Origin of the sequence: Streptomyces sp. NPDC091292 (genome assembly GCF_044757265.1) — a bacterium.
GTDB lineage: Bacteria > Actinomycetota > Actinomycetes > Streptomycetales > Streptomycetaceae > Streptomyces.
Map to the genome: position 1 here is coordinate 359,519 of NZ_JBIVUQ010000003.1, position 55,900 is coordinate 415,418.

A 55,900-nucleotide genomic window follows, 5' to 3' on the forward strand; every position below is an offset into this window, starting at 1 on the left:
GTCGGGCCGCTCACTGCGCGCGGCCTCGGCGAACTGTTCCCTCACTTGGGCTCCCGATAGTGGTGATACGCGTGATGCACCCCGAACCCCATCCCGTCGTACAAGGCGATCGCGCCCGCGTTACGGGCCTCGACCTGGAGCCACGCGGCGGAGGCCCCTTCCGCCAGCGCCCGCCGCGCAAGCGCCGCCATGACCGCCGTCGCCAGCCCCCGCCGCCGCACCGTCTCGTCCACCTCGACCGCCATGAACCCGGCCCACCGCCCGTCCACGACACACCGCCCGATCGCCGCACACGGCCCGCCTGCCTCCCCCGGCACAGAGGCGAACCAGACCGAGGGCCCGGCCCCGAGCACCTTCAGGACATGCGGCCCCGGCACCTGGAACCGCTGATACCGGCGTAGCCACGCGTCGTCCACGGAGCGCGAAAGCCGCACCTGGTCCACGTACACGTCCAGATCCCCCACCGGCGCGAGCGGAGCGATCCGCTGCTCGGCCGACACCTCCCGCACCCACCCCCGCGCCGCCAGCTCCGCGCACAGCGCCTCCTGCGTCCCCTCGGCCCCGGTGGAGGCCCCGGTGGCCGTCTGGACGTACGCGGGCAGCCCCCGGCGCCCGTACCACTCCCGTACCGCCGTCAGGGCCGCGTCCAGCGGGCGCCCCGGATCGCCCAGCGGCAGCACCGAGTTGGCGCGCCGCGTGAAGCCGGCGGCGGCCCGCAGCTCCCAGTCGCCGAGCCGTTCGCTCTCCACCGGCTGCCAGGCCCGCGCCGCGACCCGCGCCAGCTCCCCGTACGACGCCGCAGGCCCCCGGCGACGCGCCGGAGCGGCCGGTACGACCTTGCCCGCGACGAGCGCGGACTCCTCGATCCGCACCGCCTCGCCGGTACGCCGGGTGATCATCAGCACACCGTTGTCCCAGGATGTGAGAACCCCGACCGTGTCGCTGAACTTCAGGGGATCTCCCGGTTCCTGGACCACCCGGCGTACAGATACACGTTTGCCCACGTCAGCAGCGGTGATCCGGACCTCAAGTCGGCCTCCCGCGGCGAAATCCACAGCTGTGCCCACCCCTCCTGTTCGGTTCAAGCCCAGGAACGGAGATACTAGGTGCGGGCATCGACGAGCCGCGCTCCCGCGCGCCAGGCGGCGGAGCCTGTGGAGGCCCGCCGGCGCCCTATCGAGGAGGAACGACAGCGTGACCTACGTCATCGCGCAGCCTTGTGTCGACGTCAAGGACAAGGCGTGCATCGAGGAGTGCCCGGTCGACTGCATCTACGAGGGCTCCCGGTCCTTGTACATCCACCCGGACGAATGCGTCGACTGTGGTGCCTGTGAGCCGGTCTGCCCGGTCGAGGCGATCTTCTACGAGGACGACACCCCGGAGGAGTGGAAGGACTACTACAAGGCGAACGTCGAGTACTTCGACGAGCTGGGTTCGCCGGGCGGGGCCAGCAAGCTCGGCCTGATCGAGCGCGACCACCCCTTCATCGCCGCGCTGCCGCCGCAGAACCAGTAGAAGCGGCCCGCCCCGCTTCACCCGGTCCCGTACGGCCCAGCCGCTGTACGGGACCGAGGCGTTTGCCCGTACGGCCGTAGTGAGTACGAGAGAGTGAGTTCCGTGTCCGCAGTCGAAGCACCCGTCGACCGTCTTCCCGCCTTCCCCTGGGACAAGCTGGAGCCGTACAAGGCGACGGCGGCGGCCCACCCCGGCGGCATCGTCGACCTGTCCGTCGGCACCCCGGTGGACTCCGTCCCCGAGCTGATCCAGAAGGCCCTGGTGGCGGCGGCCGACTCGCCCGGCTACCCCACGGTCTGGGGGACCCCGGAGCTGCGCGACGCGATCACGGGCTGGTGCGAGCGGCGCCTCGGCGCACGGGACTTCACCCATCGCAACGTGCTGCCGGTCGTCGGCTCCAAGGAGTTCGTCGCCTGGCTGCCGACCCAACTGGGCCTCGGCCCCGGCGACAAGGTCGCCTACCCGCGTCTGGCCTACCCGACGTACGAGGTGGGCGCCCGCCTCGCCCGCGCCGAGCCCGTCGCGTACGACGACCCGACGGACCTCGACCCCGCAGGGCTGAAGCTCCTGTGGCTCAACTCGCCGTCGAACCCGACCGGCCGGGTGCTGTCCAAGGACGAGCTGGCGCGGATCGTGGCGTGGGCGCGCGAGCACGGCGTGCTGGTCTTCTCGGACGAGTGCTACATCGAGCTGGGCTGGGAGGCGGACCCGGTCTCCGTACTCCACCCGGACGTGTGCGGGGGCTCGTACGAGGGAATCGTCGCCGTCCACTCCCTGTCGAAGCGGTCGAATCTGGCGGGCTACCGCGCCGCGTTCGCCGCGGGCGACCCGGCGGTGCTCGGCCCGCTCCTCCAGCTCCGCAAGCACGGTGGGATGATGACGTCGGCGCCGACCCAGGCGGCCGTGGTCGCGGCGCTCGGCGACGAGCAGCACGTGCACGAGCAGCGCGCCCGGTACCTGGCCCGCCGCACCGCCCTCCGCGCGGCCCTGGAGAACCACGGCTTCCGCATCGAACACAGCGAGGCCAGCCTCTACCTCTGGGCCACCCGAGACGAACCCTGCTGGACCACGGTCGCCCACCTGGCAACCCTGGGCATCCTGGTGGCCCCGGGCGACTTCTACGGAGCAGCGGGAGCGAACTTCGTCAGGGTGGCCCTGACGGCAACAGACGAACGAGTAGCAGCGGCGGCATCCCGCCTCTAGCCCCACCCACCCGGTCCCGTTCTGGAGACCACCGTCCCGTTGTGGAGACCGCCGGTCCCGTTGTGGGCAGGCGTTCCGCACGGCGGTGCCCACCCTCGACCCGGGCCCGGTCCTGTTGTGGGCAGGCGTTCCGCACGGCGGAACGGGTGGGCACAACCCCATCCGACGGCCACCCGCCAAGTGCCCCCGGCAAACAAAAGAGGGGGCCGGGGGGCGACAGCCCCCCGACCCCCAGCAACCGGCAACGTCAGCCGAGCGGCAACCCATTCACGGGCAACTGCCCCGCACCGGGCGCCGCGGCCCCGGTCACCCCACCGAGCACCTCACCGGCACTACCACCGACGTCCCCGGCAGCCTTCTGAGCAGCAGGCGCAGCCGTCTTCGCCCCCTTGCCCACGGTCTTACCGGCCGCCGGAACGGCCTTCTTCACGGTCGTGCCACCGGTCTCCCCGGCGGTCTTGGTGACTTTCTGGGCCGCACCGTCGACGTTGTTGCCGACGCTGGCGCCGTCGAGGGCGGTGAGCCCACCCAGGGGGGCACTGGTGGGAAGATCAACGGCGCTCGCGGAGCCGGCCGCACCGACCACGGGTGCCGCTCCCGCCGCGACGAGCAGCGCGACACGGGCGATCCGACGGGTCAGGGGGAGGGACATGGTGCTCCTTAAGACGGAAGAGACGCTGGAGTGTCCGGGCCGTTCCGATGGCCGCTGTTCGGCCCACCGGCTTGATCGTTCCCGGCCCCTAGGACGCCCTGACTACCGCTCGAAGCCGCCGAAGGTTGCGGTGCCCCAACGTAAAGAGTTGGCAATGCATCGCATAATCTGCTGCGGATAAAAACGGGCAAACACCACTCGTACCTAATGCCTGCTGAATCCTTACGGCCCTGTGGTGGCAAGGGATTCACGAAGCCCGCCGTACGCCCGGGGTACCGGTCCCGGAAGCCTTGCCGCGACCGGACCGCGCTCCACCGAACGGGTGAGGAGCCGAACTACTGCCCGGTGACGATACGGACGTCTTCGCCGTCGCCGACAGCCTTGTGCCACCTCGTGGGCGAGGCGCCCGCCGTCCACTCCATGCCCGCGAACGTCACCCGTTCGATGTGCAGCGCCGAGGAGTTGGCGACCGCCCAGTGCGCCACCTCCCAGCCGCGCTGCCGGGCCGCGTCACCGGACGTGTCGCCGGACGACGCGGCGGTCGGGGCCACCGGCACGGTCACGGTCCGCGCCGCCGATCCGGAGGTCGCCGCGCTCACCTGGAGGACGTCCCGCCCGAAGTCCCGGACGAGCGCGGCCCGCACCCGCGAGGGCGAACCCGCGCGCGGGCCCGGCCGGTCCCGGCAGGTCAGCGTGGCCGGGGCGCGGCCGGTCAGCGAGGCGGACAGCAGGGTCGCGTCCGGCTCGTGCTTCGCGTACGCCCGCGGGAAGGCGCTGTGCTGCACGCGCTGCGCGGCGTCCGTCAGCGGCAGCCGCGCATAGCCCGGGACCTCGGCCAGATGCTGGTAGAAACGGGCCGACGCGTACGCCGGGTCCCGGATCTCCTTAGCCGTGCCCCAGCCCTGCGAAGGTCGCTGCTGGAACAGGCCGAGCGAGTCCCGGTCGCCGTGGCCGAGATTGCGCAGCCCCGACTCCTGGAGCGCCGTCGCCAGCGCGATCGTCACCGCCCGCTCCGGCATCCCGCGCGTGAGGCCGACGGCGGCGATCGTCGCGGCGTTGACGGCCTGCTCCGACGAGATGTCGTACGACGAGCCGTCGCCCCTGGCCGAGACGACCTCGCAGCCCGGCGCGGGGCGTCCGCCGGTCACGTACTGCGCGATCACATAGCCCGCGACCGCGAGCAGCACCGCGCCGGCCGCCCCGATGCGCAGGAGGCGACCGCGCCGTACGGGGACAGGGGGCTCAGGCACGGTTTCCAAGGTAGTGGCTGCCACTGACAACGCCGGTCAGGCGGCAGCGTGCGGGTCGGGCGGGGAGCGTCCGGGTTCAGGGCGGCGAGGGTTAGGGTCGGCGGCATGGATCGCACACCCCTCGACCTCACGCAGGACGCCGCACTCCTCACCGCGCAGCTCGTCGACTTCCCGTCCGAGAGCGGCGCCGAGACAGCGCTGGCCGACGCGATCGAGGCCGCCCTGCGCACGCTGCCGCACCTCACGGTCGACCGGTACGGCAACAACGTCGTCGCGCGGACGCACCTGGGCCGCGCCGAGCGGGTGATCCTCGCCGGGCACATCGACACCGTCCCGATCGCCGACAACGTGCCCTCGCGCCTCGACGCCGAGGGTGTCCTGTGGGGCTGCGGCACCTGCGACATGAAGTCGGGCGTGGCCGTGCAGCTGCGCCTCGCGCAGAGCGTGCCCGAGCCGAACCGCGACCTGACGTTCGTCTTCTACGACAACGAAGAGGTCGCCGCCCACCTCAACGGCCTGGGGCATGTCGCCGATGCCCACCCCGACTGGCTCCAGGGCGACTTCGCGGTCCTCCTGGAACCCTCCGACCAGCAGGTCGAGGGCGGCTGCCAGGGCACCCTGCGGGTCCTCCTGCGCACCAAGGGCGAACGGGCGCACTCCGCGCGCGCGTGGATGGGCTCCAACGCCATCCACGCCGCGTCACCGATCCTCGCGCGCCTGGCCGCGTACGAGCCGCGCTACCCGAAGATCGACGGCCTGGAGTACCGCGAGGGCCTCAACGCGGTCCGCGTCGAGGGCGGGGTCGCCGGGAACGTGATCCCCGACGTGTGCACGGTCACCGTCAACTTCCGGTACGCCCCCGACCGCACCGCCGACGACGCCCTCGCGCACGTGCGTGAGGTGTTCGCGGACTGCGGTGTCGAGGAGTTCGTCGTCGACGACCACAGCGGCGCGGCCATGCCCGGACTCTCGCACCCCGCCGCCGTCGACTTCATCAAGGCCGTCGGCGGCACCCCGCAGCCGAAGTACGGCTGGACCGACGTGTCCCGTTTCAGCGCGCTCGGCGTGCCCGCCGTGAACTACGGTCCGGGCAATCCGCATTTGGCGCACAAGCGCGACGAGCGGGTCGAGACGGCGAAGATCTGGGCCTGCGAGGAGCGGCTGCGGTCCTGGCTGACCGCCTGAACCGCCCATAACCCCCATAACCCGCTGCTGACATCCCGAATTACGGCGTTCGTCATCCCCGTAGACCTACGCTGAAGTGGCAAGACCGTCAGCGGAAGGGGATGTTCATGGGCAGTCCGGAAACGCAGGGGCCACCGGAGGAGCAGCACATCGGACCGGTGTTGCGGCGCCGCGATCAGATCCAGCCCGGCACCACCGACCAGCGTCTCCTCGACACCGAGGGCGACTCGGAGTGGGTGCACACCGATCCGTGGCGGGTGATGCGCATCCAGTCGGAGTTCGTGGAAGGGTTCGGCGCGCTCGCCGAACTCCCGAGCGCGATCAGTGTCTTCGGATCGGCCCGCACGCGCGCGGGGACCCCCGAGTACGAGGCCGGTGTCGCCATCGGCAGGGCGCTGGTCGACGCGGGCTTCGCGGTGATCACGGGCGGTGGACCGGGGGCCATGGAGGCCGCCAACAAAGGCGCGCGCGAGGCCAAGGGCATCTCCGTCGGGCTCGGCATCGAACTGCCCTTCGAGCAGGGGCTCAACCAGCACGTCGACATCGGTGTGAACTTCCGTTACTTCTTTGTCCGGAAGACGATGTTTGTGAAGTATGCGCAGGGGTTCGTGGTGCTGCCCGGCGGCCTTGGGACACTCGATGAACTGTTCGAGGCGCTGACGCTGGTGCAGACCCGCAAGGTGACCCGGTTCCCGATCGTCCTCTTCGGCTCCGCCTACTGGGGCGGCCTGGTCGACTGGCTGCGCGGCACCGTCGTGGCGCAGGGCAAGGCGTCCGACAAGGACCTGCTGCTGTTCCACGTCACGGACGACGTGGACGAGGCGGTCACCCTGGTCACCAAGGAAGTCGGCCGGTAGCCGCTACGCCCGTTGCCCCGGGGCCCGACGGTCCCGCCCGTCGGTCCGGTCACGCCAGACCGCGACGGGCGACCGCCGGGGGCCGGTGGCCCGCGATCGAGGCGACCATGTCGAGTACCTGACGGGTCTCCGCCACCTCGTGCACCCGGTAGACCTGGGCGCCCAGCCACGCCGACACGGCCGTCGTCGCGAGCGTCCCGATGATCCGCTCCTTGACCGGCTTGTCGAGGGTCTCCCCGACGAAGTCCTTGTTGGACAGCGACACGAGGACCGGCCAGCCCGTCGCGACCATCTCACCGAGCCGGCGCGTCGCCTCCAGGCTGTGCCGCGTGTTCTTGCCGAAGTCGTGCCCCGGGTCGATCAGCACCGACTCGCGCGGCACACCCAGCTCCACGGCCCGCTCCGCGAGCCCGACGGTCACCGCCAGGATGTCCGCCATCACATCGTCGTACGCGACCCTGTGCGGCCTGGTACGGGGCTCGGCGCCGCCCGCGTGGGTGCAGACCAGGCCCACGCCGTACCGGGCGGCGACCTCGGCGAGCTTCGGGTCCACGCCGCCCCAGGCGTCGTTCAGGAGATCGGCGCCCGCCTCGCACACGGCCTCGCCGACCTCGTGCCGCCAGGTGTCGACACTGATGACCACATCGGGGAACCGCGCGCGGACCTCCGCCACGAAGCCGACCGTGCGGCGGGCCTCCTCGTCGGCGGTGACCTCCTCGCCGGGGCCCGCCTTCACACCGCCGATGTCGATGATCGCCGCGCCCTCGGCCACCGCCTGCTCCACGCGCGCGAGGGCGGGCTCGTCGCGGAACGTCGCCCCCTGGTCGTAGAAGGAGTCCGGGGTCCGGTTCACGATCGCCATGATCACCGGTTCGTGCGCGTCGAACACGCGCCTGCCCAGCCTGAGCATCCCCTGAGTCCCTCCGGTGTACGGCCCGTCGATGGGTCGCCTGCGACCTTAACTGTCACAGGCGCATGGCACGATCGGACCCAGACAGTTTTCCTGCCGGCCGCACCCTGGCCGGCAGCCGAGCGTGGGGACCGCAGAGATGGTCATGTTCATGTTCCTGGTGGTCGCGCTCGTCGTGGTGGTCGCCGCGGTGACGCTCGCCGTGGTGGGCGGCGGCGAGAGCGGCGCCCTGCCCGAGGCCGCGCCCGAACGCTTCGCGGACCCACTGCCGCCCGACCGCCCGGTCGACCGCACCGACGTCGAGGCGCTCCGCTTCCCGGTCACCGTCCGCGGCTACCGCATGGCGGAGGTCGACGACGCGCTGGGGCGGCTCGGCGCCGAACTGGCCGAGCGGGACGCCCGTATCGGCGAGCTGGAGTCGGCACTCGCGGGCGCGCGTGCGCACGCGGGACCGCCCGTCGGCCTGGTCAAGCACACCGTCGAGGACGCCGCCCCGCGCGAGGACCGACCGTGACCGCCGGCGGGGTCGTGGCCGGACCCGACGGCAAGCCGCGCTGCCCCTGGGGGCTGTCGACCGACGACTACGTCGCGTACCACGACGAGGAGTGGGGCCGCCCGGTCCACGGCGACGACGCGCTGTACGAGCGGCTGTGCCTGGAGGCCTTCCAGTCCGGCCTCTCCTGGATCACCATCCTGCGCCGCCGCGAGGGCTTCCGCGCCGCCTTCGCCGACTTCAAGATCGCGTCGGTGGCCGCCTTCACGGACCGGGACGCCGAGCGGCTCCTCGCCGACCCGGGCATCATCCGCAACCGCGCCAAGATCGAGGCGACCCTCGGCAACGCGCGCGTACTGGCCGACTGGCCCGAGGGCGAACTGGACACCCTGATCTGGTCCCACGCCCCCGACCCGGCGACCCGCCCGGTCCCGCGCACGATCACGGACGTCCCCGCCGTCACGGACGAATCGACAGCCCTGTCGAAGACCCTCAAGAAACGCGGCCTGCGTTTCATCGGCCCCACCACGGCCTACGCCCTGATGCAGGCCTGCGGTTTGGTGAACGACCACCTGAAGGACTGCGTGGCGCGGGACACCGCGTAGGAAGCGAGTAGGCACCGAGGACCCCGCGCCGACAGGTCCTCAGTGGCCGACGTACTTGGGCTGCTCCTTGGCCAGGAAGGCCTCCACCGCGATGACGTGGTCGTCCGACGCACCGGCGCGGGTCTGGAGTTCGTCCTCCTTCTCCAGGGTCTCGGCAAGCGAGTGCGACAGCCCGTAGGCGAGGGACGCCTTGAGGGACGCGTAGGCCACCGTCGGGCCGGACGCCAGGGCGCGGGCCACCTTCAGCGCCTCGCCGGCGAGTTCCGCCGAGGGGACGACCCGGTTCGCGATCCCCAGCTCGTACGCCTCCTGCGCCTTGATGCCCCGCGGGAAGAGCAGCAGGTCGGCGGCGCGCCCCGGACCCACGAGGCGCGGCAGGGTCCACGACATCCCGGAGTCCGCGGTCAGCGCGACACCGGCGAACGACGTGTTGAAGGAGGCCGTGTCCGCGACGACCCGGTAGTCGGCCGCCAGCACGAAACCGAACCCCGCACCGGCCGCGACCCCGTTCACCCCGGCCACCACCGGCTTCGCCATGCCCGTCAGCGCCCGCACCACGGGGTTGTAGTGCTCGCGCACCGTGCTCATCGTCTGCGACGAGCCCGCATCCCGGTCCTCCGCCAGCAGCGCGACATGCTCCTTGAGGTCCTGCCCCACACAGAAGGCCCGGTCCCCGGCGGCCGTCAGCAGAACGGCCCGTACCGCACCGTCGGCCGCCGCCGCTTCCACCGCCTCGCGCAGGGCGACCTTGGCCTCGGTGTTCATCGCGTTCATCGCCTCGGGGCGGTTCAGCGTGATCGTCGCGAGTCCGTCGCTCACTTCGTAGAGCACGGTGTCGGCCATGGGGAATCCTCTCCGGCGGGGCTGCTCGGTCGTCGTCCGAGCCCAGCATGGCGGAGATCACCGGGCCCGTGCATGTGACCTGCATCAAAGAATTCCGGGCACGGAAACCTGAAACGGGCGCGGAGTATCGCAGCCACATCGCCGAATTGAGTGGTTTTGCGGGAGCGCGTTGCGCATCCGATGCCGACTGATGTTGGTCATCGGGTCCCGCGATGCGGGATAATGGCTGGGAAGCAATGTGTTCGATGCCGGACGCGTGCCCTGGACTGGGCGGGGCTGTCGGCTGTGGTGAGCTGGTTTCAGGAAGGGGAACGAGCATGGCGGCCATGAAGCCGCGGACGGGTGACGGCCCGCTCGAGGTGACCAAGGAGGGGCGGGGCATCGTCATGCGGGTTCCGCTCGAAGGCGGCGGTCGGCTCGTCGTAGAGCTGACCCCGGACGAGGCCGACGCCCTCGGCGACGCCCTCAAGAAGGTCGTCGGCTGACGCGGAAGCGCGACTATACCTTTCAGTAACACCCTTCAGTAACACCTGTCAGGCCCCGGCATCGTGCGCGCTGCCGGGGCTCTGCCGTGTCTCTGCCGTGTTTAGGGGGCTCCGCCCGGCACACGACACGCAGCACACGACACGCAGGAACCCGCGGCGAATCGGCGGGGGTGTGGCCGATCGGTGAAGCACGGGTCAGCGCTTGACCGCGCAGAGCAACCCGTCACCCACCGGCAGCAGCGACGGCAGCAGCTCCGCGTTCTCCCGCACCGCCCGCACCAGCTCCCTCAGCCGCAGGACCTCCATGGGCTGCGGCCCGGCGTCCACCGTGCGACCGTCCGCGAAGACGCCCTCGAAGCACACCAGGCCCCCCGGACGCAGTAGGCGCAACGATTCAGCTAGGTAGTCGAGGCACTCCATACGGTCCCCGTCACAGAAGACGAGGTCGTACCCGCTGTCCGCGAGACGCGGCAGTACGTCCAGCGCCCGGCCCGGAATGAAACGTGCCCGATTGCTCGCGAACCCCGCCGTACGGAACGCCTGCCGCGCGAACTGCTGCCGCTCCGGCTCGGGATCCACGGTCGTGAGCACCCCGTCCGCCCGCATTCCCTGGAGCAGATGCATTCCGGACACCCCGGTCCCCGTGCCGATCTCGGCGACGGCCTTGGCGCCCGCGGTGGCGGCGAGCATCCGCAGCGTGGCGCCCGTGCTGGGCGACACCGGGCGAACCCCTGCTTCCCGGGCCCGGTCACGGGCCCAGCGCAGCGCCTCGTCCTCGGCGACAAAGGCGTCGGCGAACGCCCAGCTCGTCTGCCGGTTGCCGGTGATGACCGTCTCCTGTCCCCGTAGATGCCTGGCCGTGACTGTATCCGTTGGGCCCGGGAACCTGCTGATGGGACCGGGCGTTTAGAGGGGTGGGGAACAGAGCGGGGGGACGAAATGGATCAGGACGGCGAGCAAGTCGAGACGCATGACCCGAAGCACGTACCAATTTCACGTAAAAACGCTTATCCGGAGCTAACGGGCGAGGTGGCTATGGTAGGGGCTCCACTGGACACCACCAGAGCCGACAGGGGAGGTGCGGCTGCGCCTGGGGAAAGGAGGGGAGTGTTTCGACGCCTTCTCCGTACACCGGGTGAGCCGAAATCCGTGACCGACACAGCTGACCGTTTCCACGCTGCCGACTCCGCACAGACCGCGACCTTCGCCGCCGACGCGGACGCGCAGTCGTGGACTCCGCCCACCTGGGAGGAGATCGTCAGCACACACAGCGGACGGGTCTATCGACTGGCCTACCGTCTGACGGGCAACCAGCACGATGCCGAGGACCTTACCCAAGAAGTCTTCGTCCGTGTGTTCCGTTCGCTGTCCACCTACACTCCCGGCACGTTCGAGGGCTGGCTGCACCGGATCACCACGAATCTCTTCCTGGACATGGTGCGCCGGAAGCAGCGCATCCGCTTCGACTCCCTCGGGGACGACGCCGCCGAGCGGCTCCCGAGCCGTGACCCGTCGCCGCAGCAGGTCTTCAACGACACCCACTTCGACGCCGATGTCCAGCAGGCCCTCGACACCCTGGCGCCCGAGTTCCGCGCCGCCGTCGTCCTGTGCGACATCGAGGGGCTTTCCTACGAGGAGATCGCGGCGACCCTGGGCGTCAAGCTCGGCACGGTCCGCAGCCGGATCCATCGTGGCCGCTCACAGCTCCGCAAGGCCCTTCAGCACCGGTCCCCCGAGGCCCGTGCCGAGCGGCGTGCGCTGGCGGTGACCGGAGCCCCCGCGCTGGGAGGAGGGGGCGCGACCGCGTGAGTGGAACACGTCCGACACCTGTCGAGCAGCATCTGGGAGACCGGCTGGCCGCCCTGGTCGACGGCGAGCTGGGCCATGACTCGCGTGAGCGGGTCCTCGCCCACCTCGCCACCTGCGCCAAGTGCAAGGCCGAGGCCGACGCACAGCGGCGCCTCAAGAACGTGTTCGCGGAGGCGGCGCCCCCGCCTCCTTCGGCGAGCTTCCTGGCCAGACTCCAGGGGCTGCCCGGGGGAGGTGACAGCGGGGAGGACGGCGGTTTGCCGTCGGCCGGGGGAATGTTCGGCCGGGGGATCTTCGGCGTGACCTCTGACCCCTTCACTTATGCCCCGGCCGGGCCGCACGCCGCTGTCCTGCCGACGGCCGAGCGAGGGTTCCGTATCCACCCCGTGGGGAGATCCGACGCCGAGCGGTCCGCCGCGCGGGGCCGCCGGCGCTTCGCGTTCGCCGCGGCGGGGGCGGTCTCCCTGGCCGCCATCGCGCTCGGTGGGGTCTCCACCAGCTTCCCCGCCGACACCAGTGGCGACGCCCGGGGTACGGGAAGTAACAACGTCACACCGATGCGCAGCCAGGGCGCGGGCGCCGTCCCGTCCTCCGACTCCTCCCGGCGGCGGACGACCTCACCCATGCTCGGACAGCGTTCCGGCGGCGCCCTGGCCGCGCCCGTCGCCCCCACATCGGTCACCGCGCCACTGCTGCCCGGTGCGCCGACCCCGAGCGGTGAGATCGCGGACGCCGTCCGCGCTCTCGCGGCGCCCATGCTCGCGGGTGCCGCCGCGACATCCCCGCTCATACGCGCGCTGCCCCCCGCCGCATCGGCGACCTTCTCGTCGGCCCCGTCGGGGCTCACGGCACAGGGCGAGCCACTGCCGGGACTGCTCGGCGCACCCGTCACCGGCGCCACACCGTCGCCCGGCGGAGCTGCCACCACGCCGGTCCGCTGACACGGCACCCTCCGCCGAGCGGCCCGAACCTGGTTGAATTCCCGGAAGGGACACGGCTCCGGGGCAACCGGGGCCGGTGATCCCACCAGACGAGGTGCGGTGACCGCCGTGCGACCGCCCCAGGGCGGGACCGCCGGCCAGGTGCGGGGAGATCATGGACGACGGCAGGTCCAACGGCGAGGGTGCGACGTTTGACGGGCAGCGCGGAGGCCGGTCCGGCATGGAGTGGTCCGGTGCCGACGCGTCTGTGGGCGGTGGGGCGGGGGCTGGTTCCGGTGCCGGTTCCGGTGTCGGTGCCGGAGGTTCCGTTTCTGGCGGTTCCGGTCCGGGCGAAGGCGAGCGGGTGCGGCCCCTGCACGACCCGGATCCCTACAGCACCCCGCCCTACGGGGGCCCGGGGCCGTGGGCGCCCGCGCCGCCCGTGCAGCATCCGGGGACGACGCCTCCGCACGGGGTGAGCATGGCGGAGGCTCCCGCCGGCGGTCCGGCGCCCGGCACTCCGGCGGGAGGCGCTCCGTTGCCGCCCCAGATGCCGTCCCACCCGACGCCTCCGCCGTACCAAGGGCACCAGGGAAGTCACGGGCCTCAGGGGCACCAGAGCCATCAGGAACAGCAGCCCCAGGGCTCCCAGCCCTACGCCTCCCAGCCCTACGGTGTGCCGGTCCAGGATGCCGGTGGTGGATCCGCCGCCGATCCCTGGCAGCGGTACGACCCCTGGAGCGCGCCGCTCCAGCAGAACGGTGCCGTGCCTGACGGTGGGGCGCGCCCTCCGCGCCGGGGGCGGCTGCTCGTCGCCGGGTTGGCGCTCGCGCTGGTCGCCGGTGGCATCGGCGGTGCCGTCGGCTCGTATCTGGAGCAGAACGGCGGGACCCGGGTCGAGCTGCCGCAGGCCGGGGTCGAGTCCAAGGACCGTGCCCCGGACAGCGTCGCCGGGATCGCCGCCAGCACACTGCCCGGCGTGGTGACCCTGCATGTGCGGGGCGGTTCCGAGCAGGGCACCGGCACCGGGTTCGTCCTCGACGGCCGGGGCCACATCCTCACCAACAACCACGTCGTCGAGCCCGCCGGTACGGGCGGCGAGATAAGGGTTACCTTCAGCAGCGGTGAGACGGCCAAGGCGGAGGTCGTCGGACGCGACTCCGGCTACGACCTGGCCGTGGTCAAGGTGTCCGGGGTCTCCGGGCTCAAGCCGCTGCCGCTCGGCAACTCCGAGAACGTCCGGGTCGGTGACCCCGTCGTCGCCATCGGCGCCCCCTTCGACCTGGCCAACACCGTCACCTCCGGCATCATCAGCGCCAAGGAGCGGCCCATCACGGCGGGCGGCGAGAAGGGCGACGGCAGCGACATCTCGTACGTGGACGCGCTCCAGACGGACGCCCCCATCAACCCGGGCAACTCGGGCGGGCCGCTGGTCGACGCGAAGGCCCGGGTCATCGGCATCAACAGCGCCATCCGGTCCGCGGACAGCGGCTCGGACCTGGGCGGTGGGCAGGCCGGTTCCATCGGGCTCGGGTTCGCCATCCCCATCAACCAGGGCAAGCGGGTCGCCGAGGAGCTGATCAACACCGGCAAGGCCACCCACCCGGTGATCGGCGTCACCCTCGACATGGACTACACGGGCGACGGCGCCAGGGTCGGCGCCCGGGGCAATGACGGCGGCCCGTCCGTGAGCCAGGGGGGACCCGGCGACAAGGCCGGGATCCGCGCCGGTGACGTGATCACCGAGGTCGACGGACAGCGCGTGCACTCCGGCGAGGAACTGATCGTCAAAATTCGCGCCCATCGCCCCGGTGACCGGCTCGAACTCACCGTGGAGCGCGACGGCCAGGAGAGGCAGGTCGCCCTGGTCCTGGGCTCGGCGGGAGGGAACTGACAGCGGTCGTCCAGGAAAACCTGCCGTGTACAAGAGGTCGGAGGGTACGGGACAGTTCCGGACGCAGCGGGTCGCCGGGTACCGTGGGTCCGGTCCGGGACCATGGACGACCTGCTGCGGACCGAGGACATCGCAAGGAGTTCTAGGTGTTCAATGACATAGGCCCACTGGAACTGGTGGCGCTCGTCGTCCTCGCCGTGCTCGTCTTCGGCCCGGACAAGCTGCCCAAGATGATCCAGGACGTCACGCGCACCATTCGCAAGGTCCGCGAGTTCTCGGAGAGCGCGAAGCAGGACATCCGCGAGGAGTTGGGCCCCGAGTTCAAGGATTTCGAATTCGAGGACCTCAACCCCAAGACGTTCATCCGCAAGCACCTGGACAACGATGAACTGGGGCTCAAGGAGATCCGGAACGGCTTCGACCTGAAGAAGGAAATGGCCGAGCTGACGGATGCCGTGCACGGCCGTGAGAGTGACACCGCCGACGGCGACTCGGCCGCCTCCTCTTCGTCATCCGCAGGCGCAGGCGCAGGCGCAGGGTCGGGTTCCGGATCGGGTTCCGGATCAGGTTCCGGTTCCGGTGGCCGTATCGACATGACCAAGAAGCGGCAGGAACTCGACCCGGGCGAGCGTCCCCCGTTCGACGCCGACGCGACCTGAGGCGACGCCTCCCGCGACCGCTTCCGTCCCCTCCGCGACCCCCGGCGACCCCTCGCGCCCCCTGTGCCTCCATGTGACGCATATCGCTGTCCCCGCGCCCATACCACTCCGGTCAACCGGGCGACACCGGGACGTACTCCGCATGTCGTTGGCGCGTAGTGGTCGGTTTGCGCTCCACGCCATCGATGGTTTCGTAAGGGGTGGGGGAGAGGTGGCTATTCTGCCTAGTTGTTGTGCGGACTGTCAGGAGGTCGCCCGAGGGGGGCGGGCCAATCCGGTCCGACTGGAGCGAGGAGGCGTCCGGGTAATGGAGACGACAAGTCGGGTGCGCACGATCGACGACTACTTGGTGGCGCCGTTCCCCTGGTACGGACTCGACGAGGCGTTCACCGGGCGGCGCTGGCTGATGCACGTCGGCATGTCCGCCGAAGGCGCCGTGGAACACGGTTCGGTCGGGCACGGTGACGAGCCGTCGGTGCGGACGGCGGCCGACGGGCGCGACGAGGACAGACAGCGCTTCGCGGTCGTCGTGACCGTCGCGGCGAACCCGGTCCGGCGGACTCCGGACGGTACGGGAGTGCTGGAGGCGACCTCGGTCTCCTCGGCCGCCTGGCTGGCCGGTTCGGGCCTCCTCGCGGTGACCTGGCCGGCCCAGATGGACCACACCCTCCGGGACGACTGGCTGGAGCAGCAGACCGAGACCGCGTTCGTCCTCGCGGACGATCTGGCGGGCACCGACTGGTCGTCGCTGTCGCTGCCGGTCGACGGGGTGCCGACGCCGTTCCACTACCGCGAGTCCGAGTTCGGCTGGGTCCTCGCCGGGTCCACCCAGGAGGGCGTCCACCTGGGTGCGTACGGACGGGGGATGAGCGCGTACGGGCTCGGCTTCTCCGTGGTCAAGGACCTCACGGCGTACGCGTAGCCGACACGGCCGGTCACCAGGACGGCCGATCGCCACGAAGGAAGCACGGCCGGTCGCCGTGCGGGAAGCGGAGGGGGCACCCGGCCCGTCACGGCGCCCCCTCGGACGCGGAACACGCCCGTCCGGCTGACCACCGCGTAAGGCGCCCCTGGGCCCCCTCACGGCTCCCTCATGGCCCCCTCAGAACTTGTTGCGCGGCGTGATCCCCAGCGACATCCCCGACAGCCCCCGCTGCCGCCCGCCCAGCTTCCCGGCGATCGCCCGCAGCGCGGTCCCCGCGGCGGAGTCCGGGTCGGACAGGACCACCGGCTTGCCCTCGTCGCCGCCCTCGCGCAGCCGTACGTCGATCGGGATGGAACCCAGCACCGGGACCGTGGCGCCCGTCGTTCGCGTGAGCCCGTCGGCGACGCTCTGGCCGCCCCCCGTACCGAACACGTCGACCATCTCGCCGCAGTGCGGACACGGCAGACCCGCCATGTTCTCGACCACGCCCACGATCTTCTGGTGGGTCTGGACCGCGATGGAACCCGCCCGCTCGGCGACCTCGGCGGCGGCCTGCTGAGGCGTGGTCACCACCAGGATCTCGGCGTTCGGCACGAGCTGCGCGACCGAGATCGCGATGTCACCGGTGCCCGGCGGCAGGTCCAGGAGCAGCACGTCCAGATCGCCCCAGTAGACGTCCGCGAGGAACTGCTGGAGGGCGCGGTGCAGCATCGGGCCGCGCCACACCACCGGTGCGTTGCCGGGCGTGAACATGCCGATGGAGATGACCTTCACGCCGTGCGCGGACGGCGGCATGATCATGTTCTCGACCTGGGTCGGCCGCCCGTCGGCGCCAAGCATGCGCGGCACCGAGTGGCCGTAGATGTCGGCGTCCACGACGCCCACCTTCAGGCCGTCCGCCGCCATCGCCGCCGCCAGATTGACCGTCACGGACGACTTGCCGACGCCGCCCTTGCCGGACGCCACCGCGTACACCCGCGTCAGCGAGCCCGGCTTCGCGAAGGGGACCTCGCGCTCGGCCTGGCCGCCGCGCAGCGAGGACGCCAGCTCGCGCCGCTGCTCGTCGCTCATCACGTCGAGCGTCACCTCGACCCGCGTGACACCCTCCACGCCCGAGACGGCCTCGGTCACGCTGTTGGTGATGGTCTCGCGCATCGGGCAGCCGGACACCGTCAGGTAGACGGTCACCGCTACGGCGCCGTCCGCGCCGATCTCCACCGATTTGACCATCCCCAGGTCGGTGATGGGCCGGTTGATCTCGGGGTCGTTCACCGTCGCCAGCGCTTCACGCACCGCGTCTTCCGTAGCCATACGGACGATGGTACGGCGCCTGCCTGGGGGGCCGGACAGCCCCTCAGTGGTCTTCTGTGTCACTTCCGGGCGGCTCGGCGGACCTTTCGGCGGACCTCTCGACGGAACTGCGGGCGGACGGCTCGATGGGCAGGGGTGGGCGCCGCTCGTCCAGCACCCGCAGCAGGTCCTCCAGCTCGGAGCGGATCCAGTCGCGGGTGGCGACCTCACCGAGGCCGATACGGAGGGCGGCGACCTCGCGGCTGAGGTACTCCGTGTCGGCGATCGAGCGCTCGTTCTGCTTGCGGTCCTGTTCGAGATTGACGCGGTCCCGGTCGTCCTGCCGGTTCTGGGCGAGCAGGATCAGCGGGGCCGCATACGACGCCTGGAGGGAGAGGACCAGTGTCAGAAAGATGAACGGATAAGGGTCGAAGCGGAGTTCCCGCGGAGCCCAGACATTCCACACGACCCAGATGATGATCGTGACCGTCATCCAGACCAGGAAGCGCCCGGTGCCCAGGAACCGGGCGATCCGCTCCGACATCCGGCCGAAGGCGTCCGGGTCGTACTCCGGAAGGAGCCTGCGGCGGCGGCCGAGCGGCAGGTCGAGCCGGGGCAGGGCGGGCCGCGCCGGTTCGGCACGGACGGCGGGCTCACGCTCAGGGCTCGGGCTCACCGTTCACCTCCCCGGGCAGATGGAACTCGGTCTCCCGCCAGTCGTCGGGCAGCAGATGGTCGAGCACGTCGTCCACGGTGACCGCGCCGAGCAGGGACCCGCTGTCGTCGACCACGGGCGCGGCGACCATGTCGTACGTGGCGAAGAAACCGGCCACCGCGGGCAGCGAGTCCCTGGGCCTGAGCGGCTGCAGATCGGTGTCGAGAACCGCGCTGACCAGCGTGTACGGAGGATCGCGGAGCAGCCGCTGGAAGTGCACGGTGCCGAGGTACTTGCCGGTGGGCGTCTCGTCCGGCGGCCGGCACACGTACACCTGGGCGGCGAGTGCGGGCGACAGATCGGAGTTGCGTACGCGCGCGAGGGCGTCGGCCACCGTCGCGTCCGGCCGCAGCACGATCGGCTCGGTGGTCATCAGACCGCCCGCCGTGTGCTCCTCGTAAGCCATCAGCCGGCGCATCTCCGCCGCGTCGTCCGGCTGCATCAGGCCGAGCAGCCGCTCCTGGTCGTCCTCGGGCAGCTCCGAAAGGAGGTCGGCCGCGTCGTCCGGGTCCATCGCCTCCAGGACGTCCGCCGCGCGCTCCTCCTTGAGCTTGCCGAGGATCTCGATCTGGTCGTCCTCGGGCAGCTCTTCGAGCACGTCGGCGAGCCGGTCGTCGTCCAGGGCGGCGGCGACCTCCGCGCGGCGCTTGGCGGAGAGATGGTGCAGGACGTTCGCCAGGTCGGCGGCGCGCAGCTGCTCGAAGGTGGCGAGCAGGGTCTCCGCGCCTTGGCCCTGCTCGTCCAGCGAGAAGCCGGTGACGGCCGACCATTCAACGGTCAGCGTCTCGCCCCGGTTCCTGCGGAACGCGCCGCCCTTGCCCTTACGTACGAACAGGCGGTCGATCTCCCATTCGCGGCGCGACGAGATCTGCCGTACCGACAGATCGAGGACCGTCACCTCCTCGGCCGTCTCGACGAGGATCACCCGCCGGTCGAGCATCTCGCCGAACACCAGCCGCTCGGTGGGGCGCTGCTCGAAGCGGCGCACGTTCAGGACGCCGGTGGTGAGGACCTGGCCGGCCTGGATACCGGTCACCCGGGTGATCGGCAGGAAGACACGGCGGCGCCCGGACAGCTCCACGACGAGGCCGAGCAGCCGGGGCGGGCGGCGGTCCATGCGCAACTGGGCGACGAGGTCGCGGACCCGGCCGACCTGGTCGCCGTTCGGGTCGAAGACGGCGATGTCGGCGAGGTGCGACACGAACACTCTGGGGGCGCCGGCCGCCATGACGCGCCTCCCTCTGTCGCGGTGCGCGGGAGCGGGCGCGGCGACGATCGCGCCGCCCGTCCACGCTTGTCCGTCAATTCACATAACTCCGGGTAATTCGGGCTTCAGGCTAGCCCGTCCCGGTCGGTGCCGCCTTGGCTGACGGTCCGGAAGGACTGGGTCCGACGGGCCTGGGAGACACCGGTACGCTGCCGTACGCCGCTGCCGCAGTGGCACCACCCCCGCATGAAAGGCAGCCCCCCTGTGTCTGCATTTCCCCTGGGCCGCACCCGCAGAGTGGCGATGGCGAGCGTGGTGTGCGCGGGGGTGATCGCGGCGGGCGCCGGGCTCACGGGGTGCTCGTCCGATGACCCCGACGCGGGCACCAACGGGGTCGGCAAACTGCCCGCCGACAAGATCCAGGGCCAGTCGCGTACGGCGGCCGAGTCGGCCACCTCCGTCCGGCTGTCCGGCAGTGTCGTCAGCAAGGGCCTCACGTACAAGCTCGACATGCGGCTGAAGGGGAACGGCGGCACCGGGTCCGTGACCTCCAAGAAGGGCACCTTCCGGTTGCTGCGCGTAGGCGAGCATCTGTTCCTGAAGGCGGATTCCGGTTTCTGGAGCCATGAGGACGATTCCAAGGGCGGCTCCAAGAGCGATTCCTCGGCGACCGACAAGGCCGTCGCGAACAAGCTCGACGGGAAGTACGTGAAAGTGCCTCAGGGCGACCCCGCGTATCAGCAGCTCAGTGGCTTCACCGACATGAAGCTGCTGCTCGAAGGGCTCCTCACCCTCCACGGCAACCTCGACAAGGGGGACCGGGGGAGCGCGGAGGGCGTCCGGACCGTGCAGATCACCGGTGACAAGGGGGCCGGCGGGACGCTCGACGTGTCCCTGGAGGGCAGCCCGTTCCCGCTGCGTCTGGTGCGCGCCGGGGACGCCGGCACGCTCAGCATGACGGACTGGAACAAGGACTTCGACCTGAAGGAACCGGACAAGACGGAGACGGTGGACTACGGGAAGCAGCTTCCGACGTCTTGAGGCCGGGTGCCTTGAGGCGGGTGCCTTGAGACCGGGCGCCTTGAGGGTTCCGGTTTTCTCTCAGGCGCGGCGGCGCTTGCGCAGCAGGCGGGGGAGGGCCGCCGGGATCGGGTGGCGCGTGGTGGCCGGTGTGGGAAGCGGCGGGGCCGCATCCGATCCGGGCGCGGGGTCCACGAGCGCGCCCTCGGGCTCCAGGCGCAGGACGCGGCACTCCCGGGCCCATCGCGCCGGCATCTCCTCGCCGTCCGGGGCGTTCAGCCGCTTGCCCTTCAGCTCGGCCACGGCCGCCTCCCAGGCCTCCGTACCGGGAGCCAGCTCCACGACTCGCGCGGTCCACCCCACGAGCCGCCCGCCCTTGTCCTTGCTGCGCACGGTGACGGTGGCCGTCGCCCCGTCGGCAAGGCCCGGCAGCGGCTGCTCGCCGGGCCCGTCGCCGACGAGGTGCGCGGCGCCGTCGTGCCACACGTGCCACAGGGCGCGCGCCGCCCCGGCACCCCGTACCCAGATGAGCCCGGACTTCTTCGTGGCCTCCTCGACGAGGGCCTGGTCGAGCAGCGAATCCGTCATGGGCCCAGCGTAGCCAGGCTCAGAGCCAGCCGTTGCGCTTGAGGGTGCGGTGGATCGTGAAGCAGATCCCCACCGTGATCCCGAGCACCATCGGGTACCCGTACGTCCACCGCAGCTCGGGCATGTGGTCGAAGTTCATGCCGTACACGCCACAGACCATCGTCGGTACGGCGATGATGGCCGCCCAGGACGTGATCTTGCGCATGTCCTCGTTCTGTGCGACGGACGCCTGCGCGAGGTTGGCCTGGAGGATCGAGTTCAGCAGCTCGTCGAAGCCGACGACATGTTCCTGCACGCGCGCGAGGTGGTCGGCGACATCGCGGAAGTACTTCTGGATGTCGGGGTCGACCAGCCGCATCGGCCGCTCGCTGAGGAGCTGCATCGGCCGCGCGAGCGGCGCCACGGCCCGCTTGAACTCCAGGACCTCCCGCTTGAGCTGGTAGATCCGCCCGGCGTCCACACCGCGCGAACCGCCTTTGCGACCCGGCGAGAACACCTCGGTCTCGACCTCGTCGATGTCGTCCTGCATGGCGTCGGCGACCGCGAGATAGCCGTCCACGACATGGTCGGCGATGCCGTGCAGTACCGCCGAAGGCCCTTTGGCGAGGAGTTCCGGCTCGTCCTGGAGCCGGTGCCGCAGCCCCCGCAGCGACCCCTGTCCGCCGTGCCGCACGGTGATGAAGAAGTCCCGCCCGGTGAAGCACATCACCTCGCCGGTCTCCACGACCTCGCTGGTCGCGGTGAGTTCGGCGTGCTCGACGTAGTGGATGGTCTTGAACACCGTGAACAACGTGTCGTCGTAGCGCTCCAGCTTGGGCCGCTGATGGGCGTGCACGGCGTCCTCGACGGCCAGCGGGTGCAGCCCGAACTCGGCCGCGATCACGGCGAATTCGGCCTCCGTGGGCTCGTGCAGCCCGATCCACGCGAAGCCGCCGTCGCGCCGTACCTGGAGCATCGCGCCGTGCGGCGTCAGGCACTCGGCGGACTCGACGCGGCGCCCGTCGCGGTAGACGGCGCAGTCGACGACGGCGGACGGCGTCGCGGGGTCACGGGTCGTGTCGTAGGGGCTGTCGTCCTTGCGCGGCGCGGGCCGGACGGCGGCGCGCAGGTCACGGATCATCGACATGGGCAGGCTCCTTCGCTACGGGGCCGCCGGGCGAGGGCTGGAACTACCCGGAATGAGGACGTCCGGCTACGGATGTCGGCGACGTCGACGGTGACGTCCACAAAGCGGGGAGCACCGCGCCTTCGCGGTGGCGGCTTCGCTGCTGATACGGATCAGACGTGTTCAGACGCGATCAGACGTGATCAGACAGATGGGGCGGGAACCACGGGCTCTTCCGTCATGCGCCAGGGTGAGGAAAGGCGATCAGGCTGACCTGGACGCGAGGCGCGGACGCCGGGGAGCAGTTGCCGGAGCTACTGCGGACTCAGCGGTCGGAAGAGCGGGTGGTACTGCCCGGGTGACTTCGATCCATTGCAGCCCCACCTCCTCCGGCCGGTCCCCCGTGGGGGAGGTCCATGACGTCGGGGCGTGAGGGTGACGTGCCAGTGACACGTCGGTGTGCTACCCCGACCAGCGGCCAAGACTATCAGCCGACTGAAGTGTCAACCCCCGCCTTTACCCTTTGGATACGCGTTCCATGCATGGAGACCGCTCGGAAAATGTGGGGGGTGGATGGAGGGGGGAGCGGGGGGAGTGGGCGCGGGTGTTGCCGGGCGAGCGGGGGACGATGCGGGTGACGTGGGCGTTCTATGCTCGCCGCATGGCTGATGTTCTGGCGCTGGTCGAGGCCCGGCTGCGGATGACCCTGGGCGAACCGGACGCGCGCGCGGCGGTCACGTTCCTCGGCACGGACCGTATCGAGGTGCTCCGCTTCACCGGCGACGGCCTGGTGCGTTACGCGACGCTGGGCATGTCCGCCCGTCCGATGACGGACCCGACGGCGGTCGTCGCGGATCCGGAGCGGGGCCCGCGCGCGGAACTCGTCCTCTCGGTACGGTCCGGGCTCGCCGACACCGACAAGGCGCTGCGACCCCTCGCCGTGCTGGCGGCCTCGCCCCAGGTCGAGGGTCTGGTGGTCACGCCCGGCGCCTCACTCGACGTCGGTGAACCCCTGTGGCCCGGCGCGCCGTTCACCTCGGTCCTGGTCGCCGAGCCCGGCGGTCTGGTCGGGGACCTGGAACTGGACGCTCCGCTGGACCCCGTACGGTTTCTGCCGCTGTTGCCGATGACGGCGAACGAGGCGGCGTGGAAGCGGGTGCGGGGCGCCGACGCGCTCCAGGAGCGGTGGCTCGCCGCCGGCACGGATCTGCGGGATCCGCTGCGGTCGGGGGTGGGGCTGGACTGAGCGGTGGGGGTTGCCGGTGCGGCGGGGGCGGGGGCGGCTTTTGCCGGGTACGGCCATCGCCCCGTACGGCTGGTTCAGTTCGCGAAGGCCGAGACGCCGTCCTCCGTCGCGTGGCGCGGTTCGAGTTCCTCCGCCTCGTGCGTGAGGGACGTCCTGCGCACCCACACGACCACCGCGCCGGCGACTGCCGTGACCGCCGCGACCACGAACGGGATGTGGATGTCGCTCCACTCCTCGATCTTCGGCGCGAAGTACGGGGCCGCCGCGGCGGCGAACCAGCGGACGAAGTTGTATCCGGCGCTGGCGACCGGGCGGGGTGCGTCCGAGACTCCGAGGGCCAGCTCGGTGTAGACGGTGTTGTTCACGCCGATCAGCGCGCCCGACAGGATCGTGCAGACCACGGCCGTGGTGTGGCTGCCGTAGCCGAGGACCAGGACGTCCGCCGCGAGCAGGACGAGGGAGCCGCCGAGCACCTTGAGCGAGCCGTGGCGCCGCTGGAGCCGGGGCGCGACCAGCACCGAGAACACCGCGAGCAGCACACCCCAGGCGAAGAACACGGCGCCGGACTTGTACGGGGTCATGTTCAGCACGAACGGTGTGAAGGCCAGGACCGTGAAGAACGTGTAGTTGTAGAAGAACGCCGAGACCGCGGCCGAGGCCAGTCCGCCGTGGCCGAGCGCCTTGAGCGGATCGAGGAGCGAGGTCTTGCGCGCCGGCTTCGGCTGCTCCTTCAGGAACACCGTGATGCACAGGAAGCCGATCGCCATCAGCGCGGCGGTGCCGAAGAACGGGTAGCGCCAGTTGGCGTCGCCGAGGAGCGCGCCGACGAGCGGGCCGCACGCCATGCCGAGGCCGAGCGCCGATTCGTACAGCAGGATCGCCGCCGCGCTGCCGCCCGCCGCGGCGCCGACGATGACGGCGAGGGCCGTCGAGACGAACAGGGCGTTGCCCAGGCCCCAGCCCGCGCGGAATCCGACGAGTTCGCCGACCGAACCGGAGGTTCCGGACAGGGTCGCGAAGACGACGACCAGGGCGAGGCCGAGGAGCAGGGTCTTGCGTCCGCCGATCCGACTGGAGACGAAGCCGGTCACCAGCATGGCCACGGCGGTGATCAGGAAGTACGAGGTGAAGAGCAGCGAGACCTGGCTCGGCGTCGCCTCCAGGCCCTTGGCTATCGACGGCAGGATCGGGTCGACGAGGCCGATGCCCATGAAGGCGACGACGGATGCCCCGGCGGTGGCCCAGACGGCTTTCGGCTGACGCAGGAGGCTGGTCGCCCCCACATCGAAGGGGTCGCCGGGGGTGCCGGGCCCGCCGGGGGTGCCGGGGGTGCCGGAATCGCTCGCGGCTGTGCTGCTCAGCATGCCCACTCCTTCGCTCTCCTTGCTGGAGGTCGGCGTCGGCGTCGGGGTCACAGGGGGCCGGCGTCGGAGATCGTTGGTCTATGCACACAATAAGTTAGGATGGCTAATTAGTGCAAGATACATCCAGTTACTCCTGGTGGCGGGCGTTCCGGACGGGTGATCGTCCTTGACGCGAGGACGGCCGGGGAGGACCGTTGGCACCTATGAGGGGCGAACCCAGTTGCCCGAAGTGTGGTGGCCGGGTCAGGGCTCCCGGACTTTTCGCCGATGCCTGGCAGTGCGATGTCCATGGGCCGGTGCAGCCGTTGCAGCCCGTGATCCCGCCCAGCGTCGAGGCCCTCAGCGTGGTGGTCCACCGCGCCCGGGTACCTGTCTGGATGCCGTGGCCCCTTCCCGTCGGCTGGCTCTTCACGGGGGTGGCGTACGCGGGTGACGACCGCAGCGGCGGGCGCGCGACAGCGGTGGCCTGCTCGGGGCCGGGGCCGCTGGGCGGGATAGGGGAGCTGGTGCTGGTCGCCGAGGAGTTGGGCGTCGGGCTCGGCGCGCGGTACGCCGGCATCGACGGACCCGACCCCGGACCCTTCATCAGCGTCGAGAAACCCCCGCAGGCCAAGGTCCTGGCGGCCGGCCGCCCCACACCGCTGTGGCATGTATCGCGCACGCCCGACGACCGCGCGGTCTTCGCCGGCGAGGCGCTCGGCCTCTGGCTGTGGGCCGTGGTCTGGCCCGAACAGTCGGGCCTTCTGATGTACGACGAACTGGTCCTCACGGATCTGCGCGACGCGGGCGCGGAAGTGGACCTGCTTCCTTGCGGGGCCCTGACCCCGCGGATTCTCTCTCCCTGACGGCTGACGGCTGACGGCTGACGGCTGACGGCTGACGGCTGACGGCGGTGGTTGGTGGCTGGTTGGGGACCTACCAGCTTCCCGGGGCGGGGGAGCTTCCAGGAGGACAAGCCGTCACCCAGGGGACAAAGGGCACGCCGATCGCCCGTTATCCTTAGGCGTCCCCGCCCCCGTCCGATCTGGAGTAAGTCGTGCGTATCGATCTGCACACCCACTCCACCGCATCCGACGGCACGGACACCCCGGCCCAGCTGATCCGCCGGGCGGCCGTCGAAGGTCTGGACGTCGTAGCGCTCACCGACCACGACACCACCCGCGGCCACGCGGAAGCCATCGCCGCCCTCCCCTCCCTCGACCGGGACCTCACCCTCGTCACCGGTGCCGAACTCTCCTGCCGCCTCGACGGCATCAGCATGCACATGCTCGCGTACCTCTTCGACGCCGACGAGCCGGAACTCCTCCGCCAGCGCGAACTCGTCCGCGACGACCGCGTCCCCCGCGCCCAGGGCATGGTCCGCAAACTCCAGGAGCTGGGGGCCCCGGTGACCTGGGAGCAGGTCGCACGGATCGCCGGTGACGGTTCCGTCGGCCGCCCCCACATCGCCGAGGCCCTGGTCGAACTCGGCCTGGTCTCCTCCGTCTCGGACGCCTTCACGCCCGAGTGGCTGGGCGACGGCGGCCGGGCGTACGTCGCCAAGCACGAACTCGACCCCTTCGAGGCGATCCGTCTGGTCAAGGCGGCAGGCGGCGTCACCGTCTTCGCGCACCCGGCAGCCGCCAAACGGGGCCGTATCGTCCCCGAGTCCGCCATCGCCGCCCTCGCGTCCGCCGGACTCGACGGCATCGAGGTCGACCACATGGACCACGAACCGGCCACCCGCGCGCGGCTGCGCGGACTCGCCGGCGAGCTGGGGCTCCTCGCCACCGGATCCAGCGACTACCACGGGCTCCGCAAGACCTGCGTACTCGGCGAGTTCACCACCGACCCCGAGGTCTACGGCGAGATCACTCGGCGCGCCACGGGAGCGTTCCCCGTGCCGGGCGCCGGGGGCCCGGCCCGTACCGCCTGAGCCGATGCGCTGATCCCGATCCGGGGCCGCTCATCGGCGCCCCGTCCCCCCGCCCCGACCCGGTCCACCGGCACGTCCCGCCCTGACGGGCCTTGCCCCGGATCGCGTTCCCGTGCCGCGACCTGTCCCGACAGGATCCCGATACGTCCCCGGCAGGGTCCCGATACGCCCCCTAAGGGGTCCCGAATCGTCACGGGCCGACTGGGCCGTCCGGGCCGTCCGGGCCGTGCCTCCAGGCGCGGCCCACCCCCTCTCCGTTCACACACTCTCGCAAGGCTTCCCGTGTTCGACCTCGCCGTCTTCGGCTCCCTCTTCCTGACCCTCTTCGTCATCATGGATCCCCCGGGGATCACTCCGATCTTCCTCGCGCTCACCGCCGGGCGCCCCGGCAAGGTCCAGAAGCGGATGGCGTTCCAGGCCGTCTGCGTGGCCTTCGGAGTGATCGCCCTCTTCGGTCTGGTGGGGCAGCAGATCCTCGACTACCTGCATGTCTCCGTGCCCGCCCTGATGATCGCGGGCGGTCTGCTGCTCCTGCTGATCGCGCTCGACCTGCTCACCGGCAAGACCGACGAACCCCAGCAGACCAAGGACGTCAACGTCGCCCTCGTACCGCTCGGCATGCCGCTGCTCGCCGGGCCCGGCGCGATCGTGTCGGTGATCCTCGCCGTGCAGAAGGCCGACAGCGTCGGCACCCAGGTCTCCGTCTGGGCCGCGATCCTCGCGATCCACGCCGTGCTCTGGGTCGTCATGCGGTACTCGCTGCTGATCATTCGCGTGATCAAGGACGGCGGGGTCGTCCTGGTGACCCGGCTCGCGGGCATGATGCTCTCCGCCATCGCCGTACAGCAGATCATCAACGGCGTGACGCAGGTGATCAAGGGGGCGTGAACCCTTCAGCACGTAAGCGCAGGGCCCCCGCGTGCGTGGTCTGTTCGACCGCGTCGCGCGGGGGCCCTGAAGAGTGTCGTCAGTGCTCGCGTCCTACGAGGCCGGGGATTCCGCCGGCCGTATGTAGAGCCGCTGGCCGGTGGCCGCGGCTTGCTGCACGATCTGATTGACGGAGGCGGCGTCCACGACGGTGCTGTCGACGGCGGTGCCGTCCACGTCGTCCAAACGCATGATCTCGAAGCGCATCACGCTTCTCCCTTCGTCGGTGGTCATCCTCCTGAAGGAGAACTACTGGTTACGGGACATGGACAGAAGTCTTGCCCCCCTGCTGAGCGAGGCCGTTGCCTGCCCGTTAAGAGTGGATTGCGTAGCTACCTTGCCTCGCCTCCACACAGTCTTCAACGGGTTGCCCACAGCAAACATTCCCTACGCTAAGGAAATTTTTCGCCTGCCTAATTACCGACGGGTAACCCGGGCGCTCCGGCCGGTTGTGCGCGCTGCGCGACAGCCCGGACAATGGGCCCCATATGAACGACGAACTCCCGGGACCCGAGCCCGCCGGACCCGACGACAGCCCGACGACGCCCGCGCTGATGGCCCGCCTGGACCGCACCAACGAGCTGCTTCAGCGCATGCTGGCCGAGGTCGCGAAGACCCCGTCGACCCACGCGATCTTCGTGGACGCCGGGTATCTGTACGCCGCCGCCGGCCGGCTCGTCGCGGGCACCGAGGACCGGCGCGCCTTCGATCTCGACGCCCAGGGGCTGATCGACGCGCTGATCGACCGGGCCCGCATGATCTTCGCGGACAGCCGGCTCCTGCGCGTCTACTGGTACGACGGGGCAAGGCGCCGCATCCACACCGCCGAGCAGCAGACCATCGCGGAGTTGCCCGATGTGAAGGTCCGCCTCGGCAACCTCAACGCCAACAACCAGCAGAAGGGCGTCGACTCCCTCATCCGCACCGACCTGGAGTCACTGGCCCGGCACCGCGCGATCAGCGACGCCGCTCTCGTCGGCGGTGACGAGGACCTGGTCTCGGCGGTCGAGGCCGCACAGGGGTACGGCGCGCGCGTGCACCTGTGGGGCGTCGAAGGGCCCGAGGGCCGCAACCAGGCGGAACCGCTGCTCTGGGAGGTCGACAGCCAGCGGACCTTCGACCTCGACTTCTTCAAGCCGTACGTGTCCCGGCGCACCACCGCCGGCTACGAGATGACGGGAACCCCGCGCCCCGCGCGCGAGGACGTGCGTTTCGTGGGCGCGCAGATCGCCGCGAAGTGGCTCGGCGCCCGTGGCCGCGAGGCCCTGGGCGACCTGCTGCCCGGCCACCCCTACCTCCCCGGCTCCGTCGACCAGGACCTCCTGGTGGAGGCCGAGGGGCTGATCCAGTACTCCCTGCGCGGCCAGTCCGACCTGCGCCGCGCCCTGCGGGACGGCTTCTGGGAGCACTTGCGTACGCAGTACTGAGGCCGCCCGGTGTCGAGGGCCGCCCGGTGTCGAGGGTGGCTCAGTCGACGGGTGGCTCAGTTGAGGGGCGGCTCATTCGACGGCGTCCCAGAAGGCCGCCACTGCCGCCGCCGTCTCCTGCGGACGGTCCGTGTTCGGCGAGTGCTCGGCCCCGCGTACGACGGTACGGCGCGCCCCCAGGCGTCCGGCCATGTCGTCCAGGAGCGGGAGCGGCCAGGTGTCGTCCCGTTCGCCGGAGATCACGTGCTTGGGGAGTGGCAGCGCGGCGAGTTCGCCGACCCGGTCCGGCTCCACGCACAACTGGCGCCCGGTGGCGATGAGTTGGGCCGGGCTCGTGCGGAGCCAGCGCCTGCGCAGGTCGTCGGCGTCGTCCAGGCCCTCGTCAAGCCCCTGTGTGGCGGCGCCGCTGGAGGTGTCCTCCGGGGGAGGCGGCTCCATGGACTGGATCGCGGCCCACACCTGGTCCATGTCCATCACCGCGAGCGCGTCCCGCAGCAGCTTCACGCGCTCCTGCTGGGACGGGGAGATCTGCGCGGGCCCGGAGGCCATCAGGGTGAGCGAACGGAAGGGTGAGGCGTCGAGCAGCACAGCAGCGCGCGCGATGAGGCCGCCCAGCGAATGCCCGAGGAGGTGGACGGGACCGCCCGCGAAGGCGTTGCCCGTGCCGTGCGGGTCGCCGTCGAGGACACGCACCGCCGCGGCCTGGGCGAGCACATCGCGCGCCAACTGCTCCTGCGTGTAGGGCGCCTCGTCGTCGCGGGGACCGTCGGACTCGTACTGCCCGCGACCGTCCACGGCGACCGTGCGGTACCCGGCGGCGGCCAGCGGCGCGTGCAGGGCGATGAAGTCCTCCTTGCTGCCGGTGAACCCCGGCAGCAGCAGGGCGGTGCCTTTGGTGTGTCCGGTGGCGGCGGGCGACTCGATGGCGGCGAAGTCCCCGCGCGCGGTGCTGAGCCGGAGCGCGCGGGTGCCGGGCGGGGGTACGAAGGAGGGCGGCCTGCTCATGGGACGAGGCTAGTGTCCCGGCCCCGTGTAGGCGCCCCCGCCCTGGAACAGGCGTATCCGCCCCAGGGGCCCGCATCGCGCGCAGGGGGCGCGATTGGCGAGCGGTACGCGGATGGCCCGGCCCCCCCGCGCGGGGGGACCGGGCCATCACGGTGTACGTCAGCCCTCGGGGGCCTCGGCGACCTTGCGGGTACGGCGGCGCCGGGGCTTGGCCTCGGCCGGCTCCTCGTCCGCCGCGGCCACCTGCGCCGCGACGGTCTCCGCCGCGGCGGCGGTCGTGGTGGCTGCCGCCGTCTTGCGCGTCCGGCGCCGGGGCTTGGTCTCGACGGCCGTGGTGGCCGCCTCGGCGCCCGTTTCGACCGCATCGGCCGCATCGGCCGCGTCGCCCGGCTGGGCCGGGATCTCGGCCGTGACGACCGCCTGGGCGGCCTTGCGGGTGCGGCGGCGGGGCTTGGCGGGCGCCTCTTCGGTCGCCTGGGCCGCGATCTCGGGCACGGCGGTCTCGACGGCCGTGGCGGTCTCGTCCGCCTCGGCCACGACCACCGGCTCGGCGGCCTTCCGGGTCCGGCGGCGCCGCTTGGGCTCCTCCGCCACCGGCTCGGCCGCTTCCACGGTGTCGACGGCGGCCTCGGCCGCCTCCGGTGCAGGCGTCACGGCGTCCGTGGCCCCGGACCGCGTCCGGCGCCTGCGACGCGGCGCACGCGCCTCGCTGTCGGCCCCGGCATCGGCGGCGGGCGCGCTGGCGGCCACGGCGGCCTCCGTCGCGTCACCGGACTTCTGTCCCGGAACCTGGGCGGCCCCGGCCGACGGCGCGCTGTCCACCGTGGTGGGCTCGGCGGCGTTCACACCCTCAAGGGGTGCCCCCGCGCGCGTACGACGCCGACGACGGGGTGTACGTGCCGGGCGCTCGCGGTCGGCTTCCCGCTCGCGGTCCCGGCCGTTGTCCCGGTCCCGGTCCGGCGCGGCGACCCGGCCGCCGCGTCCGCGCTGTCCGCGGCCACCGGTCTCGCCGAGGTCCTCGACCTCTTCGGCCGCGAGCCCCGCGCGCGTGCGCTCGGCCCGGGGCAGGATGCCCTTCGTGCCCTCGGGGATCTTCAAGTCCTCGAAGAAGTGCGGCGACGTGGAGTACGTCTCGGGCGGGTCGGGGAACTTCAGGTCGAGCGCCTTGTTGATGAGCTGCCAGCGCGGGATGTCGTCCCAGTCGACCAGCGTGACCGCCGTACCGGACGCGCCCGCACGGCCCGTACGGCCGATGCGGTGGAGGTATGTCTTCTCGTCCTCCGGCGACTGGTAGTTGATGACGTGCGTGACGCCCTCGACGTCGATTCCGCGCGCGGCGACGTCGGTGCAGACGAGGACGTCCACCTTGCCGTTGCGGAACGCGCGCAGGGCCTGCTCGCGGGCGCCCTGGCCCAGGTCGCCGTGGACCGCGCCGGAGGCGAAGCCGCGGCGCTGGAGCTGCTCGGCGATGTCTGCCGCCGTCCGCTTGGTGCGGCAGAAGACCATGGCGAGGCCTCGGCCGTCGGCCTGGAGGATGCGCGAGACCATCTCCGGCTTGTCCATGGAGTGCGCGCGGTATACGTGCTGCGTGGTGTTCGCCACGGTCGCGCCCTCGTCGTCCGGCGCGGTGGCGCGGATGTGCGTGGGCTGCGACATGTAGCGGCGGGCCAGGCCGATCACGGCGCCCGGCATGGTCGCCGAGAACAGCATCGTCTGGCGCTTCGGCGGCAGCATGTTGATGATCTTCTCGACGTCGGGCAGGAAGCCCAGGTCGAGCATTTCGTCGGCCTCGTCCAGGACGAGGCAGCGCACGTGCTTGAGGTTGAGTTTCTTCTGGCCCGCGAGGTCCAGGAGGCGGCCAGGGGTGCCGACGACGACGTCGACGCCCTTGCGCAACGCCTCGACCTGCGGTTCGTAGGCTCGGCCGCCGTAGATCGCGAGGACGCGTACGTTGCGGACCTTGCCGGCCGTCAGGAGGTCGTTGGTGACCTGGGTGCACAGCTCGCGCGTGGGGACGACGACGAGGGCCTGCGGGGCCTCGGTGAGCTGCTCGGGGCGAGCGCGGCCCGCCTCGACGTCGGCGGGGACGGTGACCCGCTCCAGGAGGGGCAGTCCGAAGCCGAGCGTCTTGCCGGTGCCGGTCTTGGCCTGGCCGATGACGTCGGTCCCGGAGAGCGCTACGGGGAGCGTCATCTCCTGGATGGGGAACGGATTGGTGATGCCGACGGCTTCAAGGGCCTCGGCTGTCTCGGAAAGGATTCCGAGATCTCGGAAAGTCGTAGCCTGCGTAGTCAGGGTGTTGCCTCTTCTGTGAGACGCGGCGTGAGGCGAGCGCTGGGGGTCGTGACCGTGCTGTGTACCGCCGGCCGCCTGGGGGGCGGACCGCGTCGCATGGGACCACTGCCGACGCTCGGAGCTGTCGTGCCGCTGAGGGCCCCTCCGGATGCCGTACGCACAGTGCCGTACCGCGTGGGAGGGCTGTCGGGTCGGAGCCGATCGGGCCACCGACCGGGCATCCTCATTCATGTGCCCGCCGAGTCGTCGAGGTACGGTCATGCACTCGATTCCGTGCACTCATGTACGGGGGCGTACTCAGCGGACGCATTACCACCATACCCCGGAATCGCGCACATGCGTTGGCCGAATTCGTCACGTAGTGGTCGTCACAGTGATTGACCAGGGACTTCCGGGTTGCCGTGAGCGGGCTATTGTGCGCTTCATGACGACGCCTGACCACGCTCCCGACGCACCCGCACCCACCGGAGTCGCCGCCCAGGACTGGGCGCGGGCCTCCGCAGAGCCGCAGTACCGTGCCGCGGTCGTCGACCTGCTCGGCGCGCTGGCGTACGGGGAGCTGGCCGCGTTCGAGCGGCTCGCCGAGGACGCGAAGCTGGCGCCCACGCTCGCCGACAAGGCGGAGCTGGCGAAGATGGCGTCGGCGGAGTTCCACCACTTCGAGCAGTTGCGGGACCGGCTCTCGGCGGTCGGCGCGGAGCCCACGGAGGCCATGGAGCCGTTCGTCGCGGCCCTCGACGGCTTCCACCGGCAGACGGCGCCGTCGGATTGGCTGGAAGGGCTCGTCAAGGCGTACGTCGGCGACTCGATCGCCAGTGACTTCTACCGTGAGGTCGCGGCCCGGCTGGACTCCGACACCCGCGGTCTGGTGCTCGGCGTCCTCGACGACACGGGGCACGCGAGCTTCGCCATCGAGAAGGTGCGCGCCGCGATCGACGCCGACCCGCGCGTGGGCGGGCGGTTGGCGCTGTGGGCGCGGCGGCTGATGGGGGAGGCCCTGTCGCAGTCGCAGCGGGTGGTCGCCGAGCGGGACGCCTTGTCGACGATGCTCGTCGGCGGTGTCGCGGACGGCTTCGACCTGGCGGAGGTGGGCCGGATGTTCTCGCGGATCACCGAGGCGCACACCAAGCGGATGGCCGCGCTGGGCCTCGCGGCCTGAGGAGCCGGTAAGCGCGGGTAAGCGTCAGTAAGGGCCGGATGCGAGCCAGCTAGGAAGGGGCTTCCGGGCCCCTTCGGAGCTATGCGTGCACCGACCTGCGCAGGCGCCTAGGGCGCAGCAGGAGCGAGAGCAGGGCCGTCGAGATCGCCGCGGCACCGATCAGGGTCGCGGCGATGTTGCCCGCGCCCAGCGCGGTGTGCGTCACGAAGGCGCCGAACAGGGCGCCCGCGACTCCGGTCGGCAGGACCAGGGCCGGGGTCGGCAGCCGGTCCGGCACCCGCCGGAGGGCCACCCACGCGAGGGCGAGACCGACTACTCCGGAGCCCAGCGCTTCCCAAAGCATTCTGTGGTCCCTCCCGCACGGCCAGTGGCGAATCGCTCGTAGGCCGTCCTACCCCCCGTGGCCGGAATGCAATCCTCCGCTGTGCGTGAGTTGTGATGCGCCTGTGGACGAATCGAGAGGCGCCCGGAACCCAACACGCAAGAGCGGCCCGGTGGTTGACTCCACCGGACCGCTCTCCTCTATGTCTCGTATGCCGGATGCGCCCGCCTTTGCGGTGAACGCGGTCGGCGTACGCGGACGATGTCTCCGCGCGTCTCCCCGCGTGCCCTGCGTCTCCGTGGGAGCGCCGCACCACGCGCGCGGGAGCCCGCGCAGGGGACCTACAGCGCGCTGAAGCCCACCTTGCGCTGCGTCGGCTCGCCGATCTCCACGTACGCGAGTCGCTCCGCCGGCACCAGCACCTTGCGCCCGTGGTCGTCCACGAGGCTCAGCAGCTGCGCCTTGCCGGACAGCGCCTCGGCCACCGCGCGCTCGACCTCCTCGGCGGTCTGCCCGCTCTCCAGAACGATCTCGCGGGGCGCGTGCTGCACGCCGATCTTGACCTCCACGGCTTTGTCCCTCCGACGGTCAGTGATGTGCGCGGGCGTCCGCGCCGTACCTCGCACACCCTAGCCCGGTGACGGGAGGTGAATGCTCCGGCCGACCACGCCGGTAGCGAACAGCTGACGGGAACAAAAGCGCGGGTCGGCGCCGCGCGGGACGGCCGGGCGCTCCTGCCGGGACGGGCCCGGAACGCGCGGCGCCCGCCACTGGTCGGTGCCGTCAGTGCGGCTGCTGGTCCGTGCCGTGCAGCGGGAAGCCCGCGATACCGCGCCACGCGAGCGACGTCAGCAACTGGACCGCGGTGTCGCGCGGGATGCCGTTCGCACTGGACAGCCAGTAGCGCGCGACGACCTGCGAGACGCCGCCCAGACCCACCGCGAGGAGCATCGACTCCTCCTTGGAGAGCCCGGTGTCCTCGGCGATGACGTCCGAGATCGCCTCCGCGCACTGGAGGCTGACCCGGTCCACGCGCTCACGCACCGCGGGCTCGTTCGTCAGATCGGACTCGAAGACCAGCCGGAACGCGCCGCCCTCGTCCTGCACGTACGCGAAATAGGCGTCCATGGTGGCCGCCACGCGCAGCTTGTTGTCCGTTGTCGACGCGAGCGCCGTGCGCACGGAGTGCAGCAGGGCCTCGCAGTGCTGGTCCAGGAGGGCCAGGTACAGGTCGAGCTTGCCCGGGAAGTGCTGGTAGAGCACCGGCTTGCTGACGCCCGCCCGCTCGGCGATGTCGTCCATCGCCGCCGCGTGGTACCCCTGCGCGACGAAGACCTCCTGGGCCGCGCCGAGGAGCTGGTTGCGTCGGGCACGGCGCGGCAGGCGAGTGCCGCGCGGGCGTGCCGCCTCTGTCTGCTCGATGGCTGTCACGCCGCCTCCCAAGATTGACCATGTGCGGTGTGCGCCGCCTCGCCATCGTACTTTTCGGTAACCATGGCGTGCGCGGTGCGAACGCAGAATTTCACGGACCGGACGCCGGCGGAACGCACTGGACGCAGCTGAACCGTACACAGGGCGCCCCACCGGGCCCCTGCGGCGACGGAGCGTGATCGTCCGGGGCGGTTCGGGTGGCGCCGGGCCGTGACCTGCCTTGTCAGCGGTAGTCGTCCTCGTCCAGAGCGACGACCCGGGCCTGCTCCACGAGGTCGCCCTCGTCCGCCTTGGCGGGGTCCGAGTCCTCCAGGGTGTCGTCCCGGTCGCGCGCGAGGTCCGTCAACTGCTCCGCCGCGTCCGCCTCGTTCGCCTCCACGTCGATCTCGGCGGCCTCGGTGGTGTCGGGGTCTTCCTCGTAGTACGCCTCGGGATCACTGGGGTCGACATTCATATGTCCTCTTCCCGAGCGGTACGTGTGCTTTCACCTGAAGGGTAGGAGAGTCGGGATGGCGACGCTACGCGGTCTGTGACGGCGAACACATGAACCTGTGCGTGATCGTCTCGTAACATTGCCGCATGTCTTCGACGGAGTTGCCGAGCTTCACCGCAGCCGCCCTGCCCAAGGTGGGTGCCGTCAGGGCCGCCGAGGGCGAGCGCCTGCGGACCGTGGGGCTCCCCGGACTGTCGCTGACCGTGCGCTCCCGCCCGGCGGCCCGCACCGGCCTGCCGCCCGCGCTGTACGTGCACGGGCTCGGCGGATCCTCGTTGAACTGGTCGGATCTGATGCCCCTCCTCGACGACGTCGTGGAGAGCGAGGCGCTCGACCTGCCGGGCTTCGGCGACTCCCCGCCGCCCGACGACGGCAACTACTCCGTCACCGGGCACGCGCGCGCGGTGATCCGTTTTCTCGACGCGTCGGACCGTGGCCCCGTGCACCTCTTCGGCAACTCGTTGGGCGGCGCCGTCACCACGCGCGTGGCTGCCGTCCGGCCCGACCTCGTCCGCACCCTCACCCTGATCTCGCCCGCGCTGCCGGAGATCCGGGTGCAGCGCACCGCCCTGCCGACCGCGCTGCTCGCGCTGCCGGGGGGCGCCGGGCTGTTCGCCCGCCTCACCAAGGGCTGGTCGGCGGAGCAGCGCGTGCAGGGGGTGATGGCGCTCTGTTACGGCGACCCGGGGCGGGTGACACCGGAAGGGGTGCGGGCCGCGGTCGAGGAGACGGAGCGCCGGCTCGCACTGCCGTACTTCTGGGACGCCATGTCGCGCTCCGCGCGCGGGATCGTCGACGCCTACACGCTGGGCGGTCAGCACGGGCTGTGGCGGCAGGCGGAGCGCGTGCTCGCGCCGACGCTTCTCATCTACGGCGGACGGGATCAATTGGTGTCGTACCGCATGGCGCAGCGGGCCGCGCGGGCCTTTCGTGACGCTCGGTTGCTGACCCTGCCGGACGCCGGGCACGTGGCGATGATGGAATACCCCGAGACGGTCGCCACGGCCTTCCGGGAACTCCTCGCCGATCTGGGCGAGTTGGACGGTCCGGTCCGGGCGACGGAGTCCGCGGACCGCGCCGATACCGGCGGGACCGCCGAGGCACAGGCGGGGAGCTGAGACGGCGCGTGGGACGGCACAGCCGCCGAGGACCGGCGAAGAACGGCGACAAGGCCAAGGACGTCGGCAACGCGACTTCATCAACGTCGTCAACGTCGTCAACTTCACCGACGTCATCAACTTCAGAGGGGGTGCCCCGGTTCGCGGACGGCACTCCCGCGCGCGGGGTGCCGCGATTCCCCGACGGGACACCCGCTCATGGGGTGCCCAGGATGATGCCGGACGGGACTCCCGCGCGTGGTGTGCCGCGTTTTCCCGACGGGACCCCGGCTCATGGTGTGCCCCGCTTCCCGGACGGGACCCCGGCTCATGGTGTGCCCCGCTTCCCGGACGGGACGCCTGCTCATGGTGTGCCGCGCTTCCCTGACGGGACTCCCGCGCGCGGTGTGCCCCGGGTCGGGCCTCCCGGTGCGGCGGGGCCGGGTGCGCCGCATGTCCGTGGTGGGCACCCGGAGCAGCACGAGGGCGGGGGCGGCTGGGGTGCCGGTGGACCCCGGGGAGCCACCGGACACGGCGCTGCCTCGCAGGGGCCGCCGCCCGGCCCCCGTATCCCCGGCCCCCGCAGGGAGTACGTGGACGCCTTCGAGGACGAGGACGTCTTCGCCCCGCGTAGCGCCCCGGACCCGTACGCGACCGCCTCCACGCCGCATGCGGCGGCCCCGTACGCCTCGGGCCCCTACGCCCCGCCGCAGCGCCGCAGGCCGCCCCAGGAGGCCGCCTCGGACCCGTTCGCCTCGGTCACCGACTGGGACCCCGACTTCGACGCCCCGGTCGGCGACGAGGCCGTGCGGGAGGCCGTACGGACGGTCGGGCCGCCGCGTTCGCCCGTCGGCGAGCCGGAGACCGAGACCGGTGACAAGGGCGCGAAGGGGGGCCGCGGCCGTGCCCTCACGGGGATCGCGGCGGCGGCCGTGACCACAGTGCTGGCCGTAGTCGTCGCAGGTCAGGTCGCCGACGACCGGTCGGGTACCGACGCGCAGGCCAACAGCGCCGACGGTACGGAGCGGGTGACCAAGGACCCCGCGTCCCGGTCCGACGACCGCCCCACACCCAAGGAGTCGGCGGTGGCGGCCCCACTGACGTACGCGCAGAAAATGGGCAAGACCTATCCGCTGGATCCCAAACTGAAGGCGTCGGGCGATTTCTCCGTCGTCCCGGGGTTCGTCAAGGCGCCGGGGCGCGGGCAGGTGTTCCGCTATCGCGTGGACGTCGAGAAGGGCCTCGGACTCGACGGCCGGCTCTTCGCGGATGCCGTGCAGAAGACGCTGAACGACAACAGGAGCTGGGCACACAACGGCGGCCGTACCTTCGAGCGCGTTTCCTCCGGAAAGGTCAACTTCGTCATCACCTTGGCGAGTCCGGGAACCACCGCCGACTGGTGCGCCAAGTCCGGACTCGACACCACTCAGGACAATGTGTCGTGCGACTCCGCCTCGACCGACCGCGTCATGATCAACGCCTATCGGTGGGCGCAGGGTTCCGAGACCTACGGCGACGACATTCATCCGTACCGGCAGATGCTGATCAACCACGAGGTCGGTCATCGGCTCGGCTTCAACCATGTGACCTGCCAGAAGGACGGCGCGCTCGCGCCCGTCATGCAGCAGCAGACGAAGTTCCTCGACCATGACGGAATACGCTGCCGCGCCAACCCTTGGGCATTTCCTGGCAATTGACGGTGAGTCACCGGAGCGCGTTGACATCCGCCGGAAGTTCGTTCATATTTTTCCGCATGTCGTCCCCCCACGCCTCCGCGCACGCCGCCTTTGAGCTGGCGCTCTTCGGCGTGACCGCGCTCTGCGTGGCCGACATTCACTGTCGCTGACGTCCGCCCTGGCGAAACGTCGGCTTTTCCCCCGCTTTCCGGTGGTGCGCGACTCCCGCGGATTCCCTCGCGTTTCCGTGCTGTTCGTGTTCCGACCTCGTAGGGACGCGTGCTGTTCCCCGCGCGCGTTCCGCACCACCGGTGTCCGGATTCTCGGCGTGCCCCAGGGCGGCCACAGTGCGATTCCGCCTGTTGCCGCACCGCGCGGCACTCTCCGAGAGGTTCTCTTCCGATGCGTCAAGCGTCCGTCATAGCGCGCCGTGTGGCAGCGGCATCCGTCAGCCTGGTCCTGGCCTCGGGCGCCGCCGCCTGCGCCGGGCCCCAGGACAACGATGCCGGGGGCGGGGGAGACGACAAGCCGGGCAAGGGCGGCACCCTCACCGTCCTGAACTCGAACCCGCAGACCGACTTCGACCCGGCACGGCTCTACACCTCCGGCGGCGGCAATGTGCCCTCCCTCGTCTTCCGCACCCTCACCACCCGCAACCGCGAGGATGGCGCCGCCGGCGCGAAGGTCGTCCCCGACCTCGCCACGGACCTCGGCACGCCCAGCGAGAACGCGACCGTGTGGACGTACACCCTGAAGAAGGGCCTCAAGTACGAGGACGGGACCGCGATCACCACCGCCGACATCAAGTACGGCATCGAGCGGTCCTTCGCCGCCGAACTCTCCGGCGGAGCGCCCTATCTGCGGGACTGGCTGATCGGCGGCGCCGACTACCAGGGCCCCTACAAGGACGCCAAGGGGCTCGACTCGATCGAGACGCCCGACGAGCGGACCATCGTCTTCCGTCTGAACAAGCCCGAGGGCGAGTTCCCGTACCTGGCGACCCAGACACAGTTCACGCCGGTCCCCAAGGCGAAGGACAAGGGCACCAAGTACGAGGAGCGCCCTCTGTCGTCGGGCCCGTACAAGGTCGTCAAGAACGAGAACGACGGTGAGCGGCTGCTCCTGGAGCGCAATACCTACTGGTCGGCCGCGACGGACGCCGAGCGCAAGGCGTACCCGGACACCATCGAGGTCCGCTCCGGGCTCGACTCGTCCGTCATCAACCAGCGCCTCTCGGCGAGCCAGGGCGCCGACGCGCGCGCCGTCACCACCGACACCAACCTCGGGCCCGCCGAACTCGCCAAGGTGAGCGGCGACAAACAGCTCGCCGCGCGCGTGGGCACCGGTCACTTCGGCTACACGAACTACATCGCGTTCAACCCGAAGGTGAAGCCCTTCGACAACCCGAAGGTGCGGCAGGCCATCGCCTACGCCGTCGACCGGTCATCGGTGATCAACGCCGCCGGCGGCTCGTCGCTCGCCGAGCCCGCCACCACGTATCTGCCGAACCAGAAGTCGTTCGGCTACACGCCCTACGACCACTTCCCGGCCGGCGCGGCGGGGAACCCGCAGAAGGCCCGTGAGCTGCTGAAAGAGGCCGGGTACGCGAAGGGGCTGACCGTGACCCTGACGCACTCCAACGCCAAGGACTTCGAGACCAGCCCCGAGATCGCGACCGCCCTCCAGGACGCCCTCAAGAAGGCGGGCATCACCGTCAAGCTGGAGGGCCTTGAGGACAACGAGTACCGGGACACCATCCACAGCGCGAAGACGGAGCCCGGGTTCTTCCTCGCGCACTGGGGTGCCGACTGGCCGTCGGGCGGGCCCTTCCTCGCCCCGATCTTCGACGGTCGACAGATCGTCGAGGACGGCGCGAACTTCAACACCGGCTTCCTCAATGACAAGACGGTCAATGACGAGATTGACGCGATCAACAAGTTGACGGATCTTGACGCTGCCGCCAAGCGCTGGGGCGCTCTTGACCGGAAGATCGGCGAGCAGGCACTGACCGTCCCGCTGTTCCACCCCGTCTACAAGCGGCTGTACGGCAAGGACGTCAAGAACATCGTCATCAGTGACTGGACCGGTGTCCTGGACATCTCGCAGGTCTCGGTGAAGTGACCCCATGAGTGAGGCACTCGCTGCCTCCCAGGCGTCCGGGGCGGGCACCGGCACGGTGCCCGCCCCCGCCTCGGGGGCCCGACAGTTCTGGCGGCGGCTGCGTACCCAGCGCGCCGCCCTCGTCGCGGCGGTCGTCGTCCTGCTGCTCGTCCTGGTCGCGCTCGCCGCGCCCCTGCTCACCGCCCTGGAAGGCCAGGACCCCACCACGTACCACCCGCATCTCGTGGACTCCGCGCGCGGGGGAGTGCCGCTCGGCTCCTTCGGCGGGATCAGCGCCGACCACTGGCTCGGCGTCGAACCGCAGACCGGACGCGACCTGTTCGCACGGCTCGTCCACGGCGCCCGGGTCTCCCTCGGCGTCGCGCTCGCGGCGACCGTCGTCCAGGTCCTCATCGGAGTCGTCGTCGGCGTGGCCGCCGGGCTGGGGAACCGTCTCCTCGACCAGGTGCTCAGCCGCGTCACCGACATCATCGTCGCGATGCCCCTGATGATCATGGCGCTGGCGCTGCTCGCGATCGTGCCGAGCGACTTCCCGCGACCGGTTCTGGTCGCGCTCATCATCGGCCTCATCGCCTGGGGTTCGACCGCGAAGATCGTGCGCGCCCAGACGATCACGCTCAAGGAACTCGACTATGTCGCCGCCGCCCGGCTCAGCGGCTGGTCCACGTGGCGCATCGCCCGCCGCGAACTCCTGCCCGCGCTCGCCGCGCCCGTCATCACGTACGCGGCCCTGCTCGTGCCCGTCAACATCACCATCGAGGCCGCGCTGTCGTTCCTCGGTGTCGGCGTCAAGCCGCCCACACCGTCCTGGGGACAGATGCTCACCTCCGCCGACGTCTGGTACCAGGCGGCGCCGCAGTACCTGCTGCTGCCCGCCGGCGCCCTGTTCGTGACCGTCCTCGCGCTCACCGTCCTCGGCGACGGGGTGCGTACGGCACTCGACCCGCGCGCGGCCTCGCGGCTGCGGATCGGGACGGGGCGCAAGGGGGAGGCGAGGGCATGAGCGGCTTCCCCGGCTTTCCTGGCTTCACCGGTTTTCTTCTGCGGCGCGTCCTGGGTGCCGTCGTCACCCTCCTGGCGATCTCCGTCATCGTCTACGTGGTCTTCTACGTCGCCCCCGGCAACGTCGCCCAGATCACCTGCGGGGAGCGCTGCTCGCCCGCCCAGGTCCAGCAGGTCGCCGAACAGCTCCGCCTCGACGACCCCGTGTATCTGCGCTACTGGCACTTCCTGGAAGGCATCGTCGCCGGCCGGGACTACTCCACGGGCACGTCCGTCGAACACTGCGCCGCGCCCTGCCTCGGCCTGTCGTACCAGAGCGACCAGCAGGTCACACAGCTCATCTGGGCGAAGCTCCCGGTCACCGGGTCGCTCGCGCTGGGCGCGATGGTGATGTGGCTGATCCTCGGCGTCGGCACCGGTGTCCTGTCCGCCTGGCGGCGCGGACGGGCCTCCGAGCGGGTCCTGACCGCCGTCACCCTGGCCGGGACCGCGACGCCCGTCTTCGTCATCGGTCTGCTGCTGATGATCGTCCTGTGCGGTCAGTTGCGGTGGCTGCCCTTCCCGCAGTACGTGCCCTTCACGGAGAACCCCGAACAGTGGGCGTGGAACCTGCTGCTGCCCTGGCTGTCGCTCGCCTTGATCGAGGCCGCCAAATACGCACGTCTTACGCGCGCGTCCATGCTGGAAACCCTTGCCGAGGACCATGTGCGTACGTTCCGCGCGTATGGCGTCGGTGAGCGTTCCGTCATCGGACGGCACGCGCTGCGTGGCGCGGTCGCCCCGGTCATCGCCCTCAATGCCAACGACTTCGGCTCGATGTTCGGCGGCGCCGTGCTCAGCGAGACGCTGTTCGGTATCCCGGGGCTCGGACGTGAACTCGTCCATGCGGTCAATGTCGTCGACCTGCCGGTGGTCGTCGGTCTGGTGCTCGTCACCGGCTTCTTCGTGGTGCTCGCCAACGCCGTGGCCGATGTGCTGTACGCGGTGGCCGATCGACGGGTGGTGCTGTCATGAGCTGGACCGAATCCACTGATCACGTCGACGGTGTTGATGCTGCGGTTGACCGTATTGATGGCATTGAGAACGTTGACAGGGTTGGCAATATTGACGGTGTTGACGGTATTGACGGGGTTGGGCCGCTGGTCGACGTGGCCGGTCTGTCCGTCGAGTTCGGTGACGTACGCGCCGTCGACGGGCTGTCGTTCACGCTCGCCAAGGGCGCCGCTCTCGGCCTGGTCGGCGAATCCGGCTCCGGCAAGAGCACCGTCGCCTCCGCACTGCTGGGGCTGCACCGCGGTACGGGCGCCCGGGTCACCGGCACGGTCCGGGTCGCCGGAGTCGACGTGCAGGGGCCGGACGCCGTGGCGACGGGGGACGAGCTGCGACGGCTGCGAGGCGGGAAGGCCGCCATGGTGTTCCAGGACCCGCTGTCGTCGCTCGACCCGTACTACGCCGTCGGCGACCAGATCGCCGAGGTGTACCGGGTGCACACACGCGCGTCCCGGCGTGCCGCACGCGCGCGTGCCGTCGACGTGCTCGACCGGGTGGGCATTCCCGACGCGGCCCGACGCGCGCGCTCCCGCCCCCACGAGTTCAGCGGCGGCATGCGGCAACGCGCCCTCATCGCCATGGCCCTGGCCTGCGAACCCGACCTGCTCATCGCCGACGAACCCACCACCGCGCTCGACGTGACCGTCCAGGCGCAGATCCTCGACCTGCTGCACACCCTGCGGCGCGAGACCGGTATGGGACTGCTCCTGGTCACGCATGACGTCGGTGTCGCCGCCGAGAGCGTGGACGACGTCCTTGTCATGCGTGGGGGCCGCGCGGTGGAAAGAGGGCCCGTCGCCGAGGTGCTGGGCGCGCCGAGGGATCCGTACACGCGCGCGTTGTTGCAGGCCGTCCCGCGCGTGGACGGTCCGTCGGCGGGAACCCCGGCCGATGCCCTGGAGGACGCTTCGGGGACCGGCCGGGGTGCCGTCGACGGCGGGATCGCCCTTGAGGTACGGGACCTGCGCCGCGTCTTCGGGCGGGGCCGGCGGGCCTTCGCCGCCGTCGACGGGGTGTCCCTCTCCGTGCGCCGTGGCGAGACCCTCGGTGTCGTCGGCGAGAGCGGCAGCGGCAAGACGACGCTGGGCCGCATGCTCGTGGGGCTCCTGGAGCCGACGTCCGGGGAGATCCGGCACGTGGACGCAGACGCGCATGTGAACGGGGACGCGCATACGGTGCGGCCGTCCGTGCAGATGGTGTTCCAGGACCCCGTCTCCTCGCTCAACCCGCGCCGCGCCATCGGAGAATCCGTGGCCGACCCTCTCCGCGCGCGGGGCGAGCGCGACGAAAAACGCATCCACGCGCGCGTGCGTGATCTGTTGGAGCGCGTCGGGCTCGATCCCGGCCACTACGACCGCTATCCGCACGAGTTCAGCGGCGGACAGCGCCAGCGCGTCGGCATCGCGCGGGCGCTCGCGGCCGAGCCGCGGATCATCGTCTGCGACGAACCCGTCTCCGCGCTCGACGTCACGACCCAGGCGCAGGTGACCGCGCTCCTCGCCGCACTCCAGCGAGAACTGGGGCTCGCCCTGGTGTTCATCGCCCACGACCTCGCCGTGGTCCGTCAGGTCAGCCACAGGGTGGCCGTCATGCGCGCGGGCCGGATCGTCGAGTACGGGCCCGTGGACGAGGTGTACGGCGCGCCCAGGGACCCGTACACGCGGCAGCTTCTCGCGGCCGTTCCCGTGCTCGACCCGGAGGTCGCCGCGCGGCGCCGCGCGGCCCGCCAGGAGTTGGCCGCCGCATAACTCTGTGTGACGCGCGCGCTCCTTAGCGCGACGGAACGCCACCCGCTCGGGAAAGTTACGTCCGTTCACCCCTTTTGGTGGCGCGATGGACAACCGTCCGTCGCGCCACCGGCATGTCCGCATACGTTCGTCCCGCTGCGAGCCGCCGGTCCAACGGCGGCTCCCCAAAAGGGAGATCGGGGGTGTACTCGTGCGCATCGGACTGCTAACAGAGGGTGGCTATCCGTATGTGAGCGGTGAGGCCAGGCTCTGGTGCGACCGGCTCGTGCGCGGGCTCGGGCAGCACGAATTCGACCTCTACGCGCTCAGCCGCAGCGAGCGCCAGGAGGACGAAGGGTGGGTCACCTTGCCGCCCCAGGTCAGCCGGGTGCGGACCGCGCCGCTGTGGTCCCCGCCCGACGAAGGACCCGGCATCGGACGGCGCGCGCGCCGGCGCTTCGCGGAGCACTACGGCGAGCTGGTGCGCGCGGTGTGCGCCGGTGAAGCGGGGAGCGCGGGGGAGGCGGGGGGCGCGAGCGCCCCTGGACGCGCCCTCCCGGGTGCCGGAACGGACCTGGACGGACTCGGCGAGCACCGTGCCGCACTTCAGGCGGACCGTTTCGCCAACGCCCTCCACGGACTCGCCGAACTCGCCCGCGACACCGGCGGACTCGCCGGAGCCCTGCGCTCCGAAACCGCCGTACGCGCCCTCGAACACGCCTGCCGCGCGCCCGGCGCACTGCGCGCCGCGCACCCCGCGCGCGTGCCCGACCTGCTCGTCGCCGCCGCCCACATCGAACGCGCCCTGCGCCCCCTCTCCCTCGACTGGTACGGGCCCGACGGCCTCGGCGCCGTCGACCTGTGCCACGCCACGTCGGGCGGCCCGGCCGCACTGACCGGACTGCTCGCCCACCACTTCGACGGCGTCCCGTTCCTCGTCACCGAGTACGGCGTGCACCTGCGCGCGCACTACCTCGCCTCCGGCGACATCGCGGCGAGTGCGCCCGCGCGCGCCCTCGTCGCGGGATTCCACGGCAGGCTCGCCGCGGAGGTCTACCGGCGGGCCACCCTCATCACGCCCGGCAACCTCCACGCGCGACGCTGGCAGGAACGGTGCGGCGCCGACCGCGCCAAACTGCGCACCGTCCACCCCGGCATGGAGGCGTCCCGGTTCGCCGATGTCGGTGAGAACCCCGGCTGCTCGGACCCCGACACGCTCGTCTGGGTCGGCCGGATCGAGCCCGCCAAGGACCTCGTCTCGCTGCTGCACGCCTTCGCCGAGGTCCGCCGCCAGGAGCCCAAGGCCCGGCTGCGGATCGTCGGCGCGCCCGCCGAAGGGCCCGACGCCGCCGCCTATCTCGCCCACTGCAAGGGGCTGGCCTCGCAGCTCTTCCCGGACGAGGCCGAGGGCGCGCACGCGATCGGTGAGAACCCCGTCTCGTTCGACGAGATCGGCGGCCCCGAGACCCCCGACCTCCCGGACGCGTACGCGTCGGCCGGCGTGGTCGTCCTGTCCAGCGTGGTCGAGGGCTTCCCGATCAGCCTGGTCGAGGCCATGTTCTGCGGGCGCGCCACCGTCTCGACCGATGTCGGCGCCGTGGTCGAGGTCATCGGCGGCACCGGGCTCGTCGTACCGCCGCGCAATCCGCGCGCGCTCGCGGAGGCGTGCGTGGCGCTGCTGCGCGACCCCGAACGGCGCGAGCGCCTCGGCGCAGCCGCCCGCGCGCGGGCGCTCGAACTGTTCACCGTCGAGCAGAACACCACGGCATTTCACGGCATTTACCTGGAGATCGTGTCGCACTGCCCCGTGCGCCGGTACGCGCTGGACGAGACCGGGGAGCCGCTGCCCTTCGCGTTCCCGGCGGAGGCGTATGTGCCCGGGAGCTGGACTCCGCCGGTCCTGGACGACAGGTTCGGGCCGCTGCCCCGGTGGGCGACGGAGGGACCGCTGACGGTCCCGGCCGCATCCGAGGTGCCGGGGATGCCAGATGTGCTGGCGCTTTCGGTGACTTCGGGGCTCGCGGGCTCTCCGGGGCTTGCGGAGCGGGAGGCCGTGCGATGACCGCCCACGGGACGCGCCAGGAAGGCCACCGCCGAGGCGCCGTCGACCCGGTCAAGGCGCTCATGCACCGCCACCGCGACCTGTGCGAACGGGCCGTCGACCCGCTGGAGATCGCCGCCGGCCTCGAAGCGCACGGCGTCACCGACCGGACCGCCACCCGCTTCCGGCACCGGGACGTGTTCTCGCTCGCCGAGGAGATCTACGCGCGCGTGCCTCGCGGTAGCGGCAATTCCGGCACCGTCGGACCCTCGGCGGCGGGCCAGGCCGCAGGTCGGCCTCCACGGACCGGCGAGCCTCTGCCGACCGATGACGGCGATCCCCTGGGAACCGGCGCTCTCGGGGGGCGCACGGTGCGGAACGCGCCGGTCGCACGCGCCGGTCGCGCCGCACTCGCCCTCGTACCAGGAGCCGTCTGCGCCCTCGTCCTGGCCGGCCTCCGTACCGTCGACGGCCGCTGGCACCTCGCCCTCCTGGTCCTCGGCACCCTCACCGTCGCCACCACACTGCGCATCGTCCTGCGATACGGGCCATTGCGCGTGCCCCACGCGCGCGTACCGGGCGCCACGGCCGCATGGACGGCGTGCCTCCTCCTCTACGCAGCCGCCGGTGACGGCCTGCTCCGGGCGGCGGTCGGCGGCGGCCCCGACGCCTCCTGGCCGCTCGCGACCGCCCCCCTCCTCGGGCTGACGCTCGCCGTCGCCCCGGGGGTCTGGTGCGCGTGGCTCTTCGCGCACCGGGCCGCGCGCCGGCTCACGACGAGCCACGGCCTGGACGACTTCGCCGCCTCCGTACGCCCCCTCCTGCTCGGTGTCCTCACCCTGTTCCTGGGCGCCCTGTCCCTCCTCCTGTGGTCGTCCGCGACCGTGCTCGACCAGCCGTCGGGCTTCGCCGGGCCCCTGGCCCTGGGCGTCCTCCTGCTCCTCGCCCGGCTCCTGACCGTGCGCGGCTTCTCGCACGCCCCGGCCGTCGTCCTCGGCGCGGCAGGGGCCGGCGAACTGTTCTGTCTCGCCACGGTGTTCGCCGGACGGCTGCCCGGCTGCGGCTTCCTCTCGGTGCCCGTCGACACCGCCGTGGACCGATGGGGCCCCGGAGCCGTCCCCGCCGTGATCTGCGGCACGGCGGCCCTGATCCTCCTGATCCACGCGACCCGCACCCTCACGCGGGCCTCCGCCCACGCGACGGCCGGGGGCGCCCCATGACGCCGCCCGCCGACCCGGCCGACCCTCTTCCACCCGGCCCGGCCCACGGCCCGTACGACCCGCCCCACGGCCCGTACGACCCGTAGCTCCCGTGCCACCGGGGCCCCACACCGCCCCCGCACCCCGACTCCACCCCCCACTCCCTCCCGCGGGGCCGACACCGCGGGCCATCCCGACGTACGGCAACACCCCGAAGGAGAAAGCGAGATGACCACCCTCCCCTCCGGAGACCGCGCACCCGGAGCCGCCCGATGAGAGTGTTGCTGATCGGAGCCAACGGGTACCTCGGCCGCTTCGTCGCCGACCGGCTCCTCGCCGACCCGGCGGTTCAGCTCACCGCACTGGGCCGCGGCGACGACGCCGACGTCCGCTTCGACCTCGCCAGCGGCAGCCCCGGCGCGCTCACCCGCTTCCTGGACGCCGTGCACCCCGGGGTCGTCATCAACTGCGCGGGCGCCACCCGCGGCGGCGCCCGCGAACTCACCCGGCACAACACCGTCGCCGTCGCCACCGTCTGCGAGGCCCTGCGCCGCAGCGGCTGCGGCGCACGGCTCGTCCAGATCGGCTGCGGCGCCGAGTACGGGCCCAGCCAGCCGGGCTCGTCCACCGCCGAGGACGCCGTGCCACGCCCCGGCGGGCCGTACGGCGTCAGCAAGCTGGCCGCCACCGAACTCGTCCTCGGCTCCGGCCTCGACGCCGTCGTCCTGCGCGTCTTCTCGCCCGCCGGCCCCGGCACCCCGGCGGGATCCCCGCTGGGCCGCCTCGCCGAGGCCATGCGCCGCGCCATGCAGTCCGGCGACGGCGAACTCAAGCTCGGCGGACTCGGCGTCCAGCGCGACTTCGTGGACGTACGCGACGTCGCGCGCGCCGTGCACGCGGCCTCGCTGTCCGCCGCCCAGGGCATCGTCAACATCGGGTCGGGCCGCGCCGTACGGCTGCGCGACGCCGCCGCCGTCCTCGCGCGCGTGGCCGGCTACGGCGGCGCCCTGCACGAACTCGACGCACCGCCCGGCCCGCTGCGCACCGCCATCGGGCACCCCCGCTCCGAGGGCGAACACGGCATCCCCGCCGCCTACCCCTACCCCGACGGCTGCGGCAGCTGGCAGCAGGCCGACGTCCGCACCGCACGCGACCGGCTCGGCTGGCGGCCCCGGATCAACCTTGAGGAATCCCTCGCCGACATCTGGATGGAGGCGGCATGCCGTATCTGAGCGACACCCTCACCGGCACCCCCGTGACCGGGACAGGTCTCGGTTTCGGTGTCCCCGGCTACGCCCACCCTCTCGTCGCCCCCGTCGAATGGGCGGAACTCACCCGCCCCACCACCCCCTTGCACTGGGTCGTCCTCAATGTCGCCCGTGGTCCCGGCACCCGCCCCGACCCGCACTGCCTGGAAGCCGCTGGCCGGCTCACCAACGCGCGCGTACGCGTCCTCGGCCATCTCGACGTGGCCTACGGCGCCCGCACCTTCGGTGAGCTGATCTCCGACGCCCACCGCTACCTCGACTGGTACAAGGTCGACGGCTTCCTCCTCCACCGCTGCCCCACCGAACGCGGCGCGCTGCCCGAGGTACGGCGCACCCTCACCACCCTGCGCTCCCTCCTCGACACCCCCCACCTCGTCCTGGACCACGGCACGCACCCCCACCCGGGCTACGCCGAGGCCGCCGACCAGCTCGTCACCTTCTCCGGGCCCTGGAGCGACTACCGCTGGTCACAGGTCGCCGAGTGGACCGCCGACTACCCGCCCGAGCGCTTCTGCCACTTCGTGCACGGCGTGCCGCTCGGGCATCTCGACGAGGCCCTGCGCCTCGCCCGCTGGCAGGGCGCGGCGACGATCTACTTCACCGACCGCACGGACCGCGGCGGCACCGTCGACCCCTGGCAGACCCTGCCCGGCTACTGGGACGAGATCGTCTCGCGGATCGGAACAGGTGTCTCGGAATGAAGAAGGGCGTGGCAGTGTTACGGGGAGAACAACCTTCCGACATACCGACCGACGGAGCCCCCGTGTCGCTGCCACCCCTGGTCGAGCCCGCTGATCAGCTCACCGTAGACGAGGTCCGCAGGTACTCCCGCCATCTGATCATCCCCGACGTCGGGATGGATGGGCAGAAGCGGCTGAAGAACGCCAAGGTGCTCTGTGTGGGCGCCGGCGGCCTCGGCTCGCCGGCCCTGATGTACCTGGCCGCGGCAGGCGTCGGCACGCTCGGCATCGTGGAGTTCGACGAGGTCGACGAGTCCAACCTCCAGCGGCAGATCATCCACAGCCAGGCGGACATCGGCCGCTCCAAGGCGGCGTCCGCCCGGGACAGCGTGGTCGGCATCAACCCGTACGTGAACGTGATCCTCCACGAAGAGCGGCTCGAAGCCGAGAACGTGATGGACATCTTCAGCCAGTACGACCTGATCGTCGACGGCACCGACAACTTCGCGACGCGTTACCTCGTCAATGACGCATGTGTCCTCCTCAACAAGCCGTATGTCTGGGGTTCGATCTACCGTTTCGACGGCCAGGCGTCCGTCTTCTGGAGCGAGCACGGCCCCTGCTACCGCTGCCTGTACCCGGAGCCCCCGCCCCCCGGCATGGTCCCGTCCTGCGCCGAGGGCGGCGTCCTCGGCGTGCTGTGCGCGTCCATCGGCTCCATCCAGGTCACGGAGGCCATCAAGGTCCTCACCGGCATCGGTGAGCCCCTTGTCGGCCGCCTGATGATCTACGACGCCCTGGAGATGCAGTACCGCCAGGTCAAGGTCCGCAAGGACCCCGACTGCGCGGTGTGCGGCGACAACCCCACGGTCACCGAACTCATCGACTACGAGGCGTTCTGCGGCGTCGTCTCCGAGGAGGCCCAGGAGGCCGCCGCGGGTTCGACGATCACTCCCAAGCAGCTCAAGGAGTGGATCGACGACGGCGAGAACATCGAGATCATCGATGTCCGCGAGCCGAACGAGTACGAGATCGTGTCGATCCCGGGCGCCAAGCTGATCCCCAAGAACGAGTTCCTCATGGGTACCGCCCTGGAGACCCTCCCGCAGGACAAGAAGATCGTCCTGCACTGCAAGACGGGTGTCCGCAGTGCGGAGGTCCTCGCCGTGCTCAAGTCCGCGGGTTTCGCGGACGCGGTGCACGTCGGCGGCGGCGTGATCGGCTGGGTCAACCAGATCGAGCCCGACAAGCCGGTGTACTGAGCGAGCCCCGAAGGCCGGCGCGACACCCGGCCGCGGCTTCGAGACGGGTCTCCCGCGCCTCCCGGCGCGGGGGGCCCGTTTCGCTTGGGTTCAGGAGCAGACCTTGCCGTCCTGTGGCACCTTGCCGTCGATCAGATACGCGTTCACCGTGCTGTCCACACAGGCGCTTCCGCTGCCGTACGCCCCGTGCCCCTCTCCCTTCCAGGTCAGCTCCACGCCGACGCCCTTGCCCAGCTCGTCCGCCATCCTGCGGGCGCCCTCGTACGGTGTGGCCGGGTCGCCGGTGTTGCCGACGACCAGGATCGGCGCGGCGCCCGGAGCGCTGACCTCCGCCGTCTCGCGCAGACCCGGCACCGGCCAGTCGTGGCACCAGCCGGCCGTGTCCCAGCTGAGGAACTCCCCGAACACGGGCGATATCTTCCGGAACTCGGCCAGCCCCCGCTTCGCCTCTTCGGGTGTCGGCCGCCCCTTGGCGTCGCGGCACGATATGGCTCGCTGGGCGTGGCTCTGGGTGCTGTAGTGGCCGGACGCGTCGCGCTCGTTGTAGGCGTCCGCCAGGGTCAGCAGCTCTGTGCCGTCGCCTGCTTCGGCGGACTTCAGCGCGTCGGTGAGCAGGGGCCAGGTGCCCTGGTCGTAGAGCGTGAACAGGATGCCGGTGAGGGCCAGTGTCTGGTTCAGTTCGCGGTCGCCGGACGTCGGCAGGGGTTTGGCGTCGATGCGCTTCAGCAGGTCCGCCGTCTTGCGGGTGCCCTCCTCGGGTGTCCGGCCGGTCGACTTGAAGTAGTTGTCCAGGGCTCGCTGGAAGCCCCGGGCCTGGTTCTTGGACTGGTCCACGCTGTCGGCCGTGGGGTCCACGACGGCGTCGAGCACGAGTCGTCCGACGCGCTGCGGGAACAGGTGCGCGTAGGTACCGCCGAGTTCGGTGCCGTACGAGATGCCGAGGTAGTACAGCTTGTCGTCGCCCAGGACATGGCGCAGGAGGTCCATGTCGCGCGCGGCCTCGTTGGTCGACACATGCGACAGCAGGTTCTTCGCCTGACGCTCGCAGCCCGCGCCGAAGGCCGCCGCGTCCTTGAAGTACGCCGCCTCCTCGGCCGCCGTGTCGGGGGTGAGGTCGACGGACTCCGCGGCCCGTGTCTCCTTGTCGCTGCGGCAGCGCACACCCTCGCTGGACGCGACGCCGCGCGGGTCGAAGCTGACCAGGTCGTAGTGCTCGCGGAGCTTGTCGTACTCGGAGGCGAGGGCCGGGAGCGTGGAGACTCCCGAGCCGCCGGGGCCGCCGAAGTTGAAGAGGAGGGAGCCTATGCGGGAGTCGTTTCCGTTCTTCCCGCCGTTCTTGGCCTCCTGGCGGATCAGGGCTATGCCGATGGTCTCGCCGTCCGGCTTCGCGTAGTCCAGCGGCACCTTGAGCGTCGCGCACTGCCAGGAGCCGCCCGGCGCCGGATCGTCCCGCGTGGCCTCGCAGCTGCCCCAGTTGAGTCGCTGCTCGGTGAGGGCCGCGGGCAGTGACGCCGTGTCGGCCACGCCGGAGGCGTCCGATTCCTTGGACGGCGACAGGTCCGGCCGCTGCGGTGCCGAGCGGTCGCCCGATTCCGACGGCTTGGCGTCCCCGTCCCCTGAGCCGCCCCCGCACCCCGCGATCAGCAGCGCCGCGGCCAACAGGGCCGCCGACCGTACATAACGCGCCATGGCGTTTCCCCCCTTTGCGATCTGTCCCGGCCATAGTAGGCAGGCAGGGCGGACCGCCGGACGGGCCTGTGGATAACCCTTGGCATGTCCCGAACCATCCGATTGTTCCGGCTTCCGAGGATGGGTGCCGGGTGCCGGGTGCGGGTGTGCGTGGGGGCGGGCGCCGGGCCGGCCGTCAGGTGCAGACCGTGCCCGCCGACGGCACCTTCCCGTCCAGCAGATAGCTGTTCACCGTGTCCTGCACACACTTGTTCTTGCTGTCGTACGCCCCGTGCCCCTGCCCCTCGTACGTCAGCTCGACCCCGACGCCGTCGCCCAGCGCGTCCACCATCTTGCGAGCGCCCTCGTACGGTGTGGCTGGGTCGCCGGTGTTGCCGACGACCAGGATCGGCGGGGCCCCGGGCGCGCTCACGTCCGGGTGGTCCGCGGCACCCGGCACCGCCCAGTCCGTGCAGCTGAGCATGCCCCAGGCGAGATAGTCCCCGAACAACGGTGACGCGGCCCGGAACTCCGGCAGCTTCGCCTCGACGTCCTGCGGGGTGTACCGCGGCTTCTGGTCGGCGCAGTTGATGGAGACGTTCGCCGCCTGGATGTTGCTGTAGTGCCCGCTCTCGTTGCGGCCGTTCATCGAATCGGACAGCATCATCAGGATCTTGCCGTCGCCGTCGTACGCCTGTTGCAGGCCTTCGGTGAGGTACTCCCAGAAGTCCTTCGAGTACAGGGACTGCGCGATGCCGTTGGTGGCGGCCGTCTGCGTCAGCTCCCGGGGGAAGATGCCCGGCAGCGGCTTCTTGTCCAGATCCTTGAGAAGTTTCGCGATCCGGTCCTTGACGTCCTGTTCCGACGTGCCGACGGGGCACTCCTCGATCTGCGACGTGCAGTCCTTGGCGTAGTTGTCGAGGGCGAGCTGGAACCCCTTGGCCTGGCCCAGGGAACTCTGCTCCGGGTCCTGGGTCGGGTCGACCACTCCGTCGAACAAGGCACGGCCCACGTTCTGCGGGAACAGGTGCGCGTAGACACCGCCCAGTTCGGTGCCGTACGAGACGCCGAAGTAGTACAGCTTCGCGTCGCCGAGCACCTGGCGCATCAGGTCCATGTCACGGGCCGCGTCGGTCGTCGCGACATGCGGGATGACCTTGCCGGAGTTCTTGTCGCACGCCGAGTTGAACGCCTTGGTGTTGTCGACGAGGGTCTGTTGCTCGGCGGCGTCGTCCGGGGTCGCGTCCTGCTGGAAGAAGTGGTCGAGCTGTTCGTCGTTCTCGCACTTCACGCCCGCGCTGCGGCCCACTCCGCGCGGGTCGAAGCTGACCAGGTCGTAGCGGGTGCGCAGGGCGGTGTAGTCCCCTGCGAAGGCAGGCAGAGTGATCACTCCCGAGCCGCCGGGGCCGCCGAAGTTGAAGATCAGGGAGCCGATACGCCGGTTCTGCGGGCCGCTGGTCACGGCGCGGATCAGCGCGATGTCGATCGTGTCGCCCTTGGGTTTGTTCCAGTCGAGAGGCGCCTTCATCGTGGCGCACTGCCACTCGGCGCCGCCGGGCAGCGGCGACGGCGCGGTGCCGCCGCCCTCGGCCTCGGACGGCGCGGGGCAGCCTTTCCAGCTCAGCTTCTGTGCCGAGAGATCCTCACTCTGCGGGTCGCTGCTGCTGCCGCACGCGGTGGCTGAGGTGGACAGCAGGACGGCGGTGGCGGCCAGGGCAGCGGCGCGCAGCGGGGTCGGCTTCGGCATGCCCCCATCCTGCGGTCGCCACGCTTGGGGCGCTCGGGACGGAGGCCGTGCGGGTGACCCGCGAAACCCGCGAAACGTGTGCCTACGCGCGCGTGCGTACAGGGTCGTGCTCCCGTGCGCGTGCGTAGAGGGTCGTGCCCCCCGCGCGCGTACGTACCGGGTCGTGCTCCCGCGCGTGTGGGTACTCGGATCACGTCCTCGCGCGCGAGGTCGGGCATGCGGCCGGGTGCCGTGCCGTCAGAGGGCGCCCTTGCGCGTGAGGTGGTTGAAGAACAGCCAGCCGGGCAGCACCGGCAGCCACAGCGTCAGCAGCCGGTACAGCAGTACGGCGGGGGCCGCGACCTCCTTCGGCAGCCCGATCGCGATCAGACCGACCGTCAGCGTCGCCTCGACGGCCCCCACGCCACCCGGGGTCGGCGCGGCCGAACCGAGCGCGTTGCCCGCGAGGAACACGACGGCGACGCTGGCGAGGCTCAGTGAGGTGGTCTCGTTGCCGAAGGCCCGCACCGACGCGTCGAGGCACATCACGAAACAGGCGGTGAGCAGCAGCATCCCGCCGATGCCGGTGAGCAGTTTCTGCGGGCGCTGCAACACGTCGAGCATGCGCGGTACGACACCCGCGAACAGTGACCTCACGCGCGTGACGACGAATTTGCGCAGGAACGGGATCGACGTCATCACCAGGACCAGGACCGCGACGGTCAGCAGGCCCGCGATGACCGTCCGGGACGGCGACAGGGACGGCGTCTTCTCGGTACCCGTCAGATAGCCGAACGCCAGCAGCAACAGGATGTGGCTGCCCAGGCCGAACAACTGCGAGGCGCCGACACTGGCCACCGCGAGGCCCGGCCGTACGCCCGCGCGTTGCAGGAAGCGTGTGTTGAGGGCCACACCGCCGACCGCTGCCGGGGCCACGATCTTCACGAAGGAGCCGGCGACCTGGGCCGCCACCGCGCGCAGGAACGGCACCCGCTCCGGCACGAAGCCGAGCAGGCTCATCGCGGCGGCGAAGTAGCTCAGCGCGGAGAACAGCACCGCCGCGGCGACCCAGCCCCACTGCGCCTCCTTGAACAGCGTCCCGAACTCGATGTGGGTCAGCTGCGTCAGCAGGAAGTACCCGCCGATCGCACCCGCGATGAAGCTGATCAGGGTGCGCGGCCTGATGCGTTCCAGACGGGCCGGTTCGACGGGCGCCTGAGGGCGGATCCGCAGCACCTGATGGCGGATCTGGGTGAGCAGGTCCTCCTCGCGGGCGCCTTCCAGGGCGTCGTCCATGGCCCGCTTCTCGGCCTGCCTCTCGGCCTTCTCGGCCTGCTTCCCGGCGGCGCGCTCGACCTTCCCGGCCGTCTGCGGCTCCTCGGCGGCCGACTCCTCCAGGCGGTCCAGCTTGGCCTGACGGGACGCTTCGAGCACGGCGTCGCGCTCACGCTCCGACCGCTCACGCGCCAGCCTGCGCAGCGTCCCGCGCGTGGTGCGCGTCAGAGCGATCGGCTGGAGCAGCGGCAAACAGTCGGCGACGGCGTCCGGACCGAGAACGGCTACCGCGGACGCGACCGACCGCTCGGCGCCGACCCGCAGTCCGAGCGTCGTCAGCAACTGGGCGATGTCCATACGCAGCACCAGGTCGCCCGCCGCGATCTCACCGCCC

General features: G+C 71.2%; 54 protein-coding genes (2 of these 54 cut by a window edge). 31 read left to right on the top strand and 23 right to left on the bottom strand.

Annotation, left to right across the window (positions count from 1 at the left end):
- A protein-coding gene (locus ACIQNU_RS12920; protein ID WP_401365103.1) for a tetratricopeptide repeat protein crosses the window boundary here: on the bottom strand, positions 1–45 show its start. It extends 765 nt beyond the left edge of the window; the window shows 45 of its 810 coding nt (coding positions 1–45); it begins with the start codon at positions 43–45; the stop codon falls past the left edge of the window.
- Positions 42–1,055: a GNAT family N-acetyltransferase gene (locus ACIQNU_RS12925; protein WP_401365106.1), complete on the bottom strand. Its 1,014-nt coding sequence runs from the start codon at positions 1,053–1,055 to the stop codon at positions 42–44. Before ACIQNU_RS12925 ends, ACIQNU_RS12920 begins: the two co-directional genes overlap by 4 nt.
- A gap of 139 nt (positions 1,056–1,194) precedes the next feature.
- On the opposite strand from ACIQNU_RS12925, the gene fdxA reads away from it, so the two are divergent.
- Together fdxA and ACIQNU_RS12935 are read left to right on the top strand one after the other, a co-directional pair.
- On the top strand, positions 1,195–1,515 hold the full coding sequence (gene fdxA / locus ACIQNU_RS12930) for a ferredoxin (RefSeq protein WP_073784614.1): 321 nt from the start codon (positions 1,195–1,197) through the stop codon (positions 1,513–1,515).
- Positions 1,516–1,617: 102 nt separating this feature from the next.
- Complete coding sequence (locus tag ACIQNU_RS12935) at positions 1,618–2,718, top strand: bifunctional succinyldiaminopimelate transaminase/glutamate-prephenate aminotransferase (RefSeq protein WP_401365108.1); 1,101 nt, start codon at positions 1,618–1,620, stop codon at positions 2,716–2,718.
- A gap of 247 nt (positions 2,719–2,965) precedes the next feature.
- Here the strand turns inward: ACIQNU_RS12935 and ACIQNU_RS12940 are convergent, their stop codons facing one another.
- On the bottom strand, positions 2,966–3,370 hold the full coding sequence (locus ACIQNU_RS12940; protein ID WP_401365111.1) for an ATP-binding protein: 405 nt from the start codon (positions 3,368–3,370) through the stop codon (positions 2,966–2,968).
- 335 nt (positions 3,371–3,705) lie between these two features.
- Positions 3,706–4,620 (bottom strand): heavy metal transporter, encoded by a 915-nt coding sequence (locus tag ACIQNU_RS12945; RefSeq protein WP_401365114.1) that lies wholly within the window; start codon positions 4,618–4,620, stop codon positions 3,706–3,708.
- 105 nt (positions 4,621–4,725) lie between these two features.
- Between ACIQNU_RS12945 and dapE the strand changes: the two genes are divergently transcribed.
- Together dapE and ACIQNU_RS12955 are read left to right on the top strand one after the other, a co-directional pair.
- Positions 4,726–5,805, top strand: coding sequence for a succinyl-diaminopimelate desuccinylase (gene dapE, locus ACIQNU_RS12950; protein WP_401365116.1), 1,080 nt, complete (start codon positions 4,726–4,728; stop codon positions 5,803–5,805).
- Positions 5,806–5,912: 107 nt separating this feature from the next.
- The gene (locus tag ACIQNU_RS12955) at positions 5,913–6,662 is read left to right on the top strand and encodes a TIGR00730 family Rossman fold protein (RefSeq protein WP_401365119.1); all 750 of its coding nucleotides are present in this window, start codon (positions 5,913–5,915) and stop codon (positions 6,660–6,662) included.
- 49 nt (positions 6,663–6,711) lie between these two features.
- Here ACIQNU_RS12955 and folP read toward each other — a convergent pair whose 3' ends face one another.
- Positions 6,712–7,572, bottom strand: a complete 861-nt coding sequence (gene folP, locus ACIQNU_RS12960) for a dihydropteroate synthase (protein ID WP_401365121.1) — start codon at positions 7,570–7,572, stop codon at positions 6,712–6,714.
- Between the two features lie 139 nt (positions 7,573–7,711).
- On the opposite strand from folP, the gene ACIQNU_RS12965 reads away from it, so the two are divergent.
- Together ACIQNU_RS12965 and ACIQNU_RS12970 are read left to right on the top strand one after the other, a co-directional pair.
- Positions 7,712–8,086: a DivIVA domain-containing protein gene (locus tag ACIQNU_RS12965; RefSeq protein WP_401365626.1), complete on the top strand. Its 375-nt coding sequence runs from the start codon at positions 7,712–7,714 to the stop codon at positions 8,084–8,086.
- Positions 8,083–8,670 carry a DNA-3-methyladenine glycosylase I gene (locus ACIQNU_RS12970; protein ID WP_401365124.1) on the top strand — a complete coding sequence of 196 codons (588 nt, stop codon included), beginning with the start codon at positions 8,083–8,085 and terminating at the stop codon, positions 8,668–8,670. Before ACIQNU_RS12965 ends, ACIQNU_RS12970 begins: the two co-directional genes overlap by 4 nt.
- Before the next feature lie 39 nt (positions 8,671–8,709).
- On the opposite strand, the gene ACIQNU_RS12975 is transcribed toward ACIQNU_RS12970, so the two are convergent.
- Complete coding sequence (locus ACIQNU_RS12975; protein WP_401365127.1) at positions 8,710–9,513, bottom strand: enoyl-CoA hydratase/isomerase family protein; 804 nt, start codon at positions 9,511–9,513, stop codon at positions 8,710–8,712.
- Positions 9,514–9,830: 317 nt separating this feature from the next.
- Here ACIQNU_RS12975 and ACIQNU_RS12980 point away from each other — a divergent pair, with 317 nt between their 5' ends.
- Complete coding sequence (locus ACIQNU_RS12980; protein WP_003966491.1) at positions 9,831–9,998, top strand: DUF3117 domain-containing protein; 168 nt, start codon at positions 9,831–9,833, stop codon at positions 9,996–9,998.
- A 195-nt stretch (positions 9,999–10,193) separates the two neighbouring features.
- Here the strand turns inward: ACIQNU_RS12980 and ACIQNU_RS12985 are convergent, their stop codons facing one another.
- The gene (locus tag ACIQNU_RS12985; protein WP_401365628.1) at positions 10,194–10,892 is read right to left on the bottom strand and encodes an O-methyltransferase; all 699 of its coding nucleotides are present in this window, start codon (positions 10,890–10,892) and stop codon (positions 10,194–10,196) included.
- A 141-nt stretch (positions 10,893–11,033) separates the two neighbouring features.
- On the opposite strand from ACIQNU_RS12985, the gene sigE reads away from it, so the two are divergent.
- The 5 genes from sigE (at position 11,034) to ACIQNU_RS13010 (ending at position 16,202) form a co-directional block, all read left to right on the top strand.
- Positions 11,034–11,807: an RNA polymerase sigma factor SigE gene (gene sigE / locus ACIQNU_RS12990; RefSeq protein WP_401365130.1), complete on the top strand. Its 774-nt coding sequence runs from the start codon at positions 11,034–11,036 to the stop codon at positions 11,805–11,807.
- Positions 11,804–12,748, top strand: coding sequence for an anti-sigma factor family protein (locus ACIQNU_RS12995; protein WP_401365132.1), 945 nt, complete (start codon positions 11,804–11,806; stop codon positions 12,746–12,748). Before sigE ends, ACIQNU_RS12995 begins: the two co-directional genes overlap by 4 nt.
- 154 nt (positions 12,749–12,902) lie before the next feature.
- Positions 12,903–14,621, top strand: a complete 1,719-nt coding sequence (locus tag ACIQNU_RS13000; RefSeq protein WP_401365135.1) for a trypsin-like peptidase domain-containing protein — start codon at positions 12,903–12,905, stop codon at positions 14,619–14,621.
- Between the two features lie 146 nt (positions 14,622–14,767).
- Positions 14,768–15,280 (top strand): sec-independent translocase, encoded by a 513-nt coding sequence (locus ACIQNU_RS13005; protein WP_401365138.1) that lies wholly within the window; start codon positions 14,768–14,770, stop codon positions 15,278–15,280.
- Between the two features lie 307 nt (positions 15,281–15,587).
- Entirely contained in the window at positions 15,588–16,202 is a 615-nt protein-coding gene (locus ACIQNU_RS13010; protein WP_401365141.1) for a hypothetical protein, read from the top strand.
- 180 nt (positions 16,203–16,382) lie between these two features.
- Here the strand turns inward: ACIQNU_RS13010 and ACIQNU_RS13015 are convergent, their stop codons facing one another.
- From ACIQNU_RS13015 to ACIQNU_RS13025, 3 genes are read right to left on the bottom strand one after another with little or no spacing between them, the layout of a single operon-like run.
- Positions 16,383–17,516: an Mrp/NBP35 family ATP-binding protein gene (locus ACIQNU_RS13015; protein WP_401365144.1), complete on the bottom strand. Its 1,134-nt coding sequence runs from the start codon at positions 17,514–17,516 to the stop codon at positions 16,383–16,385.
- Between the two features lie 43 nt (positions 17,517–17,559).
- Positions 17,560–18,171, bottom strand: a complete 612-nt coding sequence (locus ACIQNU_RS13020; protein WP_401365147.1) for a DUF1003 domain-containing protein — start codon at positions 18,169–18,171, stop codon at positions 17,560–17,562.
- Positions 18,155–19,438, bottom strand: a complete 1,284-nt coding sequence (locus tag ACIQNU_RS13025; protein WP_401365149.1) for a magnesium transporter MgtE N-terminal domain-containing protein — start codon at positions 19,436–19,438, stop codon at positions 18,155–18,157. Before ACIQNU_RS13025 ends, ACIQNU_RS13020 begins: the two co-directional genes overlap by 17 nt.
- A 243-nt stretch (positions 19,439–19,681) precedes the next feature.
- Between ACIQNU_RS13025 and ACIQNU_RS13030 the strand changes: the two genes are divergently transcribed.
- A complete protein-coding gene (locus tag ACIQNU_RS13030; protein WP_401365152.1) occupies positions 19,682–20,458 on the top strand; it encodes a hypothetical protein in 777 nt (258 codons plus the stop codon).
- Positions 20,459–20,518: 60 nt separating this feature from the next.
- On the opposite strand, the gene ACIQNU_RS13035 is transcribed toward ACIQNU_RS13030, so the two are convergent.
- Both ACIQNU_RS13035 and ACIQNU_RS13040 read right to left on the bottom strand, forming a co-directional pair.
- The gene (locus ACIQNU_RS13035; RefSeq protein ID WP_401365154.1) at positions 20,519–21,025 is read right to left on the bottom strand and encodes a hypothetical protein; all 507 of its coding nucleotides are present in this window, start codon (positions 21,023–21,025) and stop codon (positions 20,519–20,521) included.
- 19 nt (positions 21,026–21,044) lie between these two features.
- Positions 21,045–22,151 carry a magnesium and cobalt transport protein CorA gene (locus tag ACIQNU_RS13040; protein ID WP_401365157.1) on the bottom strand — a complete coding sequence of 369 codons (1,107 nt, stop codon included), beginning with the start codon at positions 22,149–22,151 and terminating at the stop codon, positions 21,045–21,047.
- A 640-nt stretch (positions 22,152–22,791) separates the two neighbouring features.
- Here ACIQNU_RS13040 and ACIQNU_RS13045 point away from each other — a divergent pair.
- Complete coding sequence (locus tag ACIQNU_RS13045) at positions 22,792–23,376, top strand: suppressor of fused domain protein (protein ID WP_401365160.1); 585 nt, start codon at positions 22,792–22,794, stop codon at positions 23,374–23,376.
- A gap of 74 nt (positions 23,377–23,450) precedes the next feature.
- Here ACIQNU_RS13045 and ACIQNU_RS13050 read toward each other — a convergent pair whose 3' ends face one another.
- Complete coding sequence (locus ACIQNU_RS13050; protein WP_401365163.1) at positions 23,451–24,740, bottom strand: MFS transporter; 1,290 nt, start codon at positions 24,738–24,740, stop codon at positions 23,451–23,453.
- A 203-nt stretch (positions 24,741–24,943) separates the two neighbouring features.
- On the opposite strand from ACIQNU_RS13050, the gene ACIQNU_RS13055 reads away from it, so the two are divergent.
- The 3 genes from ACIQNU_RS13055 to ACIQNU_RS13065 all read left to right on the top strand — a co-directional run bounded on the left by ACIQNU_RS13055 (position 24,944) and on the right by ACIQNU_RS13065 (position 27,543).
- Positions 24,944–25,585, top strand: a complete 642-nt coding sequence (locus tag ACIQNU_RS13055; protein WP_401365166.1) for a DUF6758 family protein — start codon at positions 24,944–24,946, stop codon at positions 25,583–25,585.
- A gap of 191 nt (positions 25,586–25,776) precedes the next feature.
- The gene (locus tag ACIQNU_RS13060; RefSeq protein WP_401365168.1) at positions 25,777–26,655 is read left to right on the top strand and encodes a PHP domain-containing protein; all 879 of its coding nucleotides are present in this window, start codon (positions 25,777–25,779) and stop codon (positions 26,653–26,655) included.
- Positions 26,656–26,937: 282 nt separating this feature from the next.
- Positions 26,938–27,543 (top strand): MarC family protein, encoded by a 606-nt coding sequence (locus ACIQNU_RS13065; RefSeq protein WP_401365171.1) that lies wholly within the window; start codon positions 26,938–26,940, stop codon positions 27,541–27,543.
- Positions 27,544–27,636: 93 nt separating this feature from the next.
- Here the strand turns inward: ACIQNU_RS13065 and ACIQNU_RS13070 are convergent, their stop codons facing one another.
- Positions 27,637–27,789: a hypothetical protein gene (locus tag ACIQNU_RS13070; protein ID WP_401365174.1), complete on the bottom strand. Its 153-nt coding sequence runs from the start codon at positions 27,787–27,789 to the stop codon at positions 27,637–27,639.
- A 281-nt stretch (positions 27,790–28,070) separates the two neighbouring features.
- Between ACIQNU_RS13070 and ACIQNU_RS13075 the strand changes: the two genes are divergently transcribed.
- A complete protein-coding gene (locus ACIQNU_RS13075) occupies positions 28,071–29,009 on the top strand; it encodes an NYN domain-containing protein (protein WP_401365176.1) in 939 nt (312 codons plus the stop codon).
- Between the two features lie 72 nt (positions 29,010–29,081).
- Here ACIQNU_RS13075 and ACIQNU_RS13080 read toward each other — a convergent pair whose 3' ends face one another.
- Positions 29,082–30,014: an alpha/beta fold hydrolase gene (locus ACIQNU_RS13080; protein ID WP_401365179.1), complete on the bottom strand. Its 933-nt coding sequence runs from the start codon at positions 30,012–30,014 to the stop codon at positions 29,082–29,084.
- A 159-nt stretch (positions 30,015–30,173) separates the two neighbouring features.
- Positions 30,174–32,207 (bottom strand): DEAD/DEAH box helicase, encoded by a 2,034-nt coding sequence (locus tag ACIQNU_RS13085; protein WP_401365181.1) that lies wholly within the window; start codon positions 32,205–32,207, stop codon positions 30,174–30,176.
- A gap of 526 nt (positions 32,208–32,733) precedes the next feature.
- On the opposite strand from ACIQNU_RS13085, the gene ACIQNU_RS13090 reads away from it, so the two are divergent.
- Entirely contained in the window at positions 32,734–33,468 is a 735-nt protein-coding gene (locus ACIQNU_RS13090) for a ferritin-like fold-containing protein (protein ID WP_401365184.1), read from the top strand.
- Positions 33,469–33,547: 79 nt separating this feature from the next.
- On the opposite strand, the gene ACIQNU_RS13095 is transcribed toward ACIQNU_RS13090, so the two are convergent.
- From ACIQNU_RS13095 to ACIQNU_RS13110, 4 genes are all read right to left on the bottom strand, one after another.
- Positions 33,548–33,811, bottom strand: a complete 264-nt coding sequence (locus tag ACIQNU_RS13095; RefSeq protein ID WP_401365187.1) for a hypothetical protein — start codon at positions 33,809–33,811, stop codon at positions 33,548–33,550.
- Positions 33,812–34,131: 320 nt separating this feature from the next.
- Positions 34,132–34,359 carry a DUF3107 domain-containing protein gene (locus ACIQNU_RS13100; protein ID WP_401365190.1) on the bottom strand — a complete coding sequence of 76 codons (228 nt, stop codon included), beginning with the start codon at positions 34,357–34,359 and terminating at the stop codon, positions 34,132–34,134.
- Positions 34,360–34,573: 214 nt separating this feature from the next.
- Positions 34,574–35,221 carry a TetR/AcrR family transcriptional regulator gene (locus ACIQNU_RS13105; RefSeq protein ID WP_401365192.1) on the bottom strand — a complete coding sequence of 216 codons (648 nt, stop codon included), beginning with the start codon at positions 35,219–35,221 and terminating at the stop codon, positions 34,574–34,576.
- 223 nt (positions 35,222–35,444) lie between these two features.
- Positions 35,445–35,675, bottom strand: a complete 231-nt coding sequence (locus ACIQNU_RS13110; RefSeq protein ID WP_401365194.1) for a hypothetical protein — start codon at positions 35,673–35,675, stop codon at positions 35,445–35,447.
- Between the two features lie 125 nt (positions 35,676–35,800).
- Here ACIQNU_RS13110 and ACIQNU_RS13115 point away from each other — a divergent pair, with 125 nt between their 5' ends.
- The 12 genes from ACIQNU_RS13115 (at position 35,801) to moeZ (ending at position 50,837) form a co-directional block, all read left to right on the top strand.
- Positions 35,801–36,832 (top strand): alpha/beta fold hydrolase, encoded by a 1,032-nt coding sequence (locus tag ACIQNU_RS13115; protein WP_401365197.1) that lies wholly within the window; start codon positions 35,801–35,803, stop codon positions 36,830–36,832.
- Positions 36,833–36,840: 8 nt separating this feature from the next.
- A complete protein-coding gene (locus ACIQNU_RS13120; protein WP_401365200.1) occupies positions 36,841–38,508 on the top strand; it encodes a DUF3152 domain-containing protein in 1,668 nt (555 codons plus the stop codon).
- 56 nt (positions 38,509–38,564) lie between these two features.
- Positions 38,565–38,657, top strand: a complete 93-nt coding sequence (locus tag ACIQNU_RS13125) for an Ms4533A family Cys-rich leader peptide (protein ID WP_401365203.1) — start codon at positions 38,565–38,567, stop codon at positions 38,655–38,657.
- Positions 38,658–38,889: 232 nt separating this feature from the next.
- A complete protein-coding gene (locus tag ACIQNU_RS13130; protein WP_401365205.1) occupies positions 38,890–40,608 on the top strand; it encodes an ABC transporter substrate-binding protein in 1,719 nt (572 codons plus the stop codon).
- A 4-nt stretch (positions 40,609–40,612) separates the two neighbouring features.
- Positions 40,613–41,611: an ABC transporter permease gene (locus ACIQNU_RS13135; RefSeq protein ID WP_401365208.1), complete on the top strand. Its 999-nt coding sequence runs from the start codon at positions 40,613–40,615 to the stop codon at positions 41,609–41,611.
- Positions 41,608–42,624, top strand: a complete 1,017-nt coding sequence (locus ACIQNU_RS13140) for an ABC transporter permease (protein WP_401365210.1) — start codon at positions 41,608–41,610, stop codon at positions 42,622–42,624. Before ACIQNU_RS13135 ends, ACIQNU_RS13140 begins: the two co-directional genes overlap by 4 nt.
- Before the next feature lie 125 nt (positions 42,625–42,749).
- On the top strand, positions 42,750–44,408 hold the full coding sequence (locus ACIQNU_RS13145; RefSeq protein WP_401365630.1) for a dipeptide ABC transporter ATP-binding protein: 1,659 nt from the start codon (positions 42,750–42,752) through the stop codon (positions 44,406–44,408).
- Positions 44,409–44,598: 190 nt separating this feature from the next.
- Positions 44,599–46,449, top strand: a complete 1,851-nt coding sequence (locus ACIQNU_RS13150; protein ID WP_401365213.1) for a DUF3492 domain-containing protein — start codon at positions 44,599–44,601, stop codon at positions 46,447–46,449.
- Positions 46,446–47,648 (top strand): hypothetical protein, encoded by a 1,203-nt coding sequence (locus tag ACIQNU_RS13155; RefSeq protein WP_401365216.1) that lies wholly within the window; start codon positions 46,446–46,448, stop codon positions 47,646–47,648. The genes ACIQNU_RS13150 and ACIQNU_RS13155 overlap by 4 nt, the downstream gene beginning before the upstream one ends.
- Before the next feature lie 251 nt (positions 47,649–47,899).
- Positions 47,900–48,859, top strand: a complete 960-nt coding sequence (locus ACIQNU_RS13160; protein ID WP_401365219.1) for an NAD-dependent epimerase/dehydratase family protein — start codon at positions 47,900–47,902, stop codon at positions 48,857–48,859.
- Positions 48,847–49,596: a spherulation-specific family 4 protein gene (locus ACIQNU_RS13165; protein WP_401365222.1), complete on the top strand. Its 750-nt coding sequence runs from the start codon at positions 48,847–48,849 to the stop codon at positions 49,594–49,596. The genes ACIQNU_RS13160 and ACIQNU_RS13165 overlap by 13 nt, the downstream gene beginning before the upstream one ends.
- A 62-nt stretch (positions 49,597–49,658) precedes the next feature.
- Positions 49,659–50,837: an adenylyltransferase/sulfurtransferase MoeZ gene (moeZ, locus tag ACIQNU_RS13170; protein ID WP_401365225.1), complete on the top strand. Its 1,179-nt coding sequence runs from the start codon at positions 49,659–49,661 to the stop codon at positions 50,835–50,837.
- A gap of 90 nt (positions 50,838–50,927) precedes the next feature.
- Here moeZ and ACIQNU_RS13175 read toward each other — a convergent pair whose 3' ends face one another.
- From ACIQNU_RS13175 to ACIQNU_RS13185, 3 genes are all read right to left on the bottom strand, one after another.
- The gene (locus ACIQNU_RS13175) at positions 50,928–52,526 is read right to left on the bottom strand and encodes an alpha/beta hydrolase (RefSeq protein ID WP_401365228.1); all 1,599 of its coding nucleotides are present in this window, start codon (positions 52,524–52,526) and stop codon (positions 50,928–50,930) included.
- Between the two features lie 175 nt (positions 52,527–52,701).
- Positions 52,702–54,252, bottom strand: a complete 1,551-nt coding sequence (locus ACIQNU_RS13180) for an alpha/beta hydrolase (protein ID WP_401365231.1) — start codon at positions 54,250–54,252, stop codon at positions 52,702–52,704.
- Between the two features lie 237 nt (positions 54,253–54,489).
- Positions 54,490–55,900 carry the 3' portion of a lysylphosphatidylglycerol synthase domain-containing protein gene (locus tag ACIQNU_RS13185; RefSeq protein WP_401365632.1) on the bottom strand. 1,340 nt of this gene lie beyond the right edge of the window, so 1,411 of the gene's 2,751 nt are visible here — the last part of the coding sequence; the start codon falls outside the window, past its right edge; the stop codon is at positions 54,490–54,492.

What these genes read in the sequence shown, in the direction of transcription:
- ACIQNU_RS13015 (WP_401365144.1), bottom strand. Translation starts at nt 17,516, where the DNA reads ATGGCTACGGAAGACGCGGTGCGTGAAGCGCTGGCGACGGTGAACGAC.
- ACIQNU_RS13095 (WP_401365187.1), bottom strand. Translation starts at nt 33,811, where the DNA reads ATGCTTTGGGAAGCGCTGGGCTCCGGAGTAGTCGGTCTCGCCCTCGCG.
- ACIQNU_RS13155 (WP_401365216.1), top strand. Translation starts at nt 46,446, where the DNA reads ATGACCGCCCACGGGACGCGCCAGGAAGGCCACCGCCGAGGCGCCGTC.
- ACIQNU_RS12975 (WP_401365127.1), bottom strand. Translation starts at nt 9,513, where the DNA reads ATGGCCGACACCGTGCTCTACGAAGTGAGCGACGGACTCGCGACGATC.
- ACIQNU_RS12965 (WP_401365626.1), top strand. Translation starts at nt 7,712, where the DNA reads ATGGTCATGTTCATGTTCCTGGTGGTCGCGCTCGTCGTGGTGGTCGCC.
- ACIQNU_RS13135 (WP_401365208.1), top strand. Translation starts at nt 40,613, where the DNA reads ATGAGTGAGGCACTCGCTGCCTCCCAGGCGTCCGGGGCGGGCACCGGC.
- ACIQNU_RS13180 (WP_401365231.1), bottom strand. Translation starts at nt 54,252, where the DNA reads ATGCCGAAGCCGACCCCGCTGCGCGCCGCTGCCCTGGCCGCCACCGCC.
- ACIQNU_RS13125 (WP_401365203.1), top strand. Translation starts at nt 38,565, where the DNA reads ATGTCGTCCCCCCACGCCTCCGCGCACGCCGCCTTTGAGCTGGCGCTC.
- ACIQNU_RS12980 (WP_003966491.1), top strand. Translation starts at nt 9,831, where the DNA reads ATGGCGGCCATGAAGCCGCGGACGGGTGACGGCCCGCTCGAGGTGACC.
- ACIQNU_RS13165 (WP_401365222.1), top strand. Translation starts at nt 48,847, where the DNA reads ATGCCGTATCTGAGCGACACCCTCACCGGCACCCCCGTGACCGGGACA.
- ACIQNU_RS13175 (WP_401365228.1), bottom strand. Translation starts at nt 52,526, where the DNA reads ATGGCGCGTTATGTACGGTCGGCGGCCCTGTTGGCCGCGGCGCTGCTG.
- ACIQNU_RS13110 (WP_401365194.1), bottom strand. Translation starts at nt 35,675, where the DNA reads ATGAATGTCGACCCCAGTGATCCCGAGGCGTACTACGAGGAAGACCCC.
- ACIQNU_RS13090 (WP_401365184.1), top strand. Translation starts at nt 32,734, where the DNA reads ATGACGACGCCTGACCACGCTCCCGACGCACCCGCACCCACCGGAGTC.
- ACIQNU_RS12940 (WP_401365111.1), bottom strand. Translation starts at nt 3,370, where the DNA reads ATGTCCCTCCCCCTGACCCGTCGGATCGCCCGTGTCGCGCTGCTCGTC.
- ACIQNU_RS13035 (WP_401365154.1), bottom strand. Translation starts at nt 21,025, where the DNA reads ATGACGGATTCGCTGCTCGACCAGGCCCTCGTCGAGGAGGCCACGAAG.
- folP (WP_401365121.1), bottom strand. Translation starts at nt 7,572, where the DNA reads ATGCTCAGGCTGGGCAGGCGCGTGTTCGACGCGCACGAACCGGTGATC.
- ACIQNU_RS13010 (WP_401365141.1), top strand. Translation starts at nt 15,588, where the DNA reads ATGGAGACGACAAGTCGGGTGCGCACGATCGACGACTACTTGGTGGCG.
- ACIQNU_RS13140 (WP_401365210.1), top strand. Translation starts at nt 41,608, where the DNA reads ATGAGCGGCTTCCCCGGCTTTCCTGGCTTCACCGGTTTTCTTCTGCGG.
- ACIQNU_RS13040 (WP_401365157.1), bottom strand. Translation starts at nt 22,151, where the DNA reads ATGTCGATGATCCGTGACCTGCGCGCCGCCGTCCGGCCCGCGCCGCGC.
- sigE (WP_401365130.1), top strand. Translation starts at nt 11,034, where the DNA reads ATGGTAGGGGCTCCACTGGACACCACCAGAGCCGACAGGGGAGGTGCG.
- ACIQNU_RS13080 (WP_401365179.1), bottom strand. Translation starts at nt 30,014, where the DNA reads ATGAGCAGGCCGCCCTCCTTCGTACCCCCGCCCGGCACCCGCGCGCTC.
- ACIQNU_RS13130 (WP_401365205.1), top strand. Translation starts at nt 38,890, where the DNA reads ATGCGTCAAGCGTCCGTCATAGCGCGCCGTGTGGCAGCGGCATCCGTC.
- ACIQNU_RS13000 (WP_401365135.1), top strand. Translation starts at nt 12,903, where the DNA reads ATGGACGACGGCAGGTCCAACGGCGAGGGTGCGACGTTTGACGGGCAG.
- dapE (WP_401365116.1), top strand. Translation starts at nt 4,726, where the DNA reads ATGGATCGCACACCCCTCGACCTCACGCAGGACGCCGCACTCCTCACC.
- ACIQNU_RS13045 (WP_401365160.1), top strand. Translation starts at nt 22,792, where the DNA reads ATGGCTGATGTTCTGGCGCTGGTCGAGGCCCGGCTGCGGATGACCCTG.
- ACIQNU_RS13085 (WP_401365181.1), bottom strand. Translation starts at nt 32,207, where the DNA reads ATGACGCTCCCCGTAGCGCTCTCCGGGACCGACGTCATCGGCCAGGCC.
- ACIQNU_RS13075 (WP_401365176.1), top strand. Translation starts at nt 28,071, where the DNA reads ATGAACGACGAACTCCCGGGACCCGAGCCCGCCGGACCCGACGACAGC.
- ACIQNU_RS12955 (WP_401365119.1), top strand. Translation starts at nt 5,913, where the DNA reads ATGGGCAGTCCGGAAACGCAGGGGCCACCGGAGGAGCAGCACATCGGA.
- ACIQNU_RS13070 (WP_401365174.1), bottom strand. Translation starts at nt 27,789, where the DNA reads ATGCGCTTCGAGATCATGCGTTTGGACGACGTGGACGGCACCGCCGTC.
- ACIQNU_RS13160 (WP_401365219.1), top strand. Translation starts at nt 47,900, where the DNA reads ATGAGAGTGTTGCTGATCGGAGCCAACGGGTACCTCGGCCGCTTCGTC.
- ACIQNU_RS13115 (WP_401365197.1), top strand. Translation starts at nt 35,801, where the DNA reads ATGTCTTCGACGGAGTTGCCGAGCTTCACCGCAGCCGCCCTGCCCAAG.
- ACIQNU_RS13055 (WP_401365166.1), top strand. Translation starts at nt 24,944, where the DNA reads ATGAGGGGCGAACCCAGTTGCCCGAAGTGTGGTGGCCGGGTCAGGGCT.
- ACIQNU_RS13025 (WP_401365149.1), bottom strand. Translation starts at nt 19,438, where the DNA reads ATGGCGGCCGGCGCCCCCAGAGTGTTCGTGTCGCACCTCGCCGACATC.
- ACIQNU_RS13050 (WP_401365163.1), bottom strand. Translation starts at nt 24,740, where the DNA reads ATGCTGAGCAGCACAGCCGCGAGCGATTCCGGCACCCCCGGCACCCCC.